The sequence below is a fragment of the Xanthomonas sp. LMG 12461 genome (assembly GCF_009192935.1).
Taxonomy (GTDB): Bacteria; Pseudomonadota; Gammaproteobacteria; order Xanthomonadales; family Xanthomonadaceae; genus Xanthomonas_A; species Xanthomonas_A sontii.
On the sequence record NZ_NQYT01000042.1, the window covers coordinates 1 to 56,908 of the forward strand.

General features: G+C 69.5%; 53 protein-coding genes (1 of these 53 cut by a window edge). 31 read left to right on the plus strand and 22 right to left on the minus strand.

The annotated features are described in order from the left end of the window. From CEK68_RS11420 to CEK68_RS11445, 6 genes are all read left to right on the plus strand, one after another. On the plus strand, positions 1–450 hold a 450-nt coding region (locus CEK68_RS11420), incomplete at its 5' end, for an AIR synthase-related protein (protein ID WP_255424773.1). A gap of 5 nt (positions 451–455) precedes the next feature. After that, entirely contained in the window at positions 456–1,085 is a 630-nt protein-coding gene (locus CEK68_RS11425) for a DUF2238 domain-containing protein (RefSeq protein ID WP_152239435.1), read from the plus strand. An 8-nt stretch (positions 1,086–1,093) separates the two neighbouring features. Then, entirely contained in the window at positions 1,094–1,540 is a 447-nt protein-coding gene (locus CEK68_RS11430; protein ID WP_152239436.1) for a hypothetical protein, read from the plus strand. Continuing rightward, positions 1,537–2,190 (plus strand): phosphoribosylglycinamide formyltransferase, encoded by a 654-nt coding sequence (gene purN / locus CEK68_RS11435; RefSeq protein WP_152239437.1) that lies wholly within the window; start codon positions 1,537–1,539, stop codon positions 2,188–2,190. The genes CEK68_RS11430 and purN overlap by 4 nt, the downstream gene beginning before the upstream one ends. 64 nt (positions 2,191–2,254) lie before the next feature. Beyond that, positions 2,255–3,097, plus strand: a complete 843-nt coding sequence (locus tag CEK68_RS11440) for a DUF3108 domain-containing protein (RefSeq protein ID WP_152239438.1) — start codon at positions 2,255–2,257, stop codon at positions 3,095–3,097. 2 nt (positions 3,098–3,099) lie between these two features. Then, entirely contained in the window at positions 3,100–3,783 is a 684-nt protein-coding gene (locus CEK68_RS11445) for a DUF3108 domain-containing protein (RefSeq protein ID WP_152239439.1), read from the plus strand. Positions 3,784–4,145: 362 nt separating this feature from the next. Here CEK68_RS11445 and CEK68_RS11450 read toward each other — a convergent pair whose 3' ends face one another. Genes CEK68_RS11450 through CEK68_RS11460 form a run of 3 tightly spaced genes read right to left on the minus strand, consistent with a single transcriptional unit; the run spans position 4,146 to position 6,020 of the window. Beyond that, positions 4,146–4,460, minus strand: a complete 315-nt coding sequence (locus CEK68_RS11450; RefSeq protein ID WP_010344096.1) for a hypothetical protein — start codon at positions 4,458–4,460, stop codon at positions 4,146–4,148. Then, positions 4,457–5,731: a UDP-N-acetylglucosamine 1-carboxyvinyltransferase gene (gene murA, locus CEK68_RS11455; RefSeq protein ID WP_152239440.1), complete on the minus strand. Its 1,275-nt coding sequence runs from the start codon at positions 5,729–5,731 to the stop codon at positions 4,457–4,459. The genes CEK68_RS11450 and murA overlap by 4 nt, the downstream gene beginning before the upstream one ends. Before the next feature lie 46 nt (positions 5,732–5,777). Continuing rightward, entirely contained in the window at positions 5,778–6,020 is a 243-nt protein-coding gene (locus tag CEK68_RS11460; RefSeq protein WP_010344098.1) for a BolA/IbaG family iron-sulfur metabolism protein, read from the minus strand. Positions 6,021–6,072: 52 nt separating this feature from the next. Between CEK68_RS11460 and CEK68_RS11465 the strand changes: the two genes are divergently transcribed. From CEK68_RS11465 to CEK68_RS11545, 17 genes are all read left to right on the plus strand, one after another. Then, the gene (locus CEK68_RS11465) at positions 6,073–7,074 is read left to right on the plus strand and encodes a KpsF/GutQ family sugar-phosphate isomerase (protein WP_017910667.1); all 1,002 of its coding nucleotides are present in this window, start codon (positions 6,073–6,075) and stop codon (positions 7,072–7,074) included. Between the two features lie 88 nt (positions 7,075–7,162). Beyond that, positions 7,163–7,711, plus strand: a complete 549-nt coding sequence (locus tag CEK68_RS11470; protein WP_017910666.1) for an HAD hydrolase family protein — start codon at positions 7,163–7,165, stop codon at positions 7,709–7,711. After that, on the plus strand, positions 7,708–8,274 hold the full coding sequence (gene lptC / locus CEK68_RS11475) for an LPS export ABC transporter periplasmic protein LptC (protein ID WP_017910665.1): 567 nt from the start codon (positions 7,708–7,710) through the stop codon (positions 8,272–8,274). Before CEK68_RS11470 ends, lptC begins: the two co-directional genes overlap by 4 nt. Further along, entirely contained in the window at positions 8,252–8,836 is a 585-nt protein-coding gene (gene lptA / locus CEK68_RS11480; RefSeq protein WP_152239441.1) for a lipopolysaccharide transport periplasmic protein LptA, read from the plus strand. Before lptC ends, lptA begins: the two co-directional genes overlap by 23 nt. Further along, positions 8,836–9,555 carry an LPS export ABC transporter ATP-binding protein gene (gene lptB, locus CEK68_RS11485; RefSeq protein ID WP_152239442.1) on the plus strand — a complete coding sequence of 240 codons (720 nt, stop codon included), beginning with the start codon at positions 8,836–8,838 and terminating at the stop codon, positions 9,553–9,555. The genes lptA and lptB overlap by 1 nt, the downstream gene beginning before the upstream one ends. A 43-nt stretch (positions 9,556–9,598) precedes the next feature. Then, positions 9,599–11,062, plus strand: a complete 1,464-nt coding sequence (locus tag CEK68_RS11490; protein ID WP_152239443.1) for an RNA polymerase factor sigma-54 — start codon at positions 9,599–9,601, stop codon at positions 11,060–11,062. A gap of 50 nt (positions 11,063–11,112) precedes the next feature. Next, complete coding sequence (raiA, locus tag CEK68_RS11495) at positions 11,113–11,430, plus strand: ribosome-associated translation inhibitor RaiA (protein WP_010344105.1); 318 nt, start codon at positions 11,113–11,115, stop codon at positions 11,428–11,430. Positions 11,431–11,451: 21 nt separating this feature from the next. Beyond that, the gene (locus CEK68_RS11500; RefSeq protein WP_017913815.1) at positions 11,452–11,904 is read left to right on the plus strand and encodes a PTS sugar transporter subunit IIA; all 453 of its coding nucleotides are present in this window, start codon (positions 11,452–11,454) and stop codon (positions 11,902–11,904) included. After that, positions 11,901–12,851 (plus strand): HPr(Ser) kinase/phosphatase, encoded by a 951-nt coding sequence (gene hprK, locus CEK68_RS11505; RefSeq protein WP_017910661.1) that lies wholly within the window; start codon positions 11,901–11,903, stop codon positions 12,849–12,851. The genes CEK68_RS11500 and hprK overlap by 4 nt, the downstream gene beginning before the upstream one ends. Next, positions 12,848–13,726: an RNase adapter RapZ gene (rapZ, locus tag CEK68_RS11510; protein WP_017913816.1), complete on the plus strand. Its 879-nt coding sequence runs from the start codon at positions 12,848–12,850 to the stop codon at positions 13,724–13,726. The genes hprK and rapZ overlap by 4 nt, the downstream gene beginning before the upstream one ends. 145 nt (positions 13,727–13,871) lie before the next feature. Beyond that, entirely contained in the window at positions 13,872–14,264 is a 393-nt protein-coding gene (locus tag CEK68_RS11515; protein ID WP_017910659.1) for a PTS sugar transporter subunit IIA, read from the plus strand. Next, positions 14,257–14,526 carry an HPr family phosphocarrier protein gene (locus tag CEK68_RS11520; protein ID WP_010344110.1) on the plus strand — a complete coding sequence of 90 codons (270 nt, stop codon included), beginning with the start codon at positions 14,257–14,259 and terminating at the stop codon, positions 14,524–14,526. The genes CEK68_RS11515 and CEK68_RS11520 overlap by 8 nt, the downstream gene beginning before the upstream one ends. A 58-nt stretch (positions 14,527–14,584) precedes the next feature. Beyond that, positions 14,585–16,291 (plus strand): phosphoenolpyruvate--protein phosphotransferase, encoded by a 1,707-nt coding sequence (ptsP, locus tag CEK68_RS11525; protein ID WP_017913817.1) that lies wholly within the window; start codon positions 14,585–14,587, stop codon positions 16,289–16,291. Between the two features lie 410 nt (positions 16,292–16,701). Further along, positions 16,702–18,060, plus strand: a complete 1,359-nt coding sequence (mgtE, locus tag CEK68_RS11530) for a magnesium transporter (protein WP_017913818.1) — start codon at positions 16,702–16,704, stop codon at positions 18,058–18,060. 211 nt (positions 18,061–18,271) lie between these two features. Further along, positions 18,272–19,090 carry a prolyl oligopeptidase family serine peptidase gene (locus tag CEK68_RS11535; protein ID WP_043095733.1) on the plus strand — a complete coding sequence of 273 codons (819 nt, stop codon included), beginning with the start codon at positions 18,272–18,274 and terminating at the stop codon, positions 19,088–19,090. Between the two features lie 174 nt (positions 19,091–19,264). After that, positions 19,265–19,714, plus strand: a complete 450-nt coding sequence (locus CEK68_RS11540) for a hypothetical protein (protein ID WP_152239444.1) — start codon at positions 19,265–19,267, stop codon at positions 19,712–19,714. A 259-nt stretch (positions 19,715–19,973) separates the two neighbouring features. Then, entirely contained in the window at positions 19,974–21,242 is a 1,269-nt protein-coding gene (locus tag CEK68_RS11545; protein ID WP_043095736.1) for an arsenic transporter, read from the plus strand. Positions 21,243–21,633: 391 nt separating this feature from the next. Here the strand turns inward: CEK68_RS11545 and CEK68_RS11550 are convergent, their stop codons facing one another. Next, positions 21,634–23,010, minus strand: a complete 1,377-nt coding sequence (locus tag CEK68_RS11550) for an amino acid permease (protein WP_026144708.1) — start codon at positions 23,008–23,010, stop codon at positions 21,634–21,636. 516 nt (positions 23,011–23,526) lie between these two features. Here CEK68_RS11550 and CEK68_RS11555 point away from each other — a divergent pair. Next, positions 23,527–24,009 (plus strand): hypothetical protein, encoded by a 483-nt coding sequence (locus tag CEK68_RS11555; RefSeq protein WP_152239445.1) that lies wholly within the window; start codon positions 23,527–23,529, stop codon positions 24,007–24,009. 178 nt (positions 24,010–24,187) lie between these two features. On the opposite strand, the gene CEK68_RS11560 is transcribed toward CEK68_RS11555, so the two are convergent. The 7 genes from CEK68_RS11560 to CEK68_RS11590 form a co-directional block, all read right to left on the minus strand. Further along, the gene (locus tag CEK68_RS11560) at positions 24,188–26,440 is read right to left on the minus strand and encodes a methyl-accepting chemotaxis protein (RefSeq protein ID WP_152239446.1); all 2,253 of its coding nucleotides are present in this window, start codon (positions 26,438–26,440) and stop codon (positions 24,188–24,190) included. A 798-nt stretch (positions 26,441–27,238) separates the two neighbouring features. Beyond that, positions 27,239–29,497 (minus strand): methyl-accepting chemotaxis protein, encoded by a 2,259-nt coding sequence (locus CEK68_RS11565; RefSeq protein WP_152239447.1) that lies wholly within the window; start codon positions 29,495–29,497, stop codon positions 27,239–27,241. A gap of 451 nt (positions 29,498–29,948) precedes the next feature. Further along, positions 29,949–31,013, minus strand: a complete 1,065-nt coding sequence (locus CEK68_RS11570; protein WP_017910646.1) for a polysaccharide lyase family 1 protein — start codon at positions 31,011–31,013, stop codon at positions 29,949–29,951. A gap of 419 nt (positions 31,014–31,432) precedes the next feature. After that, on the minus strand, positions 31,433–33,433 hold the full coding sequence (locus CEK68_RS11575) for a M1 family metallopeptidase (RefSeq protein WP_152239448.1): 2,001 nt from the start codon (positions 33,431–33,433) through the stop codon (positions 31,433–31,435). A 209-nt stretch (positions 33,434–33,642) separates the two neighbouring features. Continuing rightward, complete coding sequence (locus tag CEK68_RS11580) at positions 33,643–34,590, minus strand: aspartate carbamoyltransferase catalytic subunit (protein WP_152236595.1); 948 nt, start codon at positions 34,588–34,590, stop codon at positions 33,643–33,645. Between the two features lie 19 nt (positions 34,591–34,609). After that, positions 34,610–35,107: a Holliday junction resolvase RuvX gene (gene ruvX / locus CEK68_RS11585; RefSeq protein WP_152239461.1), complete on the minus strand. Its 498-nt coding sequence runs from the start codon at positions 35,105–35,107 to the stop codon at positions 34,610–34,612. 7 nt (positions 35,108–35,114) lie between these two features. Next, positions 35,115–35,681 (minus strand): YqgE/AlgH family protein, encoded by a 567-nt coding sequence (locus tag CEK68_RS11590; protein WP_010344126.1) that lies wholly within the window; start codon positions 35,679–35,681, stop codon positions 35,115–35,117. A 105-nt stretch (positions 35,682–35,786) separates the two neighbouring features. Here CEK68_RS11590 and CEK68_RS11595 point away from each other — a divergent pair, with 105 nt between their 5' ends. From CEK68_RS11595 to CEK68_RS11605, 3 genes are read left to right on the plus strand one after another with little or no spacing between them, the layout of a single operon-like run. Continuing rightward, complete coding sequence (locus CEK68_RS11595) at positions 35,787–37,580, plus strand: DUF4153 domain-containing protein (protein WP_152239449.1); 1,794 nt, start codon at positions 35,787–35,789, stop codon at positions 37,578–37,580. A gap of 14 nt (positions 37,581–37,594) precedes the next feature. Next, positions 37,595–38,134, plus strand: a complete 540-nt coding sequence (locus CEK68_RS11600) for a DNA-3-methyladenine glycosylase I (RefSeq protein WP_152239450.1) — start codon at positions 37,595–37,597, stop codon at positions 38,132–38,134. 53 nt (positions 38,135–38,187) lie between these two features. After that, positions 38,188–39,351, plus strand: coding sequence for a hypothetical protein (locus tag CEK68_RS11605; protein ID WP_152239451.1), 1,164 nt, complete (start codon positions 38,188–38,190; stop codon positions 39,349–39,351). 210 nt (positions 39,352–39,561) lie between these two features. Here CEK68_RS11605 and CEK68_RS11610 read toward each other — a convergent pair whose 3' ends face one another. The 9 genes from CEK68_RS11610 to CEK68_RS11650 form a co-directional block, all read right to left on the minus strand. Beyond that, positions 39,562–40,677 (minus strand): FAD-dependent monooxygenase, encoded by a 1,116-nt coding sequence (locus CEK68_RS11610; protein WP_152239452.1) that lies wholly within the window; start codon positions 40,675–40,677, stop codon positions 39,562–39,564. A 49-nt stretch (positions 40,678–40,726) separates the two neighbouring features. Further along, the gene (locus CEK68_RS11615; RefSeq protein WP_152239453.1) at positions 40,727–42,796 is read right to left on the minus strand and encodes a LodA/GoxA family CTQ-dependent oxidase; all 2,070 of its coding nucleotides are present in this window, start codon (positions 42,794–42,796) and stop codon (positions 40,727–40,729) included. Between the two features lie 37 nt (positions 42,797–42,833). Then, positions 42,834–44,147: a hypothetical protein gene (locus CEK68_RS11620; RefSeq protein WP_226977854.1), complete on the minus strand. Its 1,314-nt coding sequence runs from the start codon at positions 44,145–44,147 to the stop codon at positions 42,834–42,836. A 590-nt stretch (positions 44,148–44,737) separates the two neighbouring features. Next, entirely contained in the window at positions 44,738–45,454 is a 717-nt protein-coding gene (locus CEK68_RS11625) for a YitT family protein (RefSeq protein ID WP_053069717.1), read from the minus strand. Between the two features lie 152 nt (positions 45,455–45,606). Further along, positions 45,607–46,203, minus strand: coding sequence for an MFS transporter permease (locus tag CEK68_RS11630; RefSeq protein ID WP_152239454.1), 597 nt, complete (start codon positions 46,201–46,203; stop codon positions 45,607–45,609). A 426-nt stretch (positions 46,204–46,629) separates the two neighbouring features. After that, positions 46,630–48,129 carry a diguanylate cyclase gene (locus CEK68_RS11635; protein ID WP_152239455.1) on the minus strand — a complete coding sequence of 500 codons (1,500 nt, stop codon included), beginning with the start codon at positions 48,127–48,129 and terminating at the stop codon, positions 46,630–46,632. Further along, positions 48,126–49,481 carry a WD40 repeat domain-containing protein gene (locus tag CEK68_RS11640; RefSeq protein ID WP_226977855.1) on the minus strand — a complete coding sequence of 452 codons (1,356 nt, stop codon included), beginning with the start codon at positions 49,479–49,481 and terminating at the stop codon, positions 48,126–48,128. Before CEK68_RS11640 ends, CEK68_RS11635 begins: the two co-directional genes overlap by 4 nt. A 78-nt stretch (positions 49,482–49,559) precedes the next feature. Continuing rightward, positions 49,560–50,690 (minus strand): PilT/PilU family type 4a pilus ATPase, encoded by a 1,131-nt coding sequence (locus CEK68_RS11645; RefSeq protein ID WP_010344137.1) that lies wholly within the window; start codon positions 50,688–50,690, stop codon positions 49,560–49,562. A 127-nt stretch (positions 50,691–50,817) separates the two neighbouring features. Then, the gene (locus CEK68_RS11650; RefSeq protein ID WP_010344138.1) at positions 50,818–51,855 is read right to left on the minus strand and encodes a type IV pilus twitching motility protein PilT; all 1,038 of its coding nucleotides are present in this window, start codon (positions 51,853–51,855) and stop codon (positions 50,818–50,820) included. A gap of 100 nt (positions 51,856–51,955) precedes the next feature. Between CEK68_RS11650 and CEK68_RS11655 the strand changes: the two genes are divergently transcribed. The 4 genes from CEK68_RS11655 (at position 51,956) to CEK68_RS11670 (ending at position 55,547) form a co-directional block, all read left to right on the plus strand. After that, positions 51,956–52,633, plus strand: coding sequence for a YggS family pyridoxal phosphate-dependent enzyme (locus CEK68_RS11655; RefSeq protein WP_255424774.1), 678 nt, complete (start codon positions 51,956–51,958; stop codon positions 52,631–52,633). 316 nt (positions 52,634–52,949) lie between these two features. Continuing rightward, positions 52,950–53,978: a hypothetical protein gene (locus CEK68_RS11660; protein WP_017913913.1), complete on the plus strand. Its 1,029-nt coding sequence runs from the start codon at positions 52,950–52,952 to the stop codon at positions 53,976–53,978. Between the two features lie 128 nt (positions 53,979–54,106). After that, the gene (gene proC / locus CEK68_RS11665) at positions 54,107–54,952 is read left to right on the plus strand and encodes a pyrroline-5-carboxylate reductase (RefSeq protein ID WP_152239458.1); all 846 of its coding nucleotides are present in this window, start codon (positions 54,107–54,109) and stop codon (positions 54,950–54,952) included. A gap of 142 nt (positions 54,953–55,094) precedes the next feature. Further along, positions 55,095–55,547 carry a DUF4426 domain-containing protein gene (locus CEK68_RS11670; protein ID WP_152239459.1) on the plus strand — a complete coding sequence of 151 codons (453 nt, stop codon included), beginning with the start codon at positions 55,095–55,097 and terminating at the stop codon, positions 55,545–55,547. 558 nt (positions 55,548–56,105) lie between these two features. Here CEK68_RS11670 and CEK68_RS11675 read toward each other — a convergent pair. Both CEK68_RS11675 and CEK68_RS11680 read right to left on the minus strand, forming a co-directional pair. Continuing rightward, complete coding sequence (locus CEK68_RS11675; protein WP_017909671.1) at positions 56,106–56,564, minus strand: DUF6491 family protein; 459 nt, start codon at positions 56,562–56,564, stop codon at positions 56,106–56,108. 115 nt (positions 56,565–56,679) lie between these two features. Continuing rightward, a protein-coding gene (locus CEK68_RS11680; protein ID WP_152239460.1) for a M48 family metallopeptidase crosses the window boundary here: on the minus strand, positions 56,680–56,908 show its 3' end. The gene runs 683 nt beyond the window's last position; only the last 229 of its 912 coding nucleotides appear in the window; its start codon lies off the right edge, out of view; it ends in the stop codon at positions 56,680–56,682.

Consider the following 56,908-nt stretch of genomic DNA (forward strand, 5'->3'; position numbering starts at 1 on the left):
CCGACCTGCAGGTCGGCCGGGCGCCCGGCCGACCTGCAGGTCGGCGGCGTGGCCCTGACCGACGCGCTGATGGCGCCGACCGCGCTGTACGTCAAGCCGATCCTGTCGCTGCTGCGCGAACAGGGCGAAGCCATCCATGCCATGGCGCACATCACCGGCGGCGGCCTGACCGAGAACATCATCCGCGTCATCCCGGACGGCCTGGGCCTGGACATCCGCGCCAGTGCCTGGACCCTGCCGCCGGTGTTCGAGTGGCTGCAGCGCGAAGGCGCGGTGGCCGACAGCGAGATGTGGCGCACCTTCAACTGCGGCATCGGCTTCGTGCTGGTCGCCGCGCCGGAGCAGGTGGCCGCGCTGGAGCGCAGCCTGGACACCCTGGGCCTGGCGCACTGGCAGATCGGCGCGGTGGTGGCCGCCGCGGACGCCGGCGAACGCGTGCACATCGGCTGAGTCGCATGGCGGCGGCCAAGCGCGCCTGGCTGACGCTGGCGCTGGCGGTGTTCGCCGCCAGTTGGCTGCGGCCGCTGTGGCCGGCGGAACAGGCCATGCACAGCTCCCTGGCAGTGCTGGGCCTGGTCTGGCTGGTCTGGCACGACCGGCGATGGCCGCTGCGCACCGGCCACTTCGCGGCTATCTGCCTCTTCATCAGCGTGCACAACGTCGCCGCGCACTGGCTCTATTCCAATGTGCCCTACGACCAGTGGCTGCGCGCGCTGACCGGTGGCTGGTCGCCGAGTGCGGCCTTCGGCTGGCAGCGCAATCACACCGATCGGCTGATCCACCTGCTGTTCGGGGTGTGCTTCGCGCCGGCATTGCGCGACCACGCGCGCCAGCGCTGGCCGGCGCTGTCGGCGCGGCAGGCCTTCGTTTTGGCGACGATGGCGATCATGTGCGTCAGCCTGGTCTACGAATGGCTGGAATGGCTGATCGCGCTGCTGCTGTCGCCGGAGCAGGCCGAGTCCTACAACGGCCAGCAGGGCGATCCCTGGGATGCGCACATGGACATGCTGCTGGCCACGCTGGGCTGCGCCAGCGCCTGGCCGTGGCGACGCATTGCGCGCCCGCTTCCCTCCACCTCGCGCTGAGACAGACGATGTCGCTGCCACCGCCCCTCCCCGTCTCTGGCGGCCATGCCGCCGATGTTGTGCGTGCCACCTCCGACCTGAACACCCTGGCGACGCTGTATGCCGTCATGGCGGGGCTGCAGGTCGTCGTGGTGCTGCTGGTGGGCGCTTTGCTGGCCTACGGCGTGCACGAGGAGGCGCAGCTCAACGCCGTCGGCCAGAGCCCGGACCAGGCGCAGAGCGGCGTCATCGCGATCGTGATGCTGTCGATCCTGCTCGGCTTCGGCCTGCTCGCGCTGCTGCTCAAGGTGCTGGTTGCGCGGGCCTTGCGCCAGCGTCGCCAGTTGGGGCTGTGCTACGCCGGCGCCGTGATCACCTGCCTGGGCTTCCCGCTGGGCACCGCACTGGGCATCGCCACCCTGCTGACATTGCAGCGCCCGGCCGTGGGCGCCCTGTTCCGGACTCCCGCCCGATGACGCTCCGCCTCGCTGTCCTCGCCTCCGGGCGCGGCTCCAACCTGCAGGCCATCCTCGCCGCGATCGCCGCCGGCACCCTCGATGCCGAGGTGGTCGGCGTGTTCGGCGATCGTCCGGAGGCGCCGGCGCTGGCGATGGTGGCGCCGGACCGGCGCTGGTCGGCGCGGCCCAAGGACTTCCCCGATCGCGTCGCCTTCGAGCAGGCGCTGGGCGACGCGGTCGCCGCGGCACGGCCGGACTGTGTGGTCTGCGCCGGCTACATGCGCATTCTCGGCGCCGGCTTCGTGCAGCGCTTCGGCGGGCGCCTGCTCAACATCCACCCCTCGCTGCTGCCCAAGTACCGCGGCCTGCACACCCATGCCCAGGCCTTGGCGGCCGGCGACGCCGAACACGGCGCCAGCGTGCATTTCGTGGTGCCGGAACTGGACGCCGGCGCGGTGATCGCGCAGGTGCGGGTGCCGGTGCAGCCCGGCGACGGTCCCGACGACCTGGCGCAGCGCCTGCTGCCGCGCGAACACCGGCTGCTGTGCGCGGTGCTGCGGCTGGCCGCGGCGGGCCGTCTGGCTGAACGGGACGGCAAGGTCTGGCTGGACGGTCAGTGCCGGTTTAGTCCGCTGCGCCTAGATTGCGACGACGTGCTGCTTCCCTGAATGCGCTGCCGCACCTTCCGCGGCCCCTCCCCCCTCTTCCCTCCCGCTCACGCCAGCCGATCCCATGAAGCTCGCTCCGCGTCCGTTCGCCTTCCTCGTCGCGTCCGGCCTCGGCCTGCTGGCGCCCATCGTCGCTGCGCAGGTCGCGCCGGCGCCGCAGACCGCCCCCGCCCCGACCACGCCCGCCACCGCTGCCCCGGCATCGGCACCGGCCGCCGCAGCGGCGCCGGCGCTGCCGGCGGAGGCCTGGACGCCGCCGCCGCTGCAGCCGTTCGTGGCCACCTACGACGCGCTGTACAAGGGCAAGCCGGCCGGCGACGCGCGCATGGACGTGGTGCACACCGGCGGCGACCAGTGGCGGGTCGACCTGGGCGTGCATGGCCGCAGCGGCTTCGCCAGCATCCTCGGCCTGAACATCGAACAGAGCACGGTGTTCACCGTGCAGGACGGCCGCTACGTCCCGCAGAGCCAGAGCACGGTCAAGAAGGCGGTGTTCTTCGGCAAGAAGGTCACCGGCGTGTACGACTGGAAACAGGGCGTGGCGCGTTGGGACGGCGACCTGAAGAAGGACCGGCAGGCGCCGATCCCGCTGCAGCCCGGCGACCAGAGCGCGCTGCTGCTCAACCTCTCGCTGATGCGCGACGCACAGCCCGGCAAGACCATGACCTACCGCTTCGTCGACGTCGGCCGGGTGCGCGAACATGTGTACCGCGCCGCCGACCAGACCGAGACCGTACAGGTCGGCGACATCAGCTACGACGCATTGCGGGTGTCGCGCACCAATGGCGGCCGCAATGAGACCATCCTGTGGATCGCCAACGGCGTGCCGACGCCGGTGCGCATCCTGCAGCGCGAGGACGGCGAAGACCGCATCGACCTGCGCCTGACCGAATACCAAGGAGCCTGACCATGAACCGCATCGCCCGCCCGCTGACCGCCCTCGCCGCCGCCCTGCTGGCCACGGCGAGCCTGCCCGCCCTGGCCCTGGAGCCGTTCACCGCGGACTACCAGGCCAGCTACATGGGCATGCAGGCCAACGGCGTGATGACCCTGGCCAAGCAAGGCGCCGACCGCTGGCGCTACAGCCTGGCGATCAAGAACCAGGTCGCCGACCTCAGCCAGAGCACCGTGTTCGAGGAAAAGGGCGGGCAGCTGCGTCCGCTTAGCAGCGACGACCGCTCGGTGTTCCTGATCAAGAAGAAGGCGGTGACCGCCAACTACGACTGGAGCACCGGCCAGGCGACCTGGGGCGGCGATCTCAAGGCCGACCGCCGCGGCCCGGTGAAGCTGCAGCCGGGCGACATGGACGCGCTGCTGATCAACCTGGCGATCGCGCGCGACGTCAACGCCGGCAAGACCCCGAGCTACCGCATGGTCGACGAGGGCCGCGCCAAGCCGATGACCTACCGCGTCGCCGGCAAGGAAGCGGTCACCGTCAACGGCAAGACCGAGCAGGCGACCAAGGTCAGCCGCACCGACGGCTCCAAGGAAATCATCGCCTGGATCGTGCCGGACATGCCGGTGCCGGTGCGCATCCTGCAGCGCGAGAACGGCCAGGACGCGCTGGACCTGACGATCAAGGCGTTGCGCTGAAGAGCCGGGATTGGGGAATGGGGATTGGGTAATCGTGAAAGCGGCTTCGCCGCGGGAATTGGGAATCGGGAGTGGGGAATCGTGAAAGCGGTTCCCCGTGCGTGATCGTTCCCGTGTGAGGGCTGGGATTGGGGAATCGCAACAGCAACTCCCTGCCCGTGGTGCTTCCCATGTGGGAGGGGCTTCAGCCCCGACGCGCGGATGCGAATCGTCTTGCGGAAACCAGTTGGCGACTTGCAGCAGACCCTCAAGCGGCGCGCGTTGACTCCTATCCACGGCACATGGACCGTGACGACAGACGGGCCTTTCTGTACAGCACTCCTCACGCGGGCGCCGCCCAGTCAGCGCCCTGCCCCACGCCGTTACTTCTTCTCCGCCGGGGCGGCCTTGAAGGTGGTGCGGCAATCCACGCGGATCTGCGCGCCGGTGCTGCGCCAGTAGAACGTGCTGCATTCGCGCGGGCCGTTCTGGGTGCGGCTCACGCCGACCGCGTAGAACGACTGCCAGATCTCGTCGCGGGTGACCTGGCCATCGCCGTTCCAGTCCATGTCGCGCTCCTCGATGCCCTGGGTGATGGCGATGCCGGTGTACCAGGCATAGCCGACCCAGGCCAGCAGCACCACCACGATCGCCAGCAACACCTTGCGCCGGCGGCTGAAGCGGCCGCTGAGGATCATGCGACGCGCCGGATGGACGCGCCCAGCGCCCCCAGCTTCTCCTCGATGTTCTCGTACCCCCGGTCCAGGTGGTAGATGCGGTCGATGGTGGTATCGCCGTCGGCGACCAGGCCGGCCAGGATCAGCGAGGCCGAGGCGCGCAGGTCGGTGGCCATCACCGGCGCGCCGCTGAGCCGCTCGGCGCCGCGCACGATCGCGGTATGCCCTTCGATCTGGATGTCCGCGCCCAGGCGCAGCAGTTCGTTGACGTGCATGAAACGGTTCTCGAAGATCGTCTCGTTGATCACGCCGACGCCATCGGCCACGCAGTTGAGCGCCATGAACTGCGCCTGCATGTCGGTGGGGAACGCCGGATACGGCGCGGTGGTCAGGCTGACCGCGCGCGGGCGCTTGCCGTGCATGTCCAGGCGGATCCAGTCCTCGCCGGTCTCGATGCTGGCGCCGGCCTCGGTGAGCTTGTCCAGCACCGCGTCGAGGGTGTCGGCGCGCGCGCGGCGCACGGTCACGCTGCCGCCGGTCATCGCCGCGGCGACCAGGAAGGTGCCGGTCTCGATGCGGTCCGGCAGCACCGCGTGGCGGCCGCCGGACAGGCGCTCCACGCCGTGCACGACGATACGCGAGGTGCCGGCGCCTTCGATCTTCGCGCCCAGCGCGATCAGGCAGTCGGCCAGGTCGCTGACCTCCGGCTCCATCGCCGCGTTCTCCAGCACGGTGGTGCCCTCGGCCAGGGCCGCGGCCATCAGCACGTTTTCGGTGCCGGTGACGCTGACCATGTCGAACACGTAGCGGCCGCCCTTGAGCCGGCCGTTGCTGCTGGCCTTGATGTAGCCGTTCTCGACGCTGATCTCCGCGCCCAGCGCCTGCAGGCCCTTGATGTGCTGGTCGACCGGCCGCGAGCCGATCGCGCAGCCGCCCGGCAGCGACACTTCGGCCGCGCCGAACTTGGCCAGCAACGGGCCCAGCACCAGGATCGAGGCGCGCATGGTGCGCACCAGTTCGTACGGGGCGACGTGCTGGTGGACCTTGCGCGGGTCGACGGTGATCGCGCTGCCGCGCGAAAGCGTGCCTTCGTCGATGGTGACCTCCGCGCCCAGCTCGCCGAGCAGCTTCACCGTGGTGATCACGTCGTGCAGCTGCGGCACGTTGGTGATCTCCACCGGCGCATCGGCCAGCAGGGTCGCGCAGAGGATCGGCAGCACAGCGTTCTTGGCGCCGGAAATGTTCACTTCACCGTGCAGCACGTTGCCGCCGGTCACTACGATTTTGGCCATGGGTCTCGTGGGGGAATTGAAAGGGGAGAAACGGGCGCGCGGCGGCTCAGCCGGCGGCGCGCTCGGCCTGTTCGGGGGTCAGGGTGTTCAGCGCCAGCGCGTGGATCGCCCCGCCCATCAGCTCGCCCAGGGTGGCGTAGACCATGCGGTGGCGGGCCAGCGGCAGCTTGCCGGCGAAGGCGGCGCTGACCACGGTGGCCTCGAAGTGCACGCCGTCGTCGCCCTGCACCTGCACCTGCGCGTCCGGCAGGCCGGCCTCGATGAGTTTACGGATGGTTTCGGCGTCCACCGGGCTTTCCTAATAAAATGATCGGCCATTCTACCCTCCGACCGGCACCCGCATGGATGTATCGCCCCTGTCTCCCACGACGCCCGACGACGCCGGCCTGGTCGCCAGCGGCCGTCGCGTGGTCGAGATCGAGCAGGCCGCGCTGGCGGCGGTCGGCGCGCGCATCGGTGCCGAGTTCGCGGCCGCCTGCCGGTTGATCCTGGGTTCGCGCGGGCGCGTGGTCGCCACCGGCATGGGCAAGTCCGGCCATGTGGCGCGCAAGATCGCCGCCACTCTCGCCTCCACCGGCACCCCGGCGTTCTTCGTGCACCCGGGCGAGGCCGGGCATGGCGACTTGGGCATGATCACCGACGCCGATGTGGTCCTGGCGTTGTCCTACTCCGGCGAGTCCGACGAGATCCTGATGCTGCTGCCGGTGCTCAAGCGCCAGGGCAACGCGGTGATCGCAATGACCGGGCGCGCGCAGTCCACGCTGGCGCGCGAGGCCGACCTGCACCTGGACGTCAGCGTGCCAGCCGAGGCCTGCCCGCTGGACCTCGCGCCGACCTCCAGCACCACCGCCTCGCTGGCGCTGGGCGATGCGCTGGCGGTGGCGCTGCTGGACGCGCGCGGCTTCACCGCCGACGACTTCGCCCGCTCGCACCCGGCCGGCAGCCTCGGCCGCCGCCTGCTGCTGCACATCACCGACGTCATGCACCGCGGCGACGAACTGCCCAAGGTCCGCGAAGACGCCAGCCTCAGCGAGGCGCTGGTGGAGATGAGCCGCAAGCGCCTGGGCATGACCGCGGTGGTCGACGCCGACGATCGCCTGCTCGGGCTGTTCACCGACGGCGACCTGCGCCGCGCCCTGGACAGCGCGCTGGACGTGCGCCAGACCCGCATCGCCGAGGTGATGACCCGGCAGCCGCGTACCATCGGCGCCGACCAGCTCGCCGCCGAGGCCGCACGGCTGATGGAAACCCACCAGATCAACGGCCTGATCGTGGTCGACACGGCCGGCCGCGCGGTCGGCGCGCTCAACATTCACGACCTGTTGCGCGCCAGAGTGGTTTAACAGGCTGAACCCGTTCACCGCCAGTGGCGCTCCACGCCGCTGGCCCTGGCCGCTGGAAAGCCGGCCTCCCCGCCCCGATATCCCGAACATGCCCTATTCCCCGCTGGCCGACCTTCCCGCCGACCTGATCGACCGCGCCGCCCGGATCCGCCTGGCGTGCTTCGACGTGGACGGCACGCTGACCGACGGCCGCCTGTATTACGACCGCGACGGCAACGAGAGCAAAGCCTTCAACGTACTCGACGGCCAGGGCCTGGTGCAGTTGCGCCGGCACGGCATCGACGTGGCGCTGATCACCGCGCGGCCCAGCCTGGCCGCGGAGAAGCGCGGCCAGGAGCTGGGCCTGCTGGTGCAGATCGGGGTCAAGGACAAGCGCGCCGGGGTGCAGGCGCTGTGCGACGAGCGCGGCATCGGCCTGGAGCAGGTCTGCTTCATGGGCGACGACCTGCCCGACCTGGCGCCGCTGCGCGTAGTCGGCCTGGCCGTCGCCCCGGCCAACGCCCATCCCTGGACCGCCGAACACGTGCACTGGACCACCCGCGCCCGCGGCGGCGAAGGCGCCGCCCGCGAACTGTGCGACGTGCTGCTGGCGGCACAGGGCCATGTCCCCTCACTGCTGCAGGAGCACGGCGCATGAACTGGCGCACCACCCTCGGCGGCCTGCTGCTGGTCGGGGCACTGATCAGCGGCTGGTCGGCCTGGAACCAACGCAGCAAGCCCAGCCGCAATCCGTCCGACGAAGCCAGCGTGGACTACATCGCCCGCGACTTCGAGATCGTCAGCCTGGACAAGCAGGGCAAGGAAGCGATGACCCTGCGCGCGCCGCAGATGGAACGCAGCCGCGCCGACCAGACGATGTCGATCGTGACTCCGCTGTTCCTGCTGCCCGACGCCAACGGCCAGCACTGGGAAATGCGCAGCAAGACCGGCTGGGTCAGCGCCAACGGCGACGAACTGCGCCTGCGCGACGACGTCGCCGGCGACAGCCCCAAGGTGCCCAGCATCCCACCCACCACCTTCCGCACCCAGAGCCTGGACGTCTTCCCGCAGACCAACAGCGCACGCACCGCCGACCCGGTCACGATGACCCGGCCCGGTATGATGCAGTCCGGCGTCGGCTTCGAGATCGACTTGAAGTCCCGGCAGTACAAGCTCCTTTCACAGGTCAAGACACGCTATGAACCGAACGCTGCCCGCTAAGCTCGCGCTGCTCGCCCTGCTGCTGCCCGCACTGGCGATGGCCAAGTCGTCCGATCGCAATCAGCCGATGGATATCACTTCCGCCAGCCAGAGCGGCAACATGCTCGACGACAACGGCAAGATCCGTTACTCGGGCAATGTCGTCATCATCCAGGGCACGCTCGAAATCCATGCCGACACCGCCGACCTGTTCAAGAAGAACGGCGACATCGATCGCGTCGTGCTGACCGGCAAGCAGGCCACCCTGAAGCAGGAACTGGACGATGGCTCGCCGATGGACGCGGTCGCCGACAACATCGACTACAAGGTGCCCACCGACACGGTGATCCTCACCGGCAATTACCGCATGACCTCGCCCAAGGGCACCAACGCCGGCCAGCGCATGGTCTACAACACCAAGACTGGCGACATGCAGGGCGGTGGCGACGGCACGCGCGTGCACACGGTGATCCAGCCGAAGAACGCTGGCGCTGCTCCGGGCGCCACGCCTGCCAATGGCACCAAGCCCGCCGCCAAGCCGGCCGCGGCACCCGCCAAGCCGGCCAAGCAAGGAGGCCAGTGATGCTGCTCGCCGAAGGCCTGCGCAAGCGCTACAAGCAGCGCGAAGTGGTGCGCGATTTTGCGCTGACCCTGGAGGCCGGCGAAGTGGTCGGCCTGCTCGGCCCCAACGGTGCCGGCAAGACCACCTGCTTCTACATGATCGTCGGCCTGGTCGACGCCGATGCCGGGCGCATCGTGCTCGACGGCAACGACATCACCGCGTTGCCCATGTACAAGCGCGCCAAGCTCGGCGTCGGCTACCTGCCGCAGGAACCGTCGGTGTTCCGCAAGCTCAGCGTCGCCGACAACATCCGCCTGGTGCTGGAACTGCGCGAGGATCTGGACAACGCCGGCCAGGAACGCGAACTGGTGGCGCTGCTGGACGAACTGCAGATCAGCCACGTCGCCGACCAGCTCGGCGCCAGCCTCTCCGGCGGCGAGCGCCGTCGCTGCGAGATCGCCCGCGCGCTGGCGGCCAAGCCGCGGCTGATGCTGCTCGACGAGCCCTTCGCCGGCGTCGACCCGATCTCGGTCGGCGAAATCCAGCGTATCGTCACCCACCTCAAGCAGCGCGGCATCGGCGTGCTCATCACCGACCACAACGTGCGCGAAACCTTGGGAATCTGCGACCGGGCGTATATCCTCAACGAAGGCAGCGTGTTGGCGCAGGGGGCGCCGGAAGCGCTGCTGGCCAACAGCGACGTGCGCCGCGTCTACCTCGGGGAAACCTTCAGGCTCTGACCGCGCACGCGCCGGCTACGCTCCTTCCGCGCTCGGTACAGGCATGAAAGCACGGCTGCAGACATCGCTGGGACAGCACCTGGTCATGACGCCGCAGTTGCGGCAGGCGATCAAGCTGTTGCAGATGTCCAGCGCCGAGCTGGAGGTGGAGATCGCCGAGGCGGTGGAGAGCAATCCGCTGCTGGAGTGGTCCGAGGACGCTGCACCGGCGTTCGAACGCAGCGAAGGCGCCGACCACGGCCTTGACCGCGACCACGCGGCAGGCGAGACACGTAGCGACGGCGATGGCGACCGTGGCGAATCCGCGCCGGCCAGCGACGGCGCCGACTGGGCCGACGCCGAGCCGGCCTGGGCCGGCGGCAGCGGCGGTTCGTTCGACGACGACGACCTGGGCAGCGCGGCCGAACGCGTCGCCGAACCCGACACCCTGATCGATCACCTGCTGTGGCAGTTGCACCTGTCGCCGCTGTCGGCGCGCGACCGCAGCATCGGCGCGGCGCTGATCGACGCGCTCGACGATGACGGCTACCTGCGCGAGCCGCTGGCCGCGATCGCCGAGACGCTGCGCCCGGACATCGCCGCCGAGGAGGACGAGATCCTCACCGTGCTGCACCAGATCCAGCGCTTCGACCCGGCCGGCATCGCCGCGCGCAGCCTGGGCGAATGCCTGACCCTGCAATTGGACACCCTGCCCGAGGACACGCCGGGGCTGGCGCTGGCGCGCACCATCGCCAACGGACCGCTGGAACGGTTGCCGCGCAGCGGCGTGGCCGGGCTGGCCCACGAACTCAAGCGTCCGACGGCGGAGGTCGACACCGCGGTCGCGCTGCTGCGCTCGCTGGACCCGCGCCCGGGCAAGCAGATCGGCGAGCTGGGCAGCGACACCTACGTGGTACCGGACTGCGTGGTCTGGCGCCAGCGCGGGGTCTGGCATGCGGCGCTGTCCGCGCACGCCCAGCCCAAGGTCACCATCCACCGCGGCTACGAGCGGCTGATCCGCCAGTGCGGCGAAAGCGACGCCGGCTATCTGCGCGGGCAACTGCAGGAAGCGCGCTGGCTGCTGAAGAGCCTGGAGGCGCGCGGCGAGACCCTGCTCAAGGTGACCCGGTGCCTGCTCAAGCAGCAGGCCGGCTTCCTGGAGTTCGGCGAACAGGCGCTGCGGCCGCTGACCCTGCGCGAGATCGCCGGCGAACTGGGCCTGCACGAGAGCACCATCTCGCGCGCCATCGCCCGCAAGTACGTGCGCACCCCGCGCGGCACCATCCCGCTGCGCGCCTTCTTCGCCTCGGGCATCGACACCGACAGCGGCGGCGAGGCGTCCAGCACGGCGATCCAGGCGATGATCCGGCGGCTGATCGAGGCGGAAAATCCGCGCAAGCCGCTTTCTGACGCCAAGCTGGCCGACCTGCTGAAAAGTGCCGGCGTGCCTGTAGCGCGCCGCACCGTAGCGAAGTATCGTGAGGCCATGAACATTTCCGCCTCCCACGAACGCGTCCGGATCGGCTAGCGGCGGCGGCGATGGTTCATAGGTGTGAAACCCGAACCAAGGAGTATCCGATGCGTATCGAGACCTACGGCCAGCAGATCGAAGTCACCCCCGCCCTGCGCGAGTATGTGGAGACCAAGCTGCAACGGCTGAAGCGACACTACGAGGAAACCATCGAGGTCCGCGCCCAGCTGGCGCTGCGCAAGCCCGACCACCACGTCGAGGCCACCGTCAACGTCCCCGGCCGCACCCTGCACGCCGACGCCAGCGCGCAGACCATGTACGCGGCGATCGACCTGCTCGCCGACAAGCTGGACCGGCTGATCATCAAGCACAAGGAAAAGAAGCACGACCACCATGCGGCCGAGGTGCGCGACAATCTCGCGTGATCCTCCCCACGTTGCGCCGCCATGCCCTTGACCGATCTGATGGCGGCCGTCAGCACCCAGGTGCTTCCGGCCGCCGATCGCGACACCCTGCTGCACACCGCTGCCGGTCTGCTGGCCTGCCAGCAGGCCGGCGCCGATGAACTCTTCGCCAGCCTGCGCGAGCGCGAGCAGCTCGGCAGCACCGCCATCGGCCATGGGATCGCCATCCCGCACGGCCGCGCGCCGGACCTGGACGCCCCACGTGGCGCGCTGCTGCGCCTGCAACAGCCGATCGATTTCGACGGCCAGGGCACCCTGGTCGACCTGATCTTCGCCATGGCGGTCCCGGCGCACTACACCCACCAACACCTGATGCTGCTGTCCGAACTGGCCGAGCAGTTCTCCATCGAGGAATTCCGCGACGCCCTGCGCAATGCGCCGGACGCCGCCGCACTGTATGCGCTGCTCGGCGGCGCGCCACGGGCCGCCGCATGAACACCAGCATCGACGCACGCGAGCTGTTCGACCAGCAGCGCGACCGCCTGGGCCTGCGCTGGATCGCCGGGCACAAGGGCGAACACCGGGTGCTGGAGGCCGGCAATGCGGTCTCGCGGCGCCCGTCGCTGGCCGGCTATCTCAACACCATCTACCCCAACAAGGTGCAGATCCTCGGCACCGAGGAACTGGCCTGGCTGGACTCGCTGGACGCGCGCCAGCGCTGGGAGACCATCGAGAAGATCGTGCAGGTGCGGCCGCTGGCGCTGGTGGTCACCAAGAATCAGTCGTGCCCGGAAGACCTGCGCGCGGCCGCCGACGAATCCGACACGCCGCTGTGGGTCTCGCCCAAGCGCGGCCACGAACTGCTCAATCACCTGTCCTACCACCTGGCACGCACGCTGGCGCCGCGGGTGATCCTGCATGGCGTGTTCATGGAGATCTACTCGATCGGCGTGCTGATCACCGGCGAGGCGGGTTCGGGCAAGAGCGAACTGGCGCTGGAACTGCTCAGCCGCGGCCACCGCCTGGTCGCCGACGACGCCCCCGAATTCACCCAGATCGCCCCCGACGTGCTCGACGGCACCTGCCCGGAACTGCTGCAGGACCTGCTGGAAGTGCGCGGGCTCGGCGTGCTCAACGTGCGCGAGATGTTCGGCGACACGGCTGTAAAGAAGAACAAGTACCTTCGGCTCATCGTGCACCTGACCCGGCCCATGACCGAGCCCACGCCCCATGGCTACGAGCGCCTCACCGGCGATTCCGGCACCCGCCACGTGCTGGACCTGGACGTGCCGCTGATCACCCTGCCGGTGATGCCCGGCCGCAACCTGGCAGTGCTGACCGAGGCCGCCACGCGCCTGCACATCCTGCGCACCAAGGGCATCGATCCGGCGGCGATGTTCATCGCCCGCCACAGCAACCTGCTGGAGCGGCGCAGCCCATGACCGACGGCGCCCCCACCTCCACCCTGGTCATCGTCAGCGGCCTGTCCGGCTCCGGCAAATCGGTGGCGCTGAAGACCTTCGAGGACCTGGACTACTACTGCGTCGACAACCTGCCGGTGGAACTGCTGCCGGCCTTCGTCAAGAGCCTGGTGCGCGAGGATGCCGGCCCCAGCAAACTGGCGGTGGGCATCGACGTGCGCAGCCGCCACAGCGACCTGAGTCAGCTCTCGCGCTGGCGCGAGGCGGTGGCGCAGTTCGGCCTGGATGCGCGGCTGCTGTTCTTCGACGCCAACGACGAGGCGCTGATCAAGCGCTACGCCGACACGCGCCGGCGCCACCCGCTGTCGCGCCAGGGCCTGTCGCTGCCGGAGGCGATCGAGCGCGAGCGCGCCCTGACCGAGCCGCTGCGCGAGGCGGCCGATGCGGTGATCGACACCAGCACGCTCAACGTGCACCAGCTGCGCCGGCGGGTCACCACCGAGTTCGCGCTGTCCAGCGAGAACACCCTGTCGCTGCTGTTCGAGTCCTTCGCCTACAAGCGCGGGGTGCCGGCCGAGGCGGATTTCGTGTTCGACGCGCGGGTGCTGCCGAATCCGCACTGGGACCCGGAACTGCGGCCGATGACCGGCCGCGACAGCGGCGTGCGCGAGTACCTGGACGCGCAACCGGACGTGCAGCGCTACACCGCGCAACTGATCGACTTCCTCGACACCTGGCTGCCGCGGCTGCGCAACGACACCCGCAGCTACGTGACCATCGCCTTCGGCTGCACCGGCGGCAAGCACCGCTCGGTGTACCTGGCCGAACGCCTGGCCCGCCACGCCCGCGAACAGGGCTGGCCGGAAGTGGCGACCTTCCATCGCGAGCAGGATTGATCGAAAAGCCGGGATTCGGGATCGGGGATTCGGGATTGGCAAAAGCGGCATTGCTCTGGCTCTTGCGAATCCCCAATCCCGAATCCCCAATCTCCGCTCCCCACAGGCATTCCCTGCGCCCTGCCTGACCTGTTAACGTTCTCCCATGGCCTGTGGCATTCTCCTCATCACCCACCCTGGGATCGGCGCCGCGCTGCTGAGCGTGGCGACCCGGCTGTTGCGGCAATTGCCGCTGAAAACCGAAGCCTTCGAGGTGCCGTTCGACGCCGACCTCGACGCGCTGCTACCGAACGCATCTGCCGCGTTGCGCCGGGTGGACGACGGCGATGGCGTGTTGGTGGTGACGGATCTGTACGGCGCCAGCCCGAGCAACCTCGCCGCGCGGCTGGCGCGCCTGGGCACGCCGGTGCGGCGCGTGTCGGCGTTGAGCCTGCCGATGCTGCTGCGGATCATGAACTACCCCGAACAAGGACTGGAGCAGTTGCCCGCGACCGCCGCCGCCGGCTCGCGCAACGGCGTGGTGATCGACGATGCTTGAACGCGAACTGCTGGTCTCCAACCGCCTCGGCCTGCACGCCCGCGCCACTGCCAAGCTGGTGCAGACGCTTTCCTCGTTCCGCTGCAACGCCACGCTGGCGGCCAAGGGCCGCGAGGTCAACGCCAAGAGCATCATGGGCGTGATGCTGCTGGCCGCCGCACAGGGCACGCCGGTGACGGTGCGGGTGGACGGCGCCGACGAAGCCGAGGCACTCAAGGCCGTGGTCGACCTGTTCGAGCGGCGCTTCGACGAGGACAGTTGAGCATGCGCCGCCGGCGGCCGCAGGCAGGGACGCGGTGCCGCCGCACGGGGCACGCGCGGTGAGCGTGCGTATCGCCGGCCATGGCGCCTCGCGCGGCAATGCCCTGGGCCGGGCGCGGGTGCGCCTGCCGCATGCGCTGGAAGTGGCCGAGCAACGCATCGGCGCCGCGCAGATCCCCGAAGAACTCGACCGCCTGCACCGCGCGGTGGACGCCGCGCGCGAGGAGATGCACGGCCTGCGCCAGCGCCTGCACGGCGCCCTGGCCAAGGAGGTCGGCGAATTCCTCGACCTGCACGCGCTGCTGCTCGACGACCCGGAACTGCTGCACGGCCTGGACGAACTGATCCGCACCGGCCGCTACAGCGCCGACTACGCGCTGCGCCTGCAGCGCGACCGCCTGGCGACCGTGTTCGACGACATGGAGGACGCCTACCTCAAGAGCCGCATGGACGATCTGGACCATGTGATCGGGCGGATCCATGCGTTCCTGCAGAAGCGCCAGCCGGACAGCGAAGGCCTGGCCGGCGAGATCCTGGTGTGCGAGAACGTGGCCCCGTCGGAACTGGCGCAACTGCAGGCGCAGGGCGTGGTCGGCATCGTCACCAGCGCCGGCAGCACCCTCTCGCACAGCGCGATCCTGGCGCGCAGCCTGCACCTGCCGCTGGTGGTCGGCGTCGCCGACGCGCTGCAGAAGATCAACGACGGCGACGTGCTGATCATCGACGGCACCCAGGGCGCAGTGCTGGTCGACCCGACCCCGGACGACCTGCGCGACTACCGCAGCCGCGTGCGCGAGCAGGCCAAGCTGCAGCGCAGCCTGGGCAAGCTGCGCTCCAAGCCCAGCCGCACCCGCGACGGCGTGGACATCACCCTGCTGGCCAATGCCGAGTCGCGCGACGACGTCACCCGTGCGCATGCGCTCGGCGCCGACGGCCTGGGCCTGTACCGCACCGAATTCCTGTTCCTGCAGCGCGACGCGCTGCCCGACGAGGAAGAGCAGTTCCACACCTACCGCGACGCGGTGCTGGGCATGAGCGGGCGGCCGGTGACCATCCGTACCCTGGACCTGGGCGCGGACAAGGCCGATCGCACCGGCCTGACCATGAGCAACGAAGAAAACCCGGCGCTGGGGCTGCGCGGCGTGCGCCTGTCGCTGGCCCGGCCCAAGGTCTCCGACACCCAGTTGCGCGCGCTGCTGCGCGCCTCCGCCTACGGCCCGGTGCGGGTGCTGGTGCCGATGGTCAGCACGCGCGAGGAACTACTGGCGATGCGCCGGCATCTCAAGCGCATCGCCGCGCAGTTGCGCCGCGACGGCCACGCCATCGCCGAGCAGGTGCAACTCGGCGCGATGATCGAGGTGCCGGCCGCAGCGCTGGCCCTGGATACCTTCATCGACACGATCGACTTCCTGTCGATCGGCACCAACGACCTGGTGCAGTACCTGCTCGCCGCCGACCGCAACAACGAAGCAGTGGCCGCGCTGTATTCGCCACTGCATCCAGCGGTGCTGCGACTGATCGCGCAGGTGATCGCCACCGGCCAGGCCCATGGCAAGCCGGTGGCGGTGTGCGGCGAGATCGCCGGCGACCCGGCACTGACGCCGATGCTGCTGGCGCTGGGGCTGCGCGAGTTCAGCCTGCACCCGGCGACGATGCTGGAAGTACGCCAGGTGATCCGCGACACCGACCTGCAGACCCTGCGCCAGCGCGGCGCCAAACTGCTGCAGGCCCGCGACCGCAAGGGCATCGAGCGCTGGCTGGCTTGAGAGCCGGGATTGGGGATTCGGGATTGGGGATTGGGATGAAGCCGGTCGGCTGCGGAACGCAGGGATTCGATTGAAGGATGCCGGTTGCGGCATCCTGCGCTGCGCGCTTCGATGAAAAAATCGCCAACGCTCTGGGCAGCAACCGCACGGTTCCGACAGCGCCTGCCCCGCCGCCTTTTTGTGGGAGGGGCTTCAGCCCCGACGCCTTACCGATAAAGCGTCGGGGCTGCAGCCCCTCCCACAGAGGAGCGAAGCGCCTCACGCTCGCGCAGAAGCATCGAATCCCCAATCCCGACTCCCCAATCCCCGCCATCCACTGTGCTTCCCGCAACATGCAGGCGATAATGTTGGGATGAACATCTGACCCACCGCGTTTCTCCGGAGCGCGGCCTCACCCAAGGGAGCAGCGCATGGCCGACGCCGTCCGCCACGACAAGACCGCGCGGCAGCTGCGCATGCTGTCCGATGCGCTGGACAGCGGGCGCCTAGGCCCGGTGCGGCGGCTGGTCAATACGCTGGCGCCGGCCGAGATCGGCAACCTGCTGGAGTCGTTGCCGCCGGGCAAGCGCGAGGTGGTATGGGGGCTGGTCGATCCGGAGGACGACGGCGAAGTACTGGTCCACGTCGGCGAGGAAGTGCGCGAAAGCCTGCTCGCGGACATGGACCCGGACGAAATCGTCGCCGCGGTCGAAGACCTGGACATCGACGACCTGGCGAACCTGGTCGAGGACTTGCCGGACACGGTCATCGACGAAGTGCTCAAGTCGATGGACCGCGAGAACCGCGAGCGGCTCGAGCAGGTGCTGTCGTATCCCGAGGACAGCGCCGGCCGCCTGATGAACCCGGACGTGGTCACCGTGCGCGCCGACGTCAACGTCGACGTGGTGCTGCGCTACCTGCGCCTGCGCGGCGAACTGCCGGACCACACCGACCACCTGTTCGTGGTCAGCCGCCGCCACCAGTACCTGGGGCGGGTGTCGCTGGCGGCGCTGGTGACCCACGAGGATTCCACCCCGATCAACCGGCTGATCGACGACGAGCAGCCGGCGATCGACGTCGGCGAAGGCGCCGACGAGGTCGCGCGGCAGTTCTCCGACCACGACTGGATCTCCGCGCCGGTGGTGGACGACAACAACATCCTGCTCGGCCGCATCACCATCGACGACGTGGTCGACATCATCCGCGACCAGGCCGAGCACCAGGCGATGAGCGCCGCCGGCCTGGACGAGGACGAGGACCTGTTCAGCCCGGTGCGGCGCGCGTTCCGGCGCCGCCTGCTGTGGCTGACGATCAACCTCGGCACCGCCTTCATCGCCTCCAGCGTGGTCGGCCAGTTCGAGGGAACCATCGCCAAGCTGGTGGCGCTGGCCGCGCTGATGCCGATCGTGGCCGGCATGGGCGGCAACGCCGGCACCCAGGTGCTGGCGCTGATGGTGCGCGGCCTGGCGCTGGGCCAGATCGGCGCCTCCAACGTGATCGTGCTGCTGCGCAAGGAACTGGCGGTGGCGCTGATCAACGGCCTGGCGCTGGGCATCGGCCTGGGCCTGATCGTGCTGCTGTGGTTCAAGCAGCCGCTGCTGTCGCTGGTGATCGGCTCGGCCCTGACCATCAACCTGCTCACCGCCGCGCTGGGCGGCGTGCTGGTGCCGCTGACGCTCAAGCGCCTGGGCTTCGATCCGGCGCTGGCCGGCGGGGTGATCCTGACCACGCTGACCGACGTGATGGGCTTCCTCAGCTTCCTCGGCCTGGCCACCCTGGTCCTGCTGTAAGGCATCTCCATGCGGCGGGCGCGATTCCCGCCGACGCACCGCACGGAGCGGCAGCAGCGCGCGTCGCCGCATCAACCGGTGCACGACGGTCACGCCACGCCAGCACGCACCTTGGCCGCCGGCTGACTGGCGCATGTCCGCCGCCCCTGCCCGGGTTGTCGTGGAGACGTTCCGCCCACGATACTGCGGCCTTCCCATCCGAGGGCCGGCCATGTCGATGCGTTCGTTGCTGCTTCTGCTGTGCCTGTCGATGGTCGGCTGCAGCAGTCTGCCCAGCGACCCGGCCACCGGCCACTTCGTCAGCCGCCAGCTCAGCCTCGACGGACGCATCTACCGCTACCAGGTGTTCGTGCCGGCGCCGGCGCATCGCCAGGGCCCGGTGCCGGTGGTGCTGTTCCTGCACGGCTCCGGCGAGCGCGGCGACGATGGCCGCGACCAGACCACGGCTGGACTGGGCCCGTACCTGCGCCGCCACCTGGCCGATTTCCCGGCGCTGGTGGTGATGCCGCAGGCACCCGACGGCGAGGAATGGAACGGCGCCAACGCGACCATGGCGCTGCAGGCGCTGGACGACAGCAGCGCCGAGTTCAACGGCGACCCGCAACGCACCTATCTGACCGGCATGTCGATGGGCGGCTACGGCACCTGGGAGATCGCCCTGAAGCAGCCGCAGCGCTTCGCTGCGCTGGTGCCGATCTGCGGCGCGATCCTCTCCCCGCACGAAGACCGCGAATACCTGGTGGTGACGCCGGTGGCCTATCTGGCCGATCCCTACAGCGCCCTGGCGCAGCGCCTGCGGCACGTGCCGGTGTGGATCTTCCACGGCGCCCAGGACGACGTGGTGCTGCCGCACGACGACCGCAAGATCGTCCGTGCATTCAAGAACCTCGACGCCGACGTGCGCTACACCGAATACCCGCAGGGCAACCACAACGCCTGGGATGCCACCTACCGCGATCCGAAGATGTGGCAGTGGCTGTTCGCGCAGAAGCGCAGCGACGCCGCCACGCAGACGACCGCCGACAACTGAGCGCGGCTACACCAATGGCGCGTGCTCAAGCATGCGCCGCGCGTCAGGGAGACGCACTGAAACGGCACGTGCCAGCCGGTGGCTGGCCGCGACGTCGCTACCGCTGCAACGCCAATCGCTGCGCAACGTTGCGCCAAACCGCGTACAGTCCGCGCTTTCGTGCATAGGCCCGGCATGGCGACCGCCCCCTCTTCATCGCAGACCGCGTTCCACGCCCGCCTGCGCGCCCTGGAGCCGAGCGCAGCGGTGGTCGCCGGCGCGGCGATTCCGCCACTGCTGGTGCCGGCACACGACGACGCCGCTGCGTTGCAATTCAGCGACAGCGGACGCTGGCTGTTGCAGGTGCTGGATGCGCTGGACGCGCTGCACCAGGCAAGCCAGGCCACCCGCCTGTCCGCCGATGCGCTGCGCCGCGATCAGAAGTTCGCACCGCCGGGACGGCCGTCGCTGCACCTGGTGCAGTTGCGCCAGCAGCAGGCGGCCGCGCAGCAGGCGGTGCGTCGTGCCAACCAGACGCTGGCGCAGGCCGCCGCCGGCTTCGTGCGCAGCGCCGGGCTGACGCCACCACCGCGGACCGGGCCGGTGGCGTTCGTGCAAGGATGGCTCGCACGCCATCTGGGGTAGCGGCACCGCGGTGCCGCGCGGCCCGGGCGTGCATCGATATACGGCCCGCCACGCCGCGCGTGTCTACGCAAGCTAAACCGCGGGCGCCAGAGCGCCCATGCCAGCCCGGCCTGCACCTGCCCCGCTGCTATCCTGCACGCCCCTCGCACTCCGCTGCCCGACGCCCCATGCCCGTGCCCGCTCTCGTTGCCCTCCCCTGCCCTGCCCCGGCGGCCTGCTCGCGCACGCGCCTTGGCGCCCGTGCCACGGCTGCGGCGGCATGAGCATGCCCGGCGCGCACACGGCCAATTTCGCCACCTGGGGCATCTGCGCGCTGGCCACGGCCGGCGTGATCGCGCGGCCGTTCAAGCTGCCCGAGGCGTGCTGGGCGGTGGGCGGCGCGCTGCTGCTGATGGTGCTGGGGCTGATGCCCGGCGGCGAGGCCTGGCAGGCGGTACTCAAGGGCCTGGACGTGTACCTGTTCCTGATCGGCATGATGCTGCTGTCGGAGACCGCGCGCGCCGAAGGCCTGTTCGACTGGGTGGCGATGCATGCGGTGAACCTGGCCAAGGGCTCGACCCAGCGCCTGTTCGCGCTGGTGTTCGGCGTCGGCATCGTGGTCACCGCGTTCCTGTCCAACGACGCCACCGCGGTGGTGCTGACCCCGGCGGTGTACGCGGCCGCGCGCAAGGCCGGCGCCAAGCCGCTGCCGCTGCTGTTCGCCTGCGCGCTGATCGCCAACGCCGCCAGCTTCGTGCTGCCGATCTCCAACCCCGCCAATCTGGTGCTGTACGGCGGCAAGATGCCGACCCTGGGCGCGTGGATGGCCGCGTTCGCGCTGCCGTCGCTGCTGGCGATCGGGGTGACCTTCGTGATGCTGCGCTGGGCCGAGCGCAAGGACCTGACCGGCCATTGCGCCACGCGCGTGGACACGGTGCCGCTGACCCGCGGCGGCACCTTCGCCCTGGTCGGCATCCTCGCCACCGCCGCGCTGCTGGTCGGCGTCTCCGCGCTCGGCCTGGACCTGGGCCTGCCGACCTGTCTGGCCGGCCTGGCGACGCTGGGCGTGGTGTGCCTGGGTGGCCGCCAGTCGCCGCTGCCGATGGCCAAGGCGGTGTCGTGGTCGGTGCTGCCGCTGGTGGCCGGCCTGTTCGTGCTGGTGGAGGCGCTGTCGCGCACCGGCGTGATTGGCCTGCTCGCGCGTACCCTGGCCGACGCCGCTGCGCACTCGCCGCAGGCCACCGCCGGCATCGCCGGCACCCTGCTGGCGTTCGGCTCCAACCTGATGAACAACCTGCCCGCCGGCCTGATCGCCAGCACCACCGTGGCCCAGGCGCAGCCGCCGCAACTGGTGGTGGACGCGCTGCTGATCGGCGTGGATCTGGGCCCGAACCTGTCGATCACCGGCTCGCTGGCGACCATCCTGTGGCTGACCGCGATCCGCCGCGAAGGCGAGGACGTGGGCTTCTGGCGCTTCCTTAAGGTCGGCGCGCTGGTGATGCCGCCGGCGCTGCTGTGTGCGCTGGGGGCGCGGCTGCTGCTGGGCTGAGTCGCGCGCGCCCACTTCGCGGATTGCCCATGGCGGCCAAGCCCGCGGGATGGGCACCCAGGCTCGGCCTGCAGCGACCGCGGGTCGGCCGCGCGGCTTCTACCGCACCGCGTCGCGGCCGAAGCCGCTGCTCCGAGGGAGTCTGCGAGCTGTCGGTGCCGTCACAGGAGCGGCTTCAGCCGCGACAGGCTTACCACGGCAACTGCCGCGGCTGATCCATGAAAAGCAACGAGCGCCGCTGTTACGGCAGCGGACATGACGCGCGCGGAGCCCGCGCCTGTGGAAGCGACGTCAGTCGCCACGAGCGGAGCCCAACGCCGGCCGACACCCTCGCGCGTCGGGACGGAAGTCCCTCCCACCACGGCATGCCGCCACCGCTGGAGCGCGCGCCCTACCCCGCGCGCAGCCGCCGCGCCACGCCGCTGACCACGGCAATGACCGCGGTCAGCGCCGCCATCGACAGGAACTGCGTACGGGTGTCCGGCGAGGCCACCAGCAGGCCGAAGATCAGCGCCAGGATCGCCAGCGCCAGCACGGTGAGCACCGGATAGCCCCGCATGCGGAACGGCAGGCGAGTGCCGGCACGGTCGGCGCGCGCACGCAGGATCAGCTGCGACAGCAGCGAGATCGTCCACACCAGCAGGCAGGTGGCGCCGACGATGTTCAGCAGCACCGGCAGCACCCGGTTCGGATACAGCAGTTCCAGCACCGCGGCGACGAAGCCGAACAGCACGCTGGCCAGCACCGCCAGCCACGGCACCTGCTGACGGCTGGACGCGGCCAGCGCGCGCGGCGCTTCGCCGCGCTGGGCCAGCGAGAAGATCATCCGCGAGGCACCGTACAGATTGGCGTTGAGCGCCGACAGCAGCGCGATCACCGCGATCAGGGTGATGCCGGTGGCGGCGCCGGGAATCCGGGCCACCTGCAGCACCGCGGCGAACGGCGAACTCAGCGCCTGGCTCTGCCACGGCACCACCGCAATGATCACGCTCAGCGAGCCGATGTAGAACACCAGGATGCGCCAGGCGACGGTGCGGATGGCGCGGGCGATGCTGCGCTCCGGGTCGGCGGTCTCCGCCGCGGCCACCGCCACGATCTCGGTGCCGCCGAACGCGAACACCACCACCAGCAGCGCGGCACCGATGCCAGCCAGGCCCTTCGGCGCGAAGCCGCCGTTGCCGGTGACGTTGGACAGGCCCGGCGAGGCCACCCCGGGCAGCCAGCCGGCCAGCAGGGCGATGCCGACCAGGATGAAGCCGACGATCGCCGCGACCTTGAGGATGGCGAACCAGAATTCGAACTCGCCGAAGTTGCGCACGCCCAGCAGGTTGATCGCGGTGAACGCGGCCATGAACGCGATCGCGGCCAACGGCACCGGCAAGCCCGGCCACACCGTCGCCAGCAGGCCGGCGGCGCCCACGGCCTCGGCGGCGATCACGATCACCAGCTGCAGCCACCAAAGCCAGCCCACGGTGGCGCCGGCGGTCGGTCCCATCGCGTCGGCGGCGTACACCGAGAACGCGCCGCTGGCCGGCTTGGCCGCCGCCATCTCGCCCAGCGCGTTCATCACGATGATCACCAGCGCGCCGGCGACCAGATAGGAAATCAGCACCGCGGGCCCTGCCGCGTGCACGCCAACGCCGGAGCCCAGGAACAGGCCGGCGCCGATCGCGCTGCCCAATCCCATCATGATCAGTTGCCGCGGTTTCAGCGCATGGCGCAAGGCGGGTGCGGCGGCAGGCGGGACAGGCGCGGACGGATGCGGCATCGGCTCGGTCGGGTGCGGAAAACGCGACACGATACAGGCTGGCGACGATGCCGTGCGGCTACGCGCGCGTTTGGCCGCCTGCGAGCGCGGATCGGCGCACAGCGGCGGCATGGCTGCTGCAACGCAGCGCGGATCCGCGCACGCGGCCGCGATCCACACCGCCGGGGCGGACGGCGAGCGCGTTGCTGGCGGCCCTCCCACGTCCGGCAAGACGACGGCACCGCTCGATGCCCGACATGTACGGATTTGCCTTACCCGCAGTCGTCGCGGACTTTTGCCCCATCTCGTTGATTTTGCATATTGACAGCGATACTAACGTCAGAAATACTGAACTCGACGCCCACCGAATCTCCTGTCTCCGTACCAGCCGATGAGGGCATGCACGCGGATCCAGGAGGACGGCAGGCGACGACGGGCCGGGAGACGGCCCGTTGCGGGCGCTCCGGCCGGAAAGGACCGCGGCTGCCGCTCGTCCCATGGCGTACAGGTCCGTACATCCAGACAAGGAGAGACACCATGATCAAACCGTTACTGACCCTGACGGTGCTGGCGGCCGCGCTGGCCGCGCCCTGCCTGCAGGCCGCCGAGCGCGCACCGCTCAACGCCGCCGATGCCATCCAGGGCATGGGCGAACGCCTGCCTATCGGCAAGAAGAACGTCAGCCTGTCGCCGCTGTTCAAGGTCTACACGTTCGAGAAGGCCGGCCTGCGCTTCGTACAGATCAACTCGTTGCGGGACGAGGTCATCACCGTGCTCACCGCCACGCCGGGCACCGAGGCACGGCTGCCGATCGGCAGCGCCGCCGAGGAGCAGATGATCGCGGTCAACGACGCGAAGAACCAGCCGCTAGGCATGGTCACCGCCGCGGCGAGTTGCCCGTGCAACGCCACCGTGGTCTACCGCGACGCCAACACCACCATCGTGGTGGTCTACGGCTCCAACGGCGAGTACATCACCTCGTATGTGATCAAGAGCCCGCAGACCAAGCTGCCGCAGTAAGTGCCGACCGCGCTGCGGCCGCGCCCGGCGGCCGCAGCGTGACCCAGCGCCGCCGATCGGCGGACGCGGGTGCCCTGATCGGCCCCGTCGCCCGGCGAGCGATCGGCAAACGCGTGCGGCCGCCTTCCGAGGAAGGCGGCCGCACCCAACGACAGTCCGGCGACCGGACCGCAACGACTCAGAACTCCTGCCAGTCCTTGTCCAGCGCCACCGCCGCCGCGAACGACGGCGCGCGGCGTGCCGGTGCGGCCGCGGCCTGCGGGCGCGGACTGCGCGTCATCGTCTGCGTCGCGTGCCTGCCGCGCGGCAACGGAGCCGGCATCGGCGCCGCAGCCGGCGCGCCGTCCAGCTTGAACAGCGCCACGGCCTGGGTCAGCTCCACCGACTGCTGCTCCATCGAGCGCGCCGCCGCCGTGGCTTCTTCCACCAGCGCCGCGTTCTGCTGCGTGCTTTCGTCCATCTGGGTGACGGTCTGGTTGACCTGCTCGATGCCGGCCGACTGCTCCTGCGACGCCGCCGAGATCTCGCCCATGATGTCGGTCACCCGCTGCACCGACGCCACGATCTCCTGCATGGTGCTGCCGGCCCGGTCGACCAGCGCCGAGCCTTCGGCGACGCGGGTCACCGACTCGTCGATCAGCGTCTTGATCTCCTTGGCGGCATTCGCCGAACGCTGCGCCAGGGTGCGCACTTCGCTGGCAACGACCGCGAACCCGCGGCCCTGCTCGCCGGCACGCGCCGCTTCCACCGCCGCGTTCAAGGCCAGGATATTGGTCTGGAAGGCGATGCCGTCGATCACGCCGATGATGTCGGCGATCTTCTTCGACGAGGCCTCGATGCCGCTCATGGTCTCGACCACCTGACCGACCACGGCACCACCCTGGGACGCGACCGACGCCGCGCCGCTGGCGAGCTGGTTGGCCTGGCGCGCGTGCTCGGCGTTCTGCTTGACCGTGGAGGTCAGCTCCTCCATCGACGCGGCGGTTTCTTCCAGGCTGGCGGCCTGCTGCTCGGTGCGGCGCGACAGGTCGTCATTGCCGGTGGCGATTTCGCTGGCGGCGGCATTGATGCTGACCGCGGCGGTCTGGATGCGGCCGACGATGCCGGTCAACTGGTCGGCGGTGGCGTTGGCATCGTCGCGCATCCGCGCGAACACGCCGTGGAAGTCGCCGTGCATGCGTGCGGTGAGGTCGCCGGCGGCGATCGCCTGCAGCAGGGCGGACAGCTTGCCCAGGTTGCGGTCGCTGACCTCCATCATCGCGTTGAGGTCCTGCACCATCAGCCGGAAGTCGTGCTGGAAACTGGCCGCATCGCCGCGGGCACTGAAGTCGCCGGCGGCGGCCGCTGCGGCCAGGCGCTTGATCTCGGTATTGATCGCCAGCAGGCTGGCCTTGGCCGCATCCATCGACTCGTGCAGCACCGCACGGCTGCCGGGCAGCCGGCGCGCGTCGCGGCGCAGATCGCCGTTGGCGTATTCGTTGAGGATCTCGACCGCCTCGACGATGGCGTCCAGGTGCTCGAACATCATGGTGTTGATGCCCTTGCTCAGTTCGCCGTACACGCCGGGGAAGTCCTGCGGCATGCGGTGGCTGATGTCCTTGTCGGCATGCAGCTCAATCATCAAGGCGGTTTCGCGGGAGAAGCGCTGCAACTGCGTCTGCATCCCACCCATCGCCAGCAGCAGGCGGCCGGGTTCGTCGCGCGCGTCGGTGGCCACGTCGTTGTCCAGGCGGCCGGCTGCGATGGCCTCGGCGGCACGGGTGGCGCGATTCAGAGGCACGGTCAGGCTGCGGGTGATCAGCCACGCCAGCAGGCTGCTGACCAGCACCACCGCCAGTCCGCCGGCGATGAGCATGGCGCGCCCACGCGCCATCGCCGCCGTCGCTTCCGCATAGGCCTCGTTGCTGCGGGTGGCCTGCAGATCGGCATAGCGGGCGATGGCGTCCTGCCATTTCTGCGTCAGCGGCGCGGACTCCCGCATCAGCAGGGCCAGGGCCTCGTCCGGCTTGTCGTGCATGCCCAGATCCATCACCCGGTTGTTGACGTCCACGGTCATCTGCCGGGCGCGATCGACGTCCTCCAGCACGGCCTGGCTCTGCGCACCGCTGGGGATGGCGCCCGCCCGCTTGCGCGCCTCCTGGTAGCGTGCGCGCTGCTCGACGACGACCTTGGCGAAGCGGATGTTGTCTTCCTGGGAGGTCGGCAACACGATGTTGCGGACATTGATGGCCACGACCGAACTGGCGTTGAGCATGTCGCTGGACGCGCGGATGGCGGCGATGTTGCGGTTGACGATGCCGTCCAGTCGCTCGCGCGCCTGGAACAGGGTCAGCAGCCCGGCGACGACCAGCGCCGAGGACAACAGGATGAGGATGCCGAACGCGGTGGCGAGCCGGGCACCGACGTTGTAGCGCTGAAGGAATGCAATCATGGAATGGCCTTTGGGGGAATGAGAGGGGCGATGGAACGCCGCGGACCACGCACGCCGACCAGCCGCCGTTGTGCGCGCCCGCATCGAACGAGATGAATGATTCGTGAAAAAGCGTTTTGAATCAGACGCTTGATGACGCATTCCGCTCGATGTGCGGGCGATGTAACGGCGCCCGGCGCGGGGACTTGAGAGGCGATTGCACGGAATTTATTGAACACCCTCAGGCACATCACAGGGATGTGGAGAGGCCATTCGCACGGCGTCCGGATCGGCGTTTTCGCGTGAATGCCGCGTGCACGTGATGTTGCAACGGCCGGCACGACGCTTGCTTGCGGCGCGAGGTCGCAGCGAGGAAAAAAGTTTTCCGATTGACCGCACGGCGGCGACCTCGACACGTGGTGCGAAGACCAGGAACGCGATCGCGGTCACTTCGCAGCGTCAGCCGGGAACCCGCGGCCGCAGCCACGGCGGCAACGATGCTGTCGTACAAGGGACGCGTCGCATCACGCGCACTGCGTCTGCCGCACGGCGGCGGCGCATGTGACGACGTGCTGGAGGCTCACGCGGGCAACACGCGCGTAAGCCCCACGCAGGCGTGAGGACGGAGCAGGACGCCCACGCGCGTGGCGTGGGCGTCGGTCAGAAACAGCGTGCCGCGCCAAGGCAGGCACGGCATCGCGACCGCAGTGGAACATCCTCGGATCGGCGGGACGCCGCGCCGGCAGCCGCAAGGCAACCCCCACGCGACAGGCGAGCGACGCGCATTGCGCCGCTCGCCGATGACAAGCGCCGTGCGGCTCAGAACTCCTGCCAATCCTTGTCCAGCGCCATCGCCGCCGCCGGCTGCGCCGCACGCCGCACAGGTGCGGCCTTGGCCGCTGCCGGAAGGACGCTGCGCTTGCCCGCGGGCGTCGCGGTGGCCTGGTGCCGCGGCGCCTGCGCTACCGGCGTGGCCGCCGATGCGTCGAGCTTGAACAGCGCCACCGCCTGGCTCAGTTCCACCGCCTGCTGCTCCATCGAGCGCGCCGCCGCACTGGCCTCTTCCACCAAGGCCGCGTTCTGCTGGGTGCTCTCGTCCATCTGCGTCACGGTCTGGTTGACCTGTTCGATGCCGGCCGACTGCTCCTGCGAGGCGGCGGAGATTTCCCCCATGATGTCGGTGACACGCTGCACCGAGGTCACGATCTCGGTCATGGTCTTGCCGGCCTGGTCGACCAGGACCGAACCTTCGGCGACGCGGCTCACCGAATCGTCGATCAGGCTCTTGATCTCCTTGGCCGCGCTGGCCGAGCGCTGCGCCAGGGTGCGCACCTCGCTGGCGACCACGGCGAAACCGCGCCCCTGGTCGCCGGCACGCGCGGCTTCCACCGCCGCGTTGAGGGCCAGGATGTTGGTCTGGAAGGCGATGCCGTCGATCACCGAGATGATGTCGGCGATGCGCCGCGACGCATCCTCGATGCCGCTCATGGTGGTCACCACCTGGCCGACCACGTCGCCGCCCTGCGAGGCGACCGAGGCCGCACCGGCGGCGAGCTGATTGGCCTGACGCGCATGCTCGGCGTTCTGGCGAACGGTGGAGGTCAGTTCCTCCATCGAGGCTGCGGTTTCTTCCAGGCTCGCGGCCTGCTGCTCGGTGCGGCGCGACAGATCGTCGTTGCCGGCCGCGATCTCGCTGGCCGCGGCATTGATCGACACCGCCGAGTGCTTGATGCGTCCGACGATGCCGGCCAGCTGCTCGGCGGTGGCATTGGCGTCGTCGCGCATCTGCGCGAACACGCCGCGGAAATCGCCGTGCATGCGCGCGGTCAGATCGCCCGCGGCGATCGCCTGCAGCAGGGTCGACAGTGCCTGCAGGTTGCCATCGGCGGTGGCCATCAACTGGTTGAGGCTGTCCACCATCACCCGGAAGTCGTACTGGAAGCGCTCGGCGTCGCCGCGGGCGCTGAAGTCGCCGTCGGCCGCGGACGTCGCCAGCTGCTTGATCTGCCCGTTCATCGCCGACAGGTTGGCCTTGACCTCGTCCATGGTCTGGCTCAGCACCGCCTCCTCGCCGGGCAGGCGGTCCATATCCTGCGACAGGTCGCCGATCGCGTAGCGGCCCATGATCTGCGCCAGGCGCGTCTTCACCGCCAGGTGCGAGGCCACCAGCGCATTGGTCTCGGCCGCCATGCGCCCGTAGTCGCCCGGGAAGGCCTGCGCTTCGATGCGGTGGCTGACTTCGCCCGCATCGTGGCGCTTGGCCATTTCCAACTGCGCGCCGATCAGGTTGCTGACCTGCTGCTGCATGCCCTGCATCGCAACCAGCAGACGTCCGGTTTCGTCGCGGGCGTCGGTGCGTACGTCGTTGTCGAGCTTGCCGCTGGCGATGGCCTCGGCGACACGCGTGGCGCGGGTCAGCGGCACGGTCAGGCTGCGGGTGATCAGCCAGGCCAGCAGGCCGCTGACCAGCACCACGAGCACGCCACCGGCCACCAGCAGGCTGCGGCCGCGGTCCATCGCGACGTTGGCGCCGGCGTAGGCCTCGGCACCGCGCGTGCGCTGCCGGTTGGCATAGGTATTGATCGCCTCCTGCCATTGCTGCGTCGCCGGTCCGGCCTCCGCCATCAGGACTTTCAATGCCTCATCGGCCTTGTTGGCCATGCCCAGGTCCAGGACCTTCTGGTTGGCGAGACGGGTCAGTTCGTAGGCGTCGTCGATGGCCTTGCGCATCTGCGCGCCGGTGGCATCGCTGACCGGGATCGCATAGAGCTTGTCGTGGACCTCGCCGTAGTAGCGGCGCTGCTGGTCGACAGCCTTGGCGAACCGCTCGTTCTCTTCCTGCGTGGTCGGCAGCACGATGTTGCGCAGATTGACCGCCACCTGTGCGCTGGCATTGCGCATTTCGCCGGTGTAATCGAGGATCTGCATGCGCCGGTTGACGATGGTGTCCATCATCTCGCGCGCCTGTTTCAGCGTCAGCAGCCCGGCGACGACGAGCGCACAGGAGAGCAGGATGAGGACGCCGAAGGCGGACGCGAGCCGCGTCCCGACGTTGTAGCGTTGCAGGATTCCGATCATGAGGGGCCACCAAGTAAGAAAAGGAGAGCAGCCCGCGTCACGACCTGGATCGCGCAGGACACCCTCGGGCCAACGGCCTGGGCGCGATGCGACGGAGAAGAAGGAAAAGACACTTCCATCACCGGCCGCATCGGGGGTGTCCCATGCGGGTACTCATACTAGGTAACGGCGACCCGCCCGGAATCTTGATGCGCAACTGCGCACAGTTTCCTAAATCCCCTCAGCATCGTGACTACGATGTACACGTTGCGCGTCTTCCCTCACGCCACCCTTGCACACCCGTAAATTCCATGTGAAACAAGGACTAGAAGGCGCCTTAGCGGCGCTGGCGCACGTCACACCTACCGCCACAGGCGTCGCCACGCGCACACCAAAAATGTCGTAAACGGCATATATCCGCGACCGCCCGGGCGACCGGCCTCCGCGCCGCCGGGCGCGGAGGCGGCGTGCCTCACTCGGCCAGGTTGGTGCCGGCACCGGCGGTGGCGATGACCTTGGCCTTGACCTGCGCGGCAGGGATCGCCGTGTACATGTAACCCAGCGACTCGGGATAGGTCTTGGACGAGATCCAGGTGGTGGCGTTGGCGTAGGGCTTGCTGGTGCTCTCCGGCACCGTCCAGGTGATGCCGCTGCCGACGTAGTTGTTGATCAGGTCCCAGTAGCCGATCTCGCTGCTGTCGCGCGAGGTCACCGGGTTCTTGATGTTCTCGAAGTAGTTGGCTTCGATCAGCGCCACCCCGCCCATGCGCACGTTGATGCCGGAGGTGAAGACGTTGTTGAAGTAGTTGTTGTAGATGTGGCTCAACCCGCGCCGCTGCAGCGGCAGGCGCGATTCCACGTTCTCGAAGCGGTTGTGATGGTAGGTGGTGCGCGCGGCGGCGTTCTGGGTATCGCTGTCGCTGTAGCCGTTGAGCGCGACCTTCTGGTAGTCGTGGATGTAGTTGTACGACACGGTGACGTGGTTGACGCCCTTCTTCATGTCGATGCCGCCGTCGAAGGACGCGTCGCCGGCGCCGGGGCATTTGGTCAGCGAGGCGAAGATGGTGTTGTGGTCCACCCAGATGTTGGACGGCTGGCCGCTGGAATTGCCTTCCAGCGAGATCGAATCGGCGTCCTCGCCGCCGGGCAGCAGGCCGATGGTCATGTTGCGGATGATGACGTTGTGCGCATTGCCGACCACGCGCACGCCGAAGTTGGCCGAGGAGCCGTTCGCCCCCTTGATGGTGATGTCGCGCTTGTTCTTGATCTGCACGGTCTTGGCCGGCAGCTTCCATTGCGTGCATACGTCGGTGATGCTGGCGTAGTTGAAGCTGCCGGTGTAGTTGAGCACCAGGCCGCCGGAGCCGGCGTAGTTGTCGATCGCCGCCTGCATCGCCTCCATCGTGGCGACGTTGACCGGAATGGCGTTGCCGCCACCGGTGGTGTTGGCGCCGTAGCCGACCGGGCCGGCGAAGGCCGGGGCGGCGCCGACGGCCAGAGCGAGCGCCAGTGCGCCCCTGCGGAACTGCTGCTGCATGATGTCTCTCCCATCTGTCGCGATGAGTGCAGGACGCATGACAGTGCATGCATGCGCCGGCACGGGGCGTGGGGGCCGGCGGCATTCTTGGAATGCACGCGGCGGCCCGCGCAATCGCCGCGACGCAGAACTGGAACCCTGCGCTCCGTTCGCCGCGCGGGACAGGACAAGCGGACACGCACGGTCCGCAGGAGACAGACAGCGACAGCCGGGGACAGGCCGTCCGCACGCACGCTGCGTTGGACGCACCTCGCCGGCAACGACGGCGAACGGCCGTGCATCGCGCGCATCGCCATCGCCGTCGGCGCACTGCGCAGGGACAAGCGCACGCCGGCGCTGCGCGGCCGCGAATGTTGCGGCCGCAGCACGTTTGCGCGGGCCATCCGACGCCGAACAGGCGCCGGATGGCCGCAACGCGCTCAGCTCACCGTGTCCAGGCGGTTGTCGCTGCGGTCGGCGTCGGGCAGCACGTGATCCGGATCCAGGGTCACGTGCAGCACCTTCTGCGTACTCGGCACCCGGATCTGCGGCTGGGTCTGCTGCATCCAGGTCTCCACCGGCACGCGCTGATCCAGATGGCTGCCGTCGGCGAAGTCGATGCGCAGGGTCGCCGGCATCACCAGCTTCTGGCGGCTACGCAGGGTCACCAGCAGGCCCCTGGCCGGATCATGATCGACGTAAGCGGCCGCGCGCACGCCCATGTCCAGCTGCCAGTTGTTGAAATACCAGCCGCGCCACCACCAGCTCAGGTCCTCGCCGGCCTCGCTCTCCATCAGCCGGAAGAAATCCGACGGCGTCGGGTGCTTGTAGGCCCAGGTGGCGATGTACTTGCGGAACGCCGGATCGAAGCGCGCCGGCCCGAGGATCTGTTCGCGCAGCAGCACCAGGCCCAGCGCGCCCTTGAAGTAGGTCAGTGGGTGCCGGTATTTCTCGCTTGTGGCGTCGGCGCGATCGAGCAGGGTCGGCGCCTGCGCGTCGGCCAGCAGTGGCAGGATCTCGTCCACCGGGTTGCCGCCGCCGGGCGCGTACTCGCCATCGCGCTTGGGCGCGAATTCGCCATGGTTGATCGCGTCGGAGGCGTAGACGTCGATGAAGGTATTGAAGCCCTCGTCCATGAAGGCGTGGCGGCGCTCGTTGGAGCCGACGATCATCGGGAACCAGCCGTGGCCGAGTTCGTGCGCGGTGATCCAGAACAGTTGCTTGCCGCCGTCCTCCATGTCGTCGAAGACGATGCCGGGGTACTCCATGCCGGCGCCGTGGCCGCCCAGGTTCACCGCCGCCGGCCACGGGTACGGATACCACTGCGAGAAGTGTTCGATCGAGGCTTTGACGAACTCGGTGGAGCGGCCCCACTTGTCGCTGCCGACCGCGCTGCGCGGATACACCGACATCGCCAGCGCATGCTTGCCTTCGGGCAGGTTGATCCGCGCCGCATCCCACACGAACGCTGGCGAGGCGGCGAAGGCGACGTCGCGGGTGTGGTCCATGTGGAAGCGCCAGGTCTGGGTGCCGCTGGCGCTGGGCCGGCTGGCCGGCGTGCCCACCTCATCGGCGCCGCGGATGGTCACCGTGCTGTCGCTGGCGGCGGCTTGCGCGAGGCGCTGGCGCTGGGTGGCGGTCAGCACCTGCGCGGGGTTCACCAGCTCGCCGGACCCAGCCACCAGATAGTTCCACGGCACCGTCACCGCGTAGTCGAAATCGCCGTACTCCAGGTAGAACTCCGCGCCCAGGTAGGGCTGGGTGTCCCAGCCGCGCAGGTCGTCGTACACCGCCATGCGCGGATACCACTGCGCGATCTCGTAGATGTCGCCGTCGGGGGTGGGCGTGACCGCGGTGCGGCCGCCCCAGGTGCCGGGCACGGTGTAGGCGTAGTCGATGTGCAGCTTGAGCGCCTTGCCGCTGGCCAGCGGCTGCGGCAGATCCACGCGCATGCGCGTGTCGTCGATCAGGAAGGTGGCCGCCACGCGCTTGCCGCCCTGCTCCAGTTCCACCTTGGCGATGCGGTAGCCCTCGGTGCTCTGCGGCGCGGGCCGGTCGGCACGCGCGGCGCGCAAGTTGCGGGCGCGGGCATCGCTGCGGTACAGGTTCTGGTCCAGCTGCAGCCACAGCACGTCCAGCGTGTCCGGGCTGCGGTTGCTGTAGGTGATGGTCTCCTGGCCGCGCAGCGTGTGCGTGGCCGGTTCCAGGGTGGCGTGCAGGTCGTAGTCGGCGCGGTTCTGCCAGTACTGCGGGCCGGGCACGCCGCCGCCGCTGCGGTAGGCGTTGGCCGGCTGCGGCAACTGCAGCGGTGCGAACAGCGCCTGCGGATCGTAGGTGCCGGCACCATCCGCGGCGGCGGTAGTGGCGGCATCGGCCTGGGCGGCGGCGACAAGGGAAACACAAGCCGCGGCGAACGCAGCGCGGCGCAGGACAAGGATCATGGTGGCGTCCGTGGGGAGGATCGCCGCCGATGGTAGGCCGATTGGGGGTGGCGCGAATGTGCCGTTCGCCACCTTCGGCAGCGGATGCTCGGCAAGGCCGCGTAGCAGCGGCTTCAGCCGCGATGGGCGCTACCGGGAAGGCCCATCGCAGCTGATCCCTGAAGGGGACAAGCGCCGCTCCTACGACGGCAGGGTGACGCGCGCCGGGCTCAGCCCAGCAAGGTCTCCAGCACCGCCATGCGCACCGCCACGCCGTTGGCGACCTGGCGCAGGATGCACGACTGCGCGCCGTCGGCGACTTCGTCGGTGATCTCCACGCCGCGGTTGATCGGGCCCGGATGCAGCACCACCGCGTCCTTGGACGCGCGGCGCAGTCGCTCGGCGGTGAGGCCGTACTGGCCGTGGTAGTCCTCCAGCGAGGTCACCAGGCCTTCCTCCATGCGCTCGCGCTGCAGGCGCAGCATCATCACCGCGTCCACGCCATCGAGCATGGCGTCGAAGTCCTCGCCGACCACGCAGCCGTCCAGGGTGTCGTCGTCGGGCAGCAGCGCGCGCGGGCCGCAGACGCGCACTTCGCCGGCCCCGAGGGTACGCAGCGCGTGCAGGTCCGAGCGCGCCACCCGCGAGTGCTTGACGTCGCCGACGATGACCAGCTTGAGCTTGGAAAAATCGCCGCCCTTGGCGTGGCGCAGGGTCAGCATGTCGAGCAGGCCCTGGGTGGGATGCGCGCTGCGGCCGTCGCCGGCGTTGATCAGCGCGGTGCCCTCGCCCGCCGCCTCGGCCAGACGCTCCACCGCGCCGTCCTCGGGGTGACGCACGACGAAGCCGCGCACGCCCATCGCTTCCAGGTTCTTCAGCGTGTCGCGCGCGGTCTCGCCCTTGCGCGTGGACGAGGTGGAGGCGTCGAAGTTCAGCACGTCGGCGCCGAGCCGCTGCGCGGCCAGCTGGAAAGAACTGCGGGTGCGCGTGGACGGTTCGAAGAACAGCGTGCACACCGCGGTGCCGGCCAGCACGTTGCGCTTGCCGACCCGGCCCACCGCCGCGTCGCGGATCTGCCCGGCGCGGTCCAGCAGTTGCAGCAGGGTCGCGCGCGGCAGCCCTTCCAGGGTCAGCAGGTGGCGCAGGCGCCCGTTCGAATCGAGTTGCGGATCAGTCATGGCGGGTCCGGGCAGTGGATCAGGGAGGGGGAATGGCGTCGTCGGGCGCGGCCAGCCAGCGCTCCACGATCACCGCGGCGGCCACCGCATCCAGCGCGGCGGCGTCGCGGCGGCGCTTGCGGCCGGCCGCGCGGTCCACCGCGAAGCGTTGCGCGGCCTCGACCGAACTGGAGCGCTCGTCGACCAGCACCACCGGCAGGCGGTAGCGCGCGCCGAGTTCGCGGGCGAAGGCGTGCGCGCGCTTGCGGTTGGGCTGGTCGGCGCCGTCGAGGGTGAGCGGATCGCCGACCACCAGGCCGTGCGGCCGCCATTCGGCATGCAGGCGGTCCAGCGCCAGCCAGTCCGGCCCCTGCGCATGCACGTCGATCACCGCCAGCGCGCGCGCGCCGTTGCCGAAATAACTGCCGACGGCCACGCCGATGCGGCGGTGGCCGACGTCGAAGCCGAGCACGGTGCCGTCGCGGCGGATCGTCGCGGGCGCGGCGCTGGCGGGCGCGGACGCGCCAGGCGCAGGCAGGCCGGACTCAGGCATGCCCGCTGTAGTCGGTGAGGCGGAACAGGTCCACGCCGATGCGCCCGGCCGCGGTCTGCCAGCGCCGCTCCAGCGGCAGCTCGAACAGCAGTTCGGCATCGGCCGGCGCGGTCAGCCAGCTGTTCTCGCCCAGTTCGTACTCCAGTTGGCCGGCGCCCCAGCCCGCGCAGCCCAGCGCGACCACCGCGTTGCGCGGCCCCTCGCCGCGCGCCATCGCCTCGAGCACGTCGCGCGAGGTGGTCAGGTACAGGCCGTCTGCGAACGCCAGGCTGGAATCCCAGCCGTGCGCGCCGTCGTGGATGACGAAGCCGCGCTCCGGATGCACCGGCCCGCCGCTGAGCACCACCTGCTCGCGCAGCGTGGCGTCGATGGTCTCGATGCCCATCTGCTCCAGCACTTCGCCCAGGGTGTATTCGGAGGCGCGGTTGACCACCACGCCCATCGCGCCGTTCTCGTCGTGCTGGCAGATCAGCGCCACGCTGCGGGCGAAGTTGGGATCGGACAGCGCCGGCAGCGCGATCAGCAGTTGGTTGGCCAGAGGCGTGGGCAAAGCGGACATGGCCCCATTCTATCGTCCCTCCCGCGTGCGCGCTGCCCGGGCTGCGGCGGGCTGCCATAATCCGCCCGACCGCGGCCGCGACCGGTCGCCCAGGAGCACGCACGCATGGACACGCCCCCCGACCTGCCACGCCAGACCCGCGCCTTCATCGTGCTGGTGGCCCTGCTGCAGGGCGCGCTGCTGTACCTGGCGCAGCGCGGCGCCGAGCGCGGCCTGTGGCCGTTCGGCTCCCTGGGCGGTCAGGTGTGCTGGTACACCCTGGTGCTGACCGTGCCGACCATGACCCTGCTGTCGGTGCGGCACCTGGGCGCGCTGCGCCTGTGGCAGCACACCATCGCGGTGGCGGTGCTGGTGGCGGCCCTGTCCGCCTGGGCGGTGTGGAACGCCACCGGCGCGCCCGGCCTGCGCGCCGGCCAGGTGCTGGGCCCGTTCGCTGCGACCGTGGCGCTGGCGATGTTCGTGCTGCTGCCGTGGCTGCAGTGCCGGCTGCGGCACGGGCGCTGGCAGGCGCCGTACCGCGACCTGTTCGAGCATGCCTGGCAGAACGCGCTGACCCTGGCGCTGGCGCTGCTGTTCGTGGGGATCTGCTGGCTGGTGCTGTGGCTGTGGGGCGCGCTGTTCGCGCTGGTCAAGCTGACCCTGTTCCGCGACCTGTTCCGGCAGACCGCCTTCGTCTACCTGGCCACCGGCACCATGTTCGGCCTGGGCATCCTGATCGGCCGCACCCAGCAGCGTGCGGTGCAGGTGATGCGGCAGATCCTGTTCGCGATCTGCACCGGATTGCTGCCGCTGCTGGCGTTCGTGGCGGTGCTGTTCGCGCTGAGCCTGCCGTTCACCGGCCTGCAGCCGCTGTGGGAGACCCGGGCTGCGGCCAGCATCCTGATCGCGGTGGTGGCCACGCTGGTGGTCTTCGTCAATGCGGTGTACCAGGACGGCACCGCCGACGCGCCCTACTCGGCCTGGCTGCAACGGGTGATCGACGCCGGGCTGCTGAGCCTGCCGCTGTACGCGGGGCTGGCGCTGTACGCGCTGTGGCTGCGCATCGGGCAGTACGGCTGGAGTACCGAGCGCTTTGCCGGGGTGCTGGTCGCGGTGGTCGCCTGCGGCTACGCATGCGGTTATGCCTGGGCGGTGCTGCGCCCGGGCGCACGCTGGCTGCAGCCGCTGGCGCCGGTGAACCGGGTGTTGTCGTGGGTGGTGATCGGCCTGGCGCTGGCGACCAGTTCGCCGTTGCTGGACCCCTACCGCCTGGTCGTCGGCGACCAACTGCAGCGCCTGGCCGATGGCCGCACCAGCGCGGCGCAACTGGACCTGGCCTACCTGCGCTTCGACAGCGGCCGCCGCGGTTACCGCGCGGTACAGGCGCTGCGCGAGGTGCCCGCGTTCGCCGACGACCCGGTGCAGCGCGAACGCCTGCAGCGGATGCTGCAGCGCCAGCAGCGCTGGGGCGACGAGGACGACGAAACGCCGCGCAGCGACGATCCGCTGCAGGTGCGCCAGCGCATCGTGCCGGCCGCCGGCAGCGCCGAGCCCGACGCCGCCTGGTGGCAGGCGCTGCTGGCCGGCAAGATCGAGGACGGCAATTGCCGGCGCGAGGGCGCGCAGTGCGTGGCGCTGCGCCGCGACCTGGATGGCGATGGCCACGACGACGTGTTGCTGTGCAATGCCAGCGCCGGCTACGGCGTCGAATGCCGGATCCACACCGACCCGGGCAGCGGCTGGCGCGACGTGGCGCGGACGCATTTCTTCCCGCGCCACGGCGACAACGCCGAGGCGCTGTACCAGGCACTGCGTGACGGCAAGCTGCAGGTGCTGCCGCGGCGCTGGCCCGACCTGCAACTGCCCGGCACCCAGCGGACCGAGCTGTACCCCGCCGACCCCAACGACCAGATCGACTGACGGATACCCGCCGCATGAGCAGCTACTGCGATATCGCCCCCGGGCACCCGGTGCACGGCCACTACCACGACCACGAGTACGGCGTGCCGCAACGCGCCGAAGCCGACCTGTTCGAGCGGCTGGTGCTGGAGATCAACCAGGCCGGGCTGAGCTGGGAACTGATGCTGAAGAAGCGCGCCGGCTTCCGCGCCGCCTACGCCGGGTTCGACGTGGACACGGTGGCGGCCTTCGACGAGGCCGACGTGCTGCGCCTGCTCGGCGATGCCGGGATCATCCGCAACCGGCTCAAGGTGCAGGCGGCGATCTACAACGCGCAGGTGATCCAGCGCCTGCGGTCCAGCCACGGCAGCTTCGCCGCGTGGCTGGACGCGCAGCATCCGCGCAGCAAGGCCGAGTGGATCAAGCTGTTCAAGCGCACCTTCCGCTTCACCGGCGGCGAGATCACCGGCGAGTTCCTGATGAGCCTGGGCTACCTGCCCGGCGCGCACCGCGAAGACTGCCCGGCGTTCGCGCGCATCGTGCAGCTGAATCCGCCGTGGATGCGCAGCGCGTGAGCGGCGCCACAGCGCCTGCTGCGCCTGCACGCTTCGCCGCCGCACCACGGTGGATGCCACGGATACGGCCGACATCGTGGGCGACGGCGGCGCTGCTCGCACTGGCCGCATGCCCGGCGCCCGCGCATGCGGCCGCCCCCGGGACGGCGACGCTGCCGCAGGTACTCGAGCAACTGCGCCGCGAGATCGAAGCCGAACCGGCCAGCAACCCCACGCCGATCGACACGGTGCTACAGCGCCATGAGGACACCACTGGCGTGAGCTTCGACCTCGCCGCAGCGGGCGCCGCAGCCGCGCCACTCGTGCAACCGGCCGGCGTCACCGCAGACGAATGGCAAGCGGTGCGCACATACCTGGGTGACGCCGGCACCGCGCAGGACGACGTTTCCGAAAACGGCGACGACCACTACACCCTGCTCGATCTGGACGAAGACGGGCAACGCGATCTGGTGATCACATCCTATGTCGGCGGCACTGGCCTGTTCACCGAGATCACGGTGCTGCGCCGCGACCCCGTACACGGCTTCCTTGCCCTACCCAACACCGCACCCGACACAGCGCCGGCGACAGGCACCTTCAGCATCAACGGCCGCGGCAGCGATCAGACCCTGTACTGGCTGCGCATCGACGGCCGCAGCTATGCCGCCTATCGCGACGGCGACTACTTCCAGGACACGCTGACGCTGTCGCGCCCGCTATCGCCGCTGCCGCAAGAGCACAGCAGCTCCCGCGTGCTGCAGGTGCGCTACCGCTATCGGCATACGCTGGCGCCTGCGCCAGATACTGCGGACGCCACGACCGAAGAGCAGGACGCCGCACGCTGGCTGACGCAGCACCCGCAACTGCGCGCGGTCGCGGACCGGGAGTTGCAGCGCCTCGGTTTCGACGCACAGGGCCGGCAACGCCGACCGAACCCGGACGCGCGCTGCCCGGTTCCAGCAGCGACCAGCGACCCTGAAGAACGCGCGCAATGGCCGTGGCACGGGCCAGGTCACTATACGTTCGACTACGTCGCCGACATACGCCTGCGGCACGGATCGGATTGCTACAGCGCCAGCATCGTCGCCTTCCGCAGCAGCAACCTGACCTCCTACGCTGCCTGCTGTGCGCTGTGGCTGTACGCCGCGCCCGGCGAGCAGGCGGTGACCTTGCCGCTGCTGTCCAAGCGCGAGCGCAGCAGCGTCAGGCTGACCGCGGCGGCACCGCCCGCGCAGTGAACGTGGGCGGATCACCGCGGATCGGTCGCCACCGGCTCGCGCGCGATGCAACGGAAATGCGCCCCCGCTGGGTCACGCCGGAAACGGCGGCGTTGGCACGCGAGCACGGATAGCGCCGGTGGCAACCCAATACCGCCGGCAAGTGGTTGGCGTTGAAGGGATCTGAGCGCCGGCGTCCTCTACCGCTCGCGCACGGCGTGTCGGTCGGCATCACCCCGCCAGCCGCGCCTGCCAGAACGGCGCCTGCGCCCAACGCCGCTCGCGCGCGTACAGCGCCACGCGTTCGCGCAGGTAGGCGCGGAAGCGCGCGAACACGCCCTCCTGGTACGCCGCCAGCGGCGCCGGGCCGGCGCCCTGCAGATGCGCTGCCAGTGCGTGCGCGGCGGCCTCGCCGTCCTGCAGGGCCTTGACGATGCCGTGCGCGGTCAGCGGATCGTAGGCGCTGGCCGCGTCGCCCACTGCCAACCAGTCGGCGCCCACCACGCGGCTGAGAATCGCCGACGGCCCCAGTGCGGCGATCAGGCCATCGGCCTCGGGTGCGCACGCCGCGCCCTGCGCCAACCACTGCGCGACATGCCGGGTCTGTTGCGCCGCCGCCAGCCACACGTCGCGGTCCAGGTACTGACGTTGCCGGCGCGGCTCCAGCGCCAGGGCCAGCATCAAGCGCTCATGCGGCAACTTCGCCGCATACCACCAGCCGTCGGCGCAGGCCTCCAGCAAGGCCTGCGACGGAATCGCCTCGGCCTGCTCCAGCGCGAACACACCGGCGACGAAGGCCAGGCAATCCACCTCGTTGCGGGCAACGCCCAGCCGCCGCACTGCCGCGGCGGCGATGCCGCTGGCGTCCACCAGGAACCCGGCGCGCAGCCGGCGCACGCCGCCCTGCTCTTCGTGCAGTTCCAGCACGTGATCGCCATCGGCGGCGCGACCGACCGCGCCCAGACGCAGGCCGCGCAGCAGCGTGCCGCCCTGCGCCGGCACCGCCGCGGCCAGCATCGCGTCGAAGGCGGCGCGGTCCACGTGCCAGCCCTTGCCGTGGCCGGCGACGATGAAATCGTTGTAGCCCAACTCCGGCCGGCCCCAGCTGGCGCAACTGCCGGCCGAGGCCAGCGGCCGCTGCGCCAGGAACGCGTCCCACACGCCCAGCCGCTGCAGCGCCGCACTGGCGGTCGGCGCCAGCGCCTCGCCCAGCCGCCAGCCTGCGGCGCGGCCCATGTCGACCACGACCACGTCCTCGACCCCGCGCGCGGCCAGCGCCAGCGCCGTGGCGCAGCCGGCCGCGCCGCCGCCGACGATGGCGACGGCGCAGCGGTCGTGCGCGCTCATCGGCGTGTCCCGTCCAGAGACGTCCATATGCTCCCGAGGTGCGTGCTCATCACACCTTCGGATCGACCGGCATGTTCGCCATCGGCCACGGCGCCACGAAGTCCTGGCCCGGATCGAACTGGCTCGCCACTTCGAGGAACAGCTCGGCCGGGTACGGCGGCTTGCCGGAAACCTGCGCGATCTGCGCGCCACTGATGACGAAGCCGACCTTGGACCAGTTGGCGACGAAGTCCGCGTACGCCTGGAAGCGTCCGGCCCTGGTCGGATACGGACTGTCGGTGCCTTCGCCACGCACCGAATAGACCTGCGGCCCCAGGTACCAGGTGTCGTCGTCGGGGTCGACCTGGCACAGCGCAGCCGGGTAGACCGCGAACGGCCGCTCGGCCGGCCACGACCAGAACAAGGTGTTGTTCGGATTGACGGTCTGCTGCCCCGGATTGGGATCGGGCAGATGGGTGGCGCAGGAGTTGTAGTCGGTGTGCCAGGGCACAGACATGAACTTGGACAGGTCGCCCGGCTCCACCAGGTGCTGCTGCAGCGGCACATAGCCGAAGCTCAGGAACGCGCTGCCCTGATTCGCCTTGCTGTAGTCCAGCGGCGCCTGGTTGATGCGGAACGGTCCGCAATCCTGGGCCTTCCAGTCCTGCACGTAGAGGTTCACGTCGCGGATCGGGAACGATACCTCGATGCCCGGGCTGTAGCGGCCGCCGAGGCAGTTCTGCAGGGTGACGCGGTCCAGCGCTTCGCCAGGGCCCAGCACAGGTGCGCCGCCCTGCACGTAGTTCTTGCCGTGCCACTGGCTCAGCAGGAAGTACTGGGTGGAACTGACGCTGAGAAAGCTCTTCTGCGCATCGCCCAGCGACAGCGGCATCATCGGCGAGCCGGTCTCGGTGTCGGCGGCGGAGGCCGGGTCGCGGATCAGCGTCTTCAGGTTGGGAATCTTCGCGCTCGGATCGTCGGTGGGCTGGATCTGCCCGATCATGTCGTGGCCCTTGACCGCTCCCGACGGCAGATTGGTGTTCCAGCGCTGCAGCATCGCCGCGTGGAAGATCGGCTGGATGTCGTCGCTGAAGGACGGCTGGTAGGTGGCGACGAATGCGTTGTTGGCGTACAGCGACGGCACCAGACCCAATGCGCGCACCCACACGTCGTAGACGTCGTCCCAGGTGGACACCACGTTGCGGGTCTGCGGCGCATAGCCCGGATCGCCGGTGACGTACCAGGCACCCTGCACGCTGGCGGTGGATCCGTCGTTGAAGATCAGCACGGCATTGACCGGGCCATCGGCCGCGTCGTCGTACCACAGGCCGTTCTCGGTCGCGTCCTCCAGCGGCGGATAGCTGCCATCGGCCCCGATCACCGCCGAGGTGCGGGCGAAGCCGCCGGCCACGATCAGCGCGCCGTTGGCCTCCACGCGCATGTCGCCCAACGAATCGAGCTTGCCGAGCGGTTCGTGCAGCGTATGGAACATCGAGGGAAAGCTGACCGGATAGGCCGGCTGCGGGTGGATCGTGCCGCTGGCATCGGCGTAGCTGGCGGTGCTGGTCATGTCGAAGCCAACCACGGCGCTGCCCGCCGCGGCGGCGCTGAGCGCGCGCGGTCCTGCATCGATCACCAACTGCCGCAACCGTGTCGGATCGTTGGGATCGCTGGGATTTGCGGCATCGGGATAGTTCGGGTTGCGCAGTTCCAGCAGCCCGGGCTCCTCGTAGGCGCCGATGCCGCGAAACTGGCCGCCCTGGCTCACCGTCGAGTAGTTGTTGAGCTTCTTGTTGGCCAGATGCACGGTCCAGACGATGTCCTTGACCGTCTTGCCGTCGATCGTGCTGCCGACGTCCACGCGCACGCCGCCGCCGTTGGGATACGTGCCGGAACTGCCGCTGGGGTAGGCATAGATGTGGAAGCGCGCGGCCTGGCGCTTGACGTTGCCGGCGGCGTCGCGGAACTGCTCGGCGGTGATCGGCGTGGACTCGGTGCCGGGCTGCACCGGCAGCCCGCCCATCAGCCCGTCGGCACCGCGGGTGCCGGCCGCGGTCACCGGTGCGAGATAGAACTCCTGGCTGTCGCCAACGCGGCCGATGCCGATTGCCGGATGCACGCGAAACACGTTGCTGGTCATGGTGACTTGCTCCTGATCCGGATGAGAGGGGCGCGCCTCAGCGCGGCGTGGCCGGCCGCGCCGCCGGTGGGGCCTTCTGCGGCAACTGCGCCTGGAAGTAGTCGTTGATCACCACATGGCTGATGTTGACGTTCAGCCCCGGCAACGACTGCGCGCGCGGATCGGGCGAAATCACCTGGGTGGTGTTGTGGCAGGCGAAGCAGTTGTTCTGCGTGCTCTGCACCTGGGTGAAGGTCTCGATGGTGGAATTGGACAGCTTGATCGAGCCGGTGAGCAGCGGCGGCGCACCTTCGGGTGTCGGCGAGGGAATGCATTCCAGGGCCGAACCCGGCTGGAACGTGCAGTTGGGCGCCAACGCATCCTTGGCCACGAACCAGATCGCACCGACCTCGAAGTAGTTCTTCCACACGTCGTTCAACTGCGCCTGCACCGAGGCGTTGATCGACTTGATGTTGGGAATGTTGCAGTCCTTGGATCCCAGCGGGCACGGCTTCTGCCCGCCGTACGGCACCATGCGGCAGACCTGGGTCACCGGGCTCAGGGTCTGGGTCTGCGCGTTCAAGGTCAGCGCACCGGCACCGGCGGCGTTGACGTTGCACTGTTCGATCGGGGTACCGGCCTTGTAGAAGGTCCAGTCCTTGTCGGAGACGGGCTGGCCCGGATTGAGCGACGTGTCCACATCCGGTGCATTGTCGCGGTGCTCGAACGTGGCCCAGATCATCTCCGGATGGCCGGCGACCGTGCCGCCGATGTGGAAGCCGACCAGCGCCACGGTCTGGGTTTCGGTGTCGCCGGTGGCGATGATCTTGCCCTTGCGCATGCCCAGCTTGGCGATCTGCGCCTGGCGGGTATAGAACGTGGACACGTCCTCGCCCGGCTGCACCACTTTCCACGCCGCCTTCAGGGTCATGCTGCCGACCGGGAATGCCGCCTTCGGATCGAAGGCGCGCAACGCCTTCGGATCCTGCAGGTGATTGCTGGCGATGAACTGGCCGAACACATCGTTGGAATGGATCGAGTAATAGACCGCGCGCCCATGCCGATCCACCAGCACGCCGTCCGGGCCTGCCTGATCGATCAGCTCCACCGTGCGCGCCTGCTGCGAGCGACCGATCAGCGGATCGAGGACGCCTTTGGCGACGCCACCGATGCCGTCGCTGGGCATGGTCAGGAAACGCGGCTGCCCGCCCACGTCCTGGGTCAGCCACAGGAAGGCATTCCACGACCACTGATGGAAGGCGCAATTGCTGCTGGACTGGAAGCCGGCCGAATCCGGTGCCGGCGTCTGCGCATGCGGGAACCACGAGGGCGCTGGCGCCGCCGGTGGCGCGCAGCTCGATGCGCTCGGCATCGGCCCCGGCCCGGCCCCGGGTGCAGGTGTCGGCGTGACCGTCCCGCCACTGCTGCCGGGCTTCGATCCCGACCCAGGATTCACGGCAGAGCACGCCGCGACCACCACACAGACCAATGCTGCGAATCCCATCGCACGTTTCATCGCACTGCCCCTCGTTCCGTGGAAAAGCTGTAAGCGCCGGCAGCCGTCGCGGCGCGCCGGACAGGCAGCGCCGCGCCGCCGCGCAGGCGCGGCGTCGAACATCGTGGTGAACGTCATGCAGGTGGGATCGCGCTCCCCGCGATCGCGTTGCGCCGTCCGTGCGCACTCATCCTTTCTTCGACAGCAGCATGCGCTGCGTCACACTTGGACAGCAAGGCTGTTTCGTAGACACCGCGGAGATTCCGTAGACAGTTGCCGTGCAGCGCGGCGGCTGTCGCGCGCAGCACGGCGCGACAATGCGTCGTTGGCCTGCAGGCAGTGCAGGCATGTCATGCATGAGCAGATGCGGTACGTGCAGATCGCGCGACGTTCGCGCCACCGCAAGGAACCCCTGCCTGCTGCGACGCACGGGTCGCCGATCGCGCGACGGCGACCGGCGGCGGACCTCACACGCCCATGTAGCGGCCGGCGCGGTGGTTGAACATCAGCACCAGGCTCAGCACCACCGCACCGATCGCCGAGTACAGCACCTGCTGCGGCGCCAGCAGCCAGAACGCCACCGCCATCAGCGCCGCGTCGAAGCTCATCTGCACCTTGCCCGCGCTCCAGCCGCGGCTGCGTTGCAGGTAGACCGCGAGGATGCCGACGCCACCGAGGCTGGCGCGGTGGCGGATGAAGAACAGGATGCCCAGGCCGACCAGCGCGCCGCCGACCAGTGCCGAGAACAGCGGCGTCATCGTCGCCCACTGCGCCCAGCGCGGCAGCAGGTCGGTCAGCAGGCCGCAGGCGGCGACCGCGACGAAGGTCTTGAGAGTGAATTCCCAGCCCATGCGCCGCACTGCCAGCCAATAGAACGGCAGGTTGACCAGCACGAACATCAGGCCGAAGTTCCAGCCAAGCGCATAGTGCAGCAGGAAGGCCACGCCGGCCATGCCGCCGATCATCAGCCCGCCGTGGGCGAACACCGCCAGCCCCAGCGAGGCCACCAGGGTCGCCAGCAGCATGCCCTGCACGTCCTCGGCCACGCTGTGGCGCAGCGCGCGCGCATCCTGCACGGTGCCGGCCGAATCCGGCGGCGGGGTCAGCGGTCCGGCGGTGACGACGGTGCCGTCGTCGGGCAACGGGTCCAGGTCCGGACGCAGATCGGAATCGGGAAGGCTCACGGGAGGGGGCACAGCGTGGGGGGCGGTATTAGACACCAAGCGGGCGGTGGTTGCATATGAAACTTTGAAGACTCGCAGCGGATCGTCCCTGCCGCGTGTCGACGCCGGATACCGACCCTGTGGCCTCCCCGATTCCGCCTGGCGTTCGTGACCTATCGCTGCGGCAGATCGATGTCGATGGAGTGGCCGATGGTCACCGCCCTCATCATCGTGATCATCACCAGCAGCGCCAACGGCCCGGCAATCGCCAGCCACGCCCAAGTCCAGGCAGTGAAGCGCTCGGCCGGGCTCTGCGGCAAGCCGCGCGCCTGCTTGAATCGCGCCAGGCGCTGGTTGACCAGCAGGACCGGCGTCCAGGTCAGCAGCGTCAACAACGACAGTGCCGAGGGCCACACGCCGAGCAGGCTCAGGCAGACATAGGCCAACGCCGGCCCCAGCCAGCCGACCAGTGCGCCACGCTGCGCGCCGATGATGCGTTCCAGCCCGCGAAAGCAGCCGAATACCCAAAGCAGCGAGAACACCGAGCGCCACACCGGCGAGATGCGTCGTCGCCCGGACAGCAGGCGCAAGGCGCGCCAGTTGCGGTAGAACCAGTACAGCGCATACCAGCCGAAGCTGGTCGCGCACAGCAGCGCAAGCTTGGCCGCCGAGGGCGCGAACAGCGTGGACAGCGGGTCGGCGGGTGCCGCAGCGCTCTCGGTGTCGGGCAGCGTGGCGACGGGAGCGGCGTAGGGGTTGTCTGTTTGCATGGGCGACATTCTGGCTCACCGTACCCTCATCCGCCCCTTCGGGGCACCTTCTCCCGAGGGGAGAAGGAACAGCTAAAGCCCCTCTCCCACCGGGGCGACAGGGTGCGGCCTGCGCGCCACTGGCGCGCGCACCCTGGAGCGCCCGCGCCGCAAGCGCGGGCCGGGGCGCGAAGCGGGGGTTGGGGTGAGGGTCCGGCGCTAAGCGACGCGCTGGCTTGATCTACGAGGCTTCGCCCGTACCCTCATCCGCCCCTTCGGGGCATCTTCTCCCGAGGGGAGAAGGAACAGCAAAGCCCCTCTCCCCTCGGGAGAGGGGTTGGGGTGAGGGTACGGCGCGAAGCGTCCCGCCGAACCAAGACCACGAGGCTTCGCCCTCCCCTCATCCGCCCCTGCTGGCAACTCCTCCCGACGGGACAAGCGGAACCCTCAGCGCACAGCCACCGCGCGGCGCTGCCGCTTGTCCGCGTACATTTCTGCATCGGCGCGTTCGAGAAGCTCCTCCAGCGCCTCCGCGTCCAGATCCCGGCGGTGGCACAGGGCCAGGCCGAAGCTGGCCGACAGTGCGGTCGCGAATCCGTCGTCGTCGCCGGGCTTGGCAAGCGCACCGCGCAGCGCGTCGATCAGCCCCTGCGCCCTCTCCGGCGTGGTCAGCGGCAGGTAGAGCGCGAACTCGTCCCCGCCCCGGCGCCCCAGCAACTGGCCCGGTCGCAGGCAACGCCGGCAGCGCTTGACGAAGGCGCGCAGGGCCGCATCCCCGGCGGCATGTCCGAACTGGTCGTTGATCGCCTTGAGGTTGTCCATGTCGGCGACGATCACCGCCAGCGGACGTGGGTCCTGCGCGGCCACTTGCAGATCGTTGAGCACCTGCTCCAGGAATCCGGTGCGCGACAGCGCCGCGGTCACCGGATCGCGCACCAGCGCATGGCGCAGCCGCGTGTTGTCGGCATAGAGCCCGGGGACGGCCAGGCCGAAGTAGCTGTTCGCCGCCAGGCTGATCATGGCGAACTGCAGCGCGAGCGCCTGCGCCTCGAGCCGCAGCAACGGCGTGGCCACGGCAATCAGCAGGCTGAAGGCCGCGATCGCCACCAGCGCCTGCAGCATCCCGTGGGTATGCACGATCCACAACTGGATCACCACCACCACGAACAGCGCGAACACCACGGCCGGCTGCCGCGGCAACGCCGCCGCCAGCGCCATCACCGCCAGGGTGACGCCGAGCAGCAACGCGAGCTTGACCAGATAGGCAGAGACGCTTCCGGCCGGCGCGACCATCCCCGACAGGCGCGGGATACCCGGCTGCGGCACGATCTGCAGCCACTCGGCCAGGCGCAGCACCCCGACGATCGCCAGCGGGCCGAGCGCCAGCAGGCCGGCGTAGTCGCCGATCGCCCACGGGATCAACTGCGCCAGCATGCTCGGCAAGTCGATGGCGCCGGTGACGGCCAGCCCCGCGCCGCCCAGGCAGGCAGACAGCAGCGACGCCACCCCGCCCCCCAGGATGAAGCAGGTGACCACACGTGGCAGGCTGCTCGAGGACACCCAGCGGCCGACCAGGCGCAGCAGCCAGGCCAGCCCGCCCCAGACGCAGAACTGCTGGGCGGTGAACAACAGCGCGTATCCCAGCACCGCCCGACCGGGGACGACGGGATGGCCGCTGGTGCGATAGAAGCTGAGCAGCGTGGCCAGCATGCAGGCGATGGCGATCGCCGGCGCACCGCGCCAGCCCAGCACCATGAACGTGGCCAGCGTCACCGCCACCGGCGGGAACCACAGGCTCGCATGCGGCTGATAACCCAGGACCCGCGCCAACTCGAAGACCGCCAGCCATGCCACCACCAGTACCGCCGACAGCGCCAGCAGCGCGCCGGGACGGCGCGGCGCCGCGACGCGCGTACCAAACGGCGCCTCGGCGTCCCGGCCTGTCATCCATCCGACTCCGCACGGCCACGGCCGATCGCCGAACCGGGGCCGACGAAGGCGGTGACCGAGCCGTCGTCGCTGCCGCCCACCACCACGGTGGCACCGCTGTTCAGACGGATCGGCCAGCTCATGTTGTCCGTGCCATAGGACCAAAGCGCCGTGCCGTCGACCGCGTTCCAGAGGGTGAACCCGCCGGGCGTCCCATCGGGATGGCCATCGGCCAGCCCCAGCCAGCGCCCGTCGGGGTCGAACGCCAGGCAGTTGGGCGAGTGCGCGCTGTGCGCGGTCCACTGCAGCGTCGCGGCGGTGCCGGCATCGGCGTACACGGCGACGACGCCACCGCCCTTGAGATTGCCGGCGATCGCGGCCTTGTTGCCAGCGCGATCGCAGGCCACCCCGTAGATGGTGGTGGCGCCCTCGGGCACCGTCTCGGTCCAGGCCGGCCCAGGCGTTTTCTGGAACGCCGCCACGTCGAACGCATACAGCGTGCCGTCGCTGGCGCCGGCATAGGCGCGACGGCCATCGCCCGACAGCGCCGCGGCATGGACGCGGGCCTGCTTGGGCAACTGCCAACGCGTCAGCGTCCCCGGCTGTCCCGCTGCGATCGAGAACAGGATGATCTCGCCCTGTGCGCTGGCCACCAGTCCGATCGTGCCATCGGCGGCGAGGCCGGTGGCGATGACGCTGTCAGCGCTGTCGCCGGTGCCGCCGGCGCTCAGCGCGATGCACACGGGCGCACCGAAGGACGCGTCGCCCTCGCGGCAGAACAGATAGCCCTGCTCGGCCCCGGCCAGCAACGTTTGCCCACGCGCGTCCAGCGACACCATGTTGCCGCGACCGGGGAGCGCATAGGACAGCAATTCCTTCCCGCCCGAGACCGCCCAGGCACCGATGAAGCCGGCGTACGGTTGCTGGCTCTTCCAGCCGCAGCTGGCCATGGTGCCCCCGTCCCCCGCGACATCGACCCAGTACACGCCCTGCCAGCCTTCGAATTCCTTCTTCAGCAGCAGGTTGCCGGCCCCATCCCAGGCGTAGGTGCCGTAACACCCTTGCTGATCGTTGCCGACGTCGCTGCGCGTGGCAGCAGGCGCGATACGCTCGAAGACCTTGCGCTGCTCGACAGGCACTGCGTCCAGCCCGGACGTCTGCGTCGTATCGCCGTAATCGTGGAAGAAGGTGCCGGCGACGATGACATTGCCATCGTCGGACACCGCCACGGAATTGATGTAGTCGCCGGCATGCGGCTCGTTCGACCAAAGCACTTCAGGCAGTTCGTTCATGGCGGCTTCCCTCCCTTCGGCTGACGCGTCCACGATGGACCGACGACGGACGCTTGATTGAAAACTCGACACCCGCACAGGAACGCGAGACAACCGGCGCGATCCTGGTTCCGCACCGGCGCACCCTGCGGCCGGCCCTGCGCTCGCCCACCAGGCTCAGCGCACCTCGGCGATCTCGACCCCGTCCAGGCCCTGCGCCAGGGTGCGCGCGTCGCCACCCTGCGCCAGCTTGATGCGCAGGCGCACCTCGTTCTGCGAATCGGCGTGGCGCAGCGCATCCTCGTAGCTGATCTCGCCGGCCTGGTACAGCTCGAACAGGCTCTGGTCGAAGGTCTTCATGCCCAGGTTGGTGGACTCCTTCATCACGTCCTTGAGCTTGTGAATCTCGCCCTCGCGGATGTAGTCCTGCACCAGCGGCGTACCGAGCATGATCTCCATGGCCACGCGGCGGCCCTTGCCGTCCGGGGTCGGGATCAGCTGCTGCGCGACCACGCCGCGCAGGTTCAGCGACAGGTCCATCAGCAGCTGGCTGCGGCGGTCCTCGGGGAAGAAGTTGATGACGCGGTCCATCGCCTGGTTGGCGTTGTTGGCGTGCAGGGTGCACAGCACCAGGTGGCCGGTCTCGGCGAAGGAGATGGCATGGTCCATGCCCTCGCGGGTGCGCACCTCGCCGATCATGATCACGTCCGGCGCCTGGCGCAGGGTGTTCTTCAGCGCGTTCTCCCAGCTGTCGGTGTCGATGCCGACCTCGCGCTGGGTGATGATGCAGCCCTCGTGCTTGTGCACGAACTCGATCGGGTCCTCGATGGTGATGATGTGCCCGGTGGAGTTCTGGTTGCGGTAGCCGATCATCGCCGCCAGCGAGGTCGACTTGCCGGTGCCGGTGGCGCCGACGAAGATGATGATGCCGCGCTTGGTCATCGCCAGGGTCTTGATCACCGGCGGCAGGTTCAGCTCGTCCACGCTGGGAATGCGCGTCTCGATCCGGCGCAGCACCATGCCGACCTGGTTGCGCTGGTAGAAGCAGCTGACGCGGAAGCGCCCGACCCCGGCCACGCCGATGGCGAAGTTGCACTCGTGGGTCTTCTCGAACTCCTCGCGCTGCGCCGGCGTCATCACGTTCAGCACCAGATCGCGGCTCTGCTGCGGGGTCAGCGGCGTCTGCGTGATCGGGGTGATCTTGCCGTGCACCTTGATCGCCGGCGGCATGCCCGAGGTGATGAACAGGTCCGACGCCTTCTGGTGCGCCATCAGTTTCAGGAAGGAGGTGAAGTCGATGGTGCTCATGGTCGGCTCCTTCGGAGCTGAGAATCGGGAATGGAGAATCGGGAATCGCAGCAGCGGGCATCCGGAAGCGGGAAGGATGGGGCGGTTGCTCTTCCCATTCCCGATTCCCTATTCCCGATTCCCGGCCTCACTCGAACAACCGCTTGTCCTTGGCGTACTCGCGGGCCTGGTTGCGGGTGATCAGGCTGCGCTTGACCAGGTCCTGCAAGTGCTGGTCCAGGGTCTGCATGCCGTTCTGCTGGCCGGTCTGGATCGCCGAGTACATTTGCGCGACCTTGTCCTCGCGGATCAGGTTGCGGATGGCGGGGGTGCCGACCATGATTTCCCAGGCCGCGGTGCGGCCGCCGCCGACCTTCTTCAGCAGCGCCTGCGAGATCACCGCGCGCAGCGATTCGGACAGCATCGAGCGCACCATCGGCTTCTCGCCGGCGGGGAACACGTCGATGATGCGGTCGATGGTCTTGGCCGCCGAGCTGGTATGCAGGGTGCCGAACACCAGGTGGCCGGTTTCCGCCGCGGTCAGCGCCAGGCGGATGGTTTCCAGGTCGCGCAACTCGCCGACCAGGATGATGTCCGGGTCTTCGCGCAACGCCGAGCGCAGCGCCTCGTTGAAGCCGTGGGTGTCGCGGTGCACCTCGCGCTGGTTGATCAGGCACTTCTGCGAGGTGTGCACGAATTCGATCGGATCCTCGACGGTGAGGATGTGGCCGTATTCGTTCTTGTTGATGTAGTCGATCATGCCGGCGAGCGTGGTCGACTTGCCCGAGCCGGTCGGCCCGGTGACCAGGATCAGGCCCTGCGGCTGGTCGATCAGCTGGCGGAAGATCGGCGGGCAGCCGAGGTCTTCCAGGGTCAGCACTTCCGAGGGAATGGTACGGAACACCGCGCCGGCGCCGCGGTTCTGGTTGAACGCGTTGACGCGGAAGCGCGCCAGGCTGGGAATCTCGAAGGAGAAGTCGACCTCGAGGAATTCCTCGTAGTCGCGGCGCTGCTTGTCCGACATGATGTCGTAGACAAGCGCGTGCACCTGCTTGTGGTCCAGCGCCGGAATGTTGATGCGGCGGACGTCGCCATCGACCCGGATCATCGGCGGCAGGCCCGCGGACAGGTGCAGGTCGGACGCCTTGTTCTTGACCGAGAACGCCAATAGTTCAGCGATATCCATACGCTGCTTTTCCCCTTGGGCTGCGACTGGAAGGATGATTCCCCGGCCGGCAGTATAGCGCCCTTCCCTTTGCCGGAACGCCGCCGTGCCCCTCTCTCCGCTGCAACAGATTCGCCTGGACATGGACCGCGCCGCCGACGCCGCAGGGCGCCCGCACGCGCAGTTGCTGGCGGTGTCCAAGACCCAGCCGGCCGAGGCCGTGGCGGCGCTGGCCGCGCAGGGGCAGCGCGCCTTCGGCGAGAACTACGTGCAGGAAGCGGCGGCCAAGATCGCCGCGCTGGCCGCGGCCGGACTGGAATGGCATCTGATCGGCCACCTGCAGTCGAACAAGGCCGAACAGGCGGCGACGCTGTTCGACTGGGTGCAGACCGTGGACCGGCCCAAGCTGGTCGCCGCCCTGGCCAAGGGCCGCGCGGCAGCACCCGAACGCGCGCCGCTGAACGTGCTGATCCAGGTCAACATCGACGACGAGGCCAGCAAGCATGGCTGCCAGCCCGACGCCATGGACGTGCTGGCCGCGGCCATCGCCGCGCAGCCGGCGCTGATGCTGCGCGGACTGATGGCCATTCCCGCGCCGTGGCCGGAGGCCGAACGCCGCATCGACGCGTTCGCGCGCATGCACGCCCTGTTCGCGCGGCTGCGCACCGCCCACCCGCAGGTCGACACCTTGTCGATGGGCATGAGCGGCGACTTCGCCGACGCCATCGCCGCCGGCGCCACCATGGTGCGGGTCGGCACCGCCCTGTTCGGGGCGCGCGGTCCGCGCGCTTCCGGCTGAACCGGCTGCTGCCGCGCCGCATTACCGCAGTGCCCGTGACACCGTGATGATTTGTCTACGGCCGCTTCAAAATCGATTCACCAACATCGGAATTCTGTCGTAGGCGATCTCGTTGAAAACCATAGAATTTCGGGATGAATGAAAGGTTCGCGCCGACAGCGCTTCCTGAACCATGCGACACGGTTGCAAACCGTTAATTCAGTCACGTTTCAGACGCACGCGCTTCGCTTCCATGGCGGCCGACCGCGGGTACTCCGCAGTCCATTGCCGAATGCGCTCGGCTCGAACGAGGTCACAGATGCAAGCATCCACCCGATTGCTGTTCGCCTCCTGCGTCATTGGTCTGCTGCACGTCCCCGCGGCCATGGCCGCGCCGACGGCGACGCCGGCCTGGACCAACGAAGAAGCGATGATGTCGCCCGCGGAAGTCCAGGCACGCACCGCCTGGCGCGAAACCATGGCGCATCAACCGACGCCGGCGGAAGGCTGCTTCCATGCCAACTTCCCCGATACGCAGTGGCAAACGGACGTCTGCAAGACCCTGACCCGCCGCGTGCATCCGATCCCGCACAAGATCCTGTTCGGCGCCACCGAGACCACCGGCAACGGCTACGACTACGCGCTGCGTTCCAGCAGCCTGATCAGCAAGGTCGTGGGCAGCTTCCCGCAGGTGACCGGCGTGACCTCGGAGAAAGGCGTGGGCGTGGCCTCCTTCGGCGGCGGCGGCATCCTCGGCCCGAACGAGTACTCGCTGCAGATCAACTCCAACTACAACGCCACCACCAGCGTCTGCGGCGGCCGCTCCGGCTGCACCGTGTGGCAGCAGTTCGTCTACGCCACCGACTACGAGACCCAGGGCCAGGCCGCGGTGTTCATGCAGTACTGGCTGATCGGCTACGGCAGCAGCTGCCCGAGCGGCTGGATGAGCGGCGGCGGTTCGGACTGCTACCGCAACAGCAATGCGGTCAGCGCGCCGGACGTGCCGGCCACGCAACTGGCCAACCTCAAGCTGACCGGTTCGGCCACCGCCAACGGCAACGACACCATCACCTTCACCAACAACGGCACCGCCTACAGCGTCAGCGCCAGGGACAGCGTGGTCAAGCTGGCCACCGTGTGGAAGGACGCCGAGTTCAACGTGGTCGGCAACGCCGGCGGTTCCAGCGCCAACTTCAACTCCGGCTCGTCGATCACGGTGAAGGTGGCCGCCACCAACGGCTCCACCGCCGCCCCGACCTGCGCGGCCAATGCCGGCAGCACCGGCGAGACCAACAACCTCAACCTGGGCAGCTGCTCGACGGCCGGCGGCAGCACGCCGTCGATCACCTTCACCGAGTCCAACTGAGTCCGTCGCGCCGGTCCGCATGGCGGCCGGCGCGTTCTTCCGCAGCGTGACCCGGACTGCGCCGCACCGCAGCAACGCGGCGCGGCGCAGCCGCTACCATGGCGCTCCCTCTTCGCGACGGTGCGCACATGGCTTCCGCTTTCCCCGATTCCCACGCCGCCGACATCGCCTTCATCGGCGGCGGCAACATGGCGCGCAGCCTGATCGCCGGGCTGGTCCGGCAGGGCGCCGATCCGCGCCGCATCCGTGTGGCCGAGCCGGTGGCGGCGCTGCGCGAGGCCCTGTTCGCGGAGTACGGCGTCCACGCCGTCGCCTCCGCGGCCGAGGCCGCCGACGGCGCGGCGCTGTGGATGTTCGCGGTCAAGCCGCAGGTGCTGCGCGGGGTCTGCACCGAACTGGCCACGCTGGCGCAGGCGCAGCGGCCATTGCTGGTGTCCATCGCCGCCGGCATCACCACCGCGCAACTGGACCGCTGGCTCGGCGGCGGCCACGCCCTGGTCCGCGCGATGCCCAACACCCCGGCCCTGCTCGGTGCCGGCGTCACCGGCCTGTTCGCCAGCACCGGCGTCGATGCCGGGCAGCGCGCCCACGCCGAGCGCGTGCTGGCCGCCGCCGGCGTCACCGTGTGGGTCGAGGACGAAGCACTGATCGATGCGGTCACCGCCGTCTCCGGCAGCGGGCCTGCCTATGTCTTCCTGCTCGTCGAGGCGATGGAAGCGGCCGGCATCGCGCAGGGCCTGCCCGCCGACACCGCGCGTACCCTGACCCTGCAGACCGTGCTCGGCGCGGCGCGCATGCTCACCGAATCCGGCGAGGCGCCGAGCGAACTGCGCCGCCGGGTGACCTCGCCCAACGGCACCACCCAGGCCGCGATCGAGACCTTCCAGCGCGGCGGCTTCGAGGCACTGACTGAAGCCGCGATCGCCGCGGCGGCGCAACGCGGCCGTGCCCTGTCCGCCGCCAACGACGACTGAGCGCGGCGGCGGCCAGGCGGGCGCGGACGCTACTCGGCATCAGCCTCTCCCGCTCGTACACTGCAGTTCCTGCGCGCGGTCCACATCCCCCCGGGCGACTGCGTACGACCTGTTATTCGCCACGCCAACCCGGAGAACGCCGATGCGTGTCCTGCCCGTTGCGCTGCTGTGCTTGGCCCTGGCCGCCTGCTCGGACCAGGACACCCCACGCCCGGCGACACTGCTCGCCGCCACCCCGGCGCAGGCCGATTTCGGCACGCTACGCGTGCACTACAACGCCTTGCCCACCCTGGCGATGAGCGAAAACGTGGCGCGCCGCTACAGCATCGCCCGCGAGGCCGACACCGCGTTGGTGATGATCGCGCTGCGCACCCTGCATGGCGGCGAGGAAGCACCGGCGGTGGGCACGGTGGAGGCGGTGGCGACCGACCTCAGCGGCCAGCGCCAGCCGGTGACGCTGCGCGCGGTCCGCACCGACGCCTACACCGACTACGTCGGCACGGTGCGCAGCAGCGCCCACGACCAGTTGCGCTTCGTGGTGCAGGTGCGCAGCGCCGACGGCACCGGCACGGTGCGCTTCACCCGCAACTTCTAGCGCGTAGCGCGCGTCCGCGTTGCGCAGGCAACACAAACCGCCGTAGGAGCGGCTCTTGTCCCCTGTTTGGGATCAGCCGCGACCTGGCGTTACCGGGAATCCCCGGTCTCGGCTGCAACCGCGCCTACGGAAAGATCGATAGACCGACCGGCGCAGAGCGAGCGAGGTCAATTGTGGGAGGGACTTCAGTCCCGACGCGGTAGCGGTGGACGTCGCGGCATTGCCGCTTATGTGCGCTCAGATGATGCGCCGGACACTGCATGCAGTCGGGACTGAAGTCCCCCCCACATCGTCTCGATCGCACATCGTGGCGCCGTCGCGGGTCGTAGCAGCGGCTCTTGCCCCTGCTTTGGGATCAGCCGCGACCTGGCGTTACCGGGAAAGCCCGGTCTAGGCTGAAGCCGCTCCTCGCGTGCGCCCTGGAGCTATTTGGCCTTGCCGCACACCGCATGCAGCCGCACCTGACGCAACAGGCTGCACCAGCAAGCGACGGCGCGACATCACCCTAGCCGCACCACCGCGCGCGCCGCCTCGCGAATCCCGAATCCCGGCACTACGTCAGCTCCCAGGCGCCTGCTGCGCCCGTTCCTGCACCTTGGCCTCGCGCAGCTCCTTCTCCGAGGTGCGCAGCGCCTTGACGTCGAGCGGGCGGATGCTGTCGATGCGGCACGGCAGGCGAATCGCGGCGGGGCCGCCGCCGAGCACCAGCACATCGTCGAACTTCGCCGAGACCTGGCTGCCGAAATGGGTGATGGCGATGCTGGGGGCGAAATCCAGGTCCTGGCAGGTGCCGGCGAATTCCAGCAGATAGGCCTGGTTCGGGCGCGTCCACACCGCCAGCGCGCTGTCGCCGAGTGCGGTCCAGCCGCTGAGCCGGTTGAAGTACTGGAAGTCGCGCACCGGCGCACCGGCGTGGGCGCGGTACAGGGTCAGACGCTCGTCGTCGCTGAGCCGGTTGGTGGCGCAGCCGGCCAGCACGGCCGTGGCGACGAGGGAGGACAGCAGCAGGCGTTTCATGGCAGTGCTCCCGATGGTGTGGAGCGCATCATGCGCCCGCCGCCGTGCACGCGAGCGTGGATAAGCGCGCGGCGTTCAGCGACAAGGCAGCCAACGCGTGCGGCGACGGCAGCGCTTACTGCGAAGCACCACGCGCGGACTCGCAGAAGCGCTGCCGGTACTCCAGCGCCTTTGGCATCAGCGCCTGCAGGTTCTGGATGCGGGTGCCCGGATTGGGATGGGTGGAGGCGAACTCCGGCGGCGCCTGGCCGCCAGTGCTGGCGCTCATCCGCTGCCACAGCGGCACCGCCTCGCGCGGGTCGAAACAGGCCGCCGCGGCCAGCATCAGGCCCACTTCGTCGGCC

Coding starts and splice junctions, on each gene's coding strand:
- CEK68_RS11620 (WP_226977854.1), bottom strand. CDS start 44,147: ATGCCGAGCGCATCGAGCTGCGCGCCACCGGCGGCGCCAGCGCCCTCG.
- CEK68_RS11430 (WP_152239436.1), top strand. CDS start 1,094: ATGTCGCTGCCACCGCCCCTCCCCGTCTCTGGCGGCCATGCCGCCGAT.
- CEK68_RS11580 (WP_152236595.1), bottom strand. CDS start 34,590: ATGACTGATCCGCAACTCGATTCGAACGGGCGCCTGCGCCACCTGCTG.
- hprK (WP_017910661.1), top strand. CDS start 11,901: ATGAACACCAGCATCGACGCACGCGAGCTGTTCGACCAGCAGCGCGAC.
- CEK68_RS11615 (WP_152239453.1), bottom strand. CDS start 42,796: ATGACCAGCAACGTGTTTCGCGTGCATCCGGCAATCGGCATCGGCCGC.
- CEK68_RS11445 (WP_152239439.1), top strand. CDS start 3,100: ATGAACCGCATCGCCCGCCCGCTGACCGCCCTCGCCGCCGCCCTGCTG.
- CEK68_RS11490 (WP_152239443.1), top strand. CDS start 9,599: ATGAAAGCACGGCTGCAGACATCGCTGGGACAGCACCTGGTCATGACG.
- CEK68_RS11450 (WP_010344096.1), bottom strand. CDS start 4,460: ATGATCCTCAGCGGCCGCTTCAGCCGCCGGCGCAAGGTGTTGCTGGCG.
- CEK68_RS11630 (WP_152239454.1), bottom strand. CDS start 46,203: ATGCAAACAGACAACCCCTACGCCGCTCCCGTCGCCACGCTGCCCGAC.
- murA (WP_152239440.1), bottom strand. CDS start 5,731: ATGGCCAAAATCGTAGTGACCGGCGGCAACGTGCTGCACGGTGAAGTG.
- CEK68_RS11560 (WP_152239446.1), bottom strand. CDS start 26,440: ATGATTGCATTCCTTCAGCGCTACAACGTCGGTGCCCGGCTCGCCACC.
- CEK68_RS11605 (WP_152239451.1), top strand. CDS start 38,188: ATGCCACGGATACGGCCGACATCGTGGGCGACGGCGGCGCTGCTCGCA.
- CEK68_RS11425 (WP_152239435.1), top strand. CDS start 456: ATGGCGGCGGCCAAGCGCGCCTGGCTGACGCTGGCGCTGGCGGTGTTC.
- CEK68_RS11500 (WP_017913815.1), top strand. CDS start 11,452: ATGCCCTTGACCGATCTGATGGCGGCCGTCAGCACCCAGGTGCTTCCG.
- raiA (WP_010344105.1), top strand. CDS start 11,113: ATGCGTATCGAGACCTACGGCCAGCAGATCGAAGTCACCCCCGCCCTG.
- CEK68_RS11575 (WP_152239448.1), bottom strand. CDS start 33,433: ATGATCCTTGTCCTGCGCCGCGCTGCGTTCGCCGCGGCTTGTGTTTCC.
- CEK68_RS11565 (WP_152239447.1), bottom strand. CDS start 29,497: ATGATCGGAATCCTGCAACGCTACAACGTCGGGACGCGGCTCGCGTCC.
- CEK68_RS11670 (WP_152239459.1), top strand. CDS start 55,095: ATGCGTGTCCTGCCCGTTGCGCTGCTGTGCTTGGCCCTGGCCGCCTGC.
- CEK68_RS11545 (WP_043095736.1), top strand. CDS start 19,974: ATGAGCATGCCCGGCGCGCACACGGCCAATTTCGCCACCTGGGGCATC.
- CEK68_RS11550 (WP_026144708.1), bottom strand. CDS start 23,010: ATGCCGCATCCGTCCGCGCCTGTCCCGCCTGCCGCCGCACCCGCCTTG.
- CEK68_RS11675 (WP_017909671.1), bottom strand. CDS start 56,564: ATGAAACGCCTGCTGCTGTCCTCCCTCGTCGCCACGGCCGTGCTGGCC.
- CEK68_RS11540 (WP_152239444.1), top strand. CDS start 19,265: ATGGCGACCGCCCCCTCTTCATCGCAGACCGCGTTCCACGCCCGCCTG.
- CEK68_RS11555 (WP_152239445.1), top strand. CDS start 23,527: ATGATCAAACCGTTACTGACCCTGACGGTGCTGGCGGCCGCGCTGGCC.
- mgtE (WP_017913818.1), top strand. CDS start 16,702: ATGGCCGACGCCGTCCGCCACGACAAGACCGCGCGGCAGCTGCGCATG.
- CEK68_RS11635 (WP_152239455.1), bottom strand. CDS start 48,129: ATGACAGGCCGGGACGCCGAGGCGCCGTTTGGTACGCGCGTCGCGGCG.
- CEK68_RS11465 (WP_017910667.1), top strand. CDS start 6,073: ATGGATGTATCGCCCCTGTCTCCCACGACGCCCGACGACGCCGGCCTG.
- CEK68_RS11610 (WP_152239452.1), bottom strand. CDS start 40,677: ATGAGCGCGCACGACCGCTGCGCCGTCGCCATCGTCGGCGGCGGCGCG.
- CEK68_RS11570 (WP_017910646.1), bottom strand. CDS start 31,013: ATGCAGCAGCAGTTCCGCAGGGGCGCACTGGCGCTCGCTCTGGCCGTC.
- CEK68_RS11520 (WP_010344110.1), top strand. CDS start 14,257: ATGCTTGAACGCGAACTGCTGGTCTCCAACCGCCTCGGCCTGCACGCC.
- CEK68_RS11470 (WP_017910666.1), top strand. CDS start 7,163: ATGCCCTATTCCCCGCTGGCCGACCTTCCCGCCGACCTGATCGACCGC.
- CEK68_RS11595 (WP_152239449.1), top strand. CDS start 35,787: ATGGACACGCCCCCCGACCTGCCACGCCAGACCCGCGCCTTCATCGTG.
- CEK68_RS11440 (WP_152239438.1), top strand. CDS start 2,255: ATGAAGCTCGCTCCGCGTCCGTTCGCCTTCCTCGTCGCGTCCGGCCTC.
- lptA (WP_152239441.1), top strand. CDS start 8,252: ATGAACCGAACGCTGCCCGCTAAGCTCGCGCTGCTCGCCCTGCTGCTG.
- purN (WP_152239437.1), top strand. CDS start 1,537: ATGACGCTCCGCCTCGCTGTCCTCGCCTCCGGGCGCGGCTCCAACCTG.
- CEK68_RS11535 (WP_043095733.1), top strand. CDS start 18,272: ATGTCGATGCGTTCGTTGCTGCTTCTGCTGTGCCTGTCGATGGTCGGC.
- CEK68_RS11650 (WP_010344138.1), bottom strand. CDS start 51,855: ATGGATATCGCTGAACTATTGGCGTTCTCGGTCAAGAACAAGGCGTCC.
- proC (WP_152239458.1), top strand. CDS start 54,107: ATGGCTTCCGCTTTCCCCGATTCCCACGCCGCCGACATCGCCTTCATC.
- lptC (WP_017910665.1), top strand. CDS start 7,708: ATGAACTGGCGCACCACCCTCGGCGGCCTGCTGCTGGTCGGGGCACTG.
- CEK68_RS11645 (WP_010344137.1), bottom strand. CDS start 50,690: ATGAGCACCATCGACTTCACCTCCTTCCTGAAACTGATGGCGCACCAG.
- rapZ (WP_017913816.1), top strand. CDS start 12,848: ATGACCGACGGCGCCCCCACCTCCACCCTGGTCATCGTCAGCGGCCTG.
- lptB (WP_152239442.1), top strand. CDS start 8,836: ATGCTGCTCGCCGAAGGCCTGCGCAAGCGCTACAAGCAGCGCGAAGTG.
- CEK68_RS11515 (WP_017910659.1), top strand. CDS start 13,872: ATGGCCTGTGGCATTCTCCTCATCACCCACCCTGGGATCGGCGCCGCG.
- CEK68_RS11590 (WP_010344126.1), bottom strand. CDS start 35,681: ATGTCCGCTTTGCCCACGCCTCTGGCCAACCAACTGCTGATCGCGCTG.
- CEK68_RS11600 (WP_152239450.1), top strand. CDS start 37,595: ATGAGCAGCTACTGCGATATCGCCCCCGGGCACCCGGTGCACGGCCAC.